The sequence below is a fragment of the Vibrio sp. Vb0598 genome, assembly GCF_033338935.1.
In the GTDB taxonomy this organism is placed as follows: domain Bacteria; phylum Pseudomonadota; class Gammaproteobacteria; order Enterobacterales; family Vibrionaceae; genus Vibrio; species Vibrio alginolyticus.
Genome location: NZ_JAWOTP010000013.1, coordinates 1 through 57,671 on the forward strand (window position 1 = coordinate 1; position 57,671 = coordinate 57,671).

The 57,671-nt window shown below is 44.7% G+C and carries 51 protein-coding genes and 1 tRNA gene (1 of these 52 running past the window's edge); 24 read left to right on the forward strand and 28 right to left on the reverse strand.

Features of this window, described 5'->3' with window-relative positions:
* Positions 1 to 168 precede the first annotated feature (168 nt).
* The 3 genes from R7Q38_RS14015 to yejK form a co-directional block, all read right to left on the reverse strand.
* The gene (locus R7Q38_RS14015; protein WP_213911059.1) at positions 169 to 1,332 is read right to left on the reverse strand and encodes a chemotaxis protein; all 1,164 of its coding nucleotides are present in this window, start codon (positions 1,330 to 1,332) and stop codon (positions 169 to 171) included.
* A gap of 104 nt (positions 1,333 to 1,436) precedes the next feature.
* On the reverse strand, positions 1,437 to 2,765 hold the full coding sequence (locus R7Q38_RS14020; RefSeq protein WP_238844206.1) for an Hpt domain-containing protein: 1,329 nt from the start codon (positions 2,763 to 2,765) through the stop codon (positions 1,437 to 1,439).
* 82 nt (positions 2,766 to 2,847) lie between these two features.
* Positions 2,848 to 3,846 carry a nucleoid-associated protein YejK gene (gene yejK / locus R7Q38_RS14025; protein WP_005380723.1) on the reverse strand — a complete coding sequence of 333 codons (999 nt, stop codon included), beginning with the start codon at positions 3,844 to 3,846 and terminating at the stop codon, positions 2,848 to 2,850.
* Positions 3,847 to 3,931: 85 nt separating this feature from the next.
* Between yejK and R7Q38_RS14030 the strand changes: the two genes are divergently transcribed.
* The 3 genes from R7Q38_RS14030 to R7Q38_RS14040 all read left to right on the forward strand — a co-directional run bounded on the left by R7Q38_RS14030 (position 3,932) and on the right by R7Q38_RS14040 (position 6,235).
* Positions 3,932 to 4,159: a YejL family protein gene (locus R7Q38_RS14030; protein ID WP_005380722.1), complete on the forward strand. Its 228-nt coding sequence runs from the start codon at positions 3,932 to 3,934 to the stop codon at positions 4,157 to 4,159.
* Between the two features lie 22 nt (positions 4,160 to 4,181).
* Positions 4,182 to 5,990: a DUF3413 domain-containing protein gene (locus R7Q38_RS14035; protein WP_005380721.1), complete on the forward strand. Its 1,809-nt coding sequence runs from the start codon at positions 4,182 to 4,184 to the stop codon at positions 5,988 to 5,990.
* Positions 5,991 to 6,144: 154 nt separating this feature from the next.
* A tRNA-Ser gene (locus R7Q38_RS14040) sits at positions 6,145 to 6,235 on the forward strand.
* Positions 6,236 to 6,428: 193 nt separating this feature from the next.
* Here R7Q38_RS14040 and R7Q38_RS14045 read toward each other — a convergent pair.
* Positions 6,429 to 7,352 carry a histone deacetylase gene (locus tag R7Q38_RS14045; protein WP_239939136.1) on the reverse strand — a complete coding sequence of 308 codons (924 nt, stop codon included), beginning with the start codon at positions 7,350 to 7,352 and terminating at the stop codon, positions 6,429 to 6,431.
* Positions 7,353 to 7,623: 271 nt separating this feature from the next.
* Between R7Q38_RS14045 and R7Q38_RS14050 the strand changes: the two genes are divergently transcribed.
* Both R7Q38_RS14050 and R7Q38_RS14055 read left to right on the forward strand, forming a co-directional pair.
* Positions 7,624 to 8,313 (forward strand): SDR family oxidoreductase, encoded by a 690-nt coding sequence (locus R7Q38_RS14050; RefSeq protein ID WP_206949290.1) that lies wholly within the window; start codon positions 7,624 to 7,626, stop codon positions 8,311 to 8,313.
* A 183-nt stretch (positions 8,314 to 8,496) separates the two neighbouring features.
* Entirely contained in the window at positions 8,497 to 8,703 is a 207-nt protein-coding gene (locus tag R7Q38_RS14055) for a hypothetical protein (protein ID WP_005380717.1), read from the forward strand.
* 50 nt (positions 8,704 to 8,753) lie between these two features.
* Here the strand turns inward: R7Q38_RS14055 and R7Q38_RS14060 are convergent, their stop codons facing one another.
* Together R7Q38_RS14060 and R7Q38_RS14065 are read right to left on the reverse strand one after the other, a co-directional pair.
* Positions 8,754 to 10,715: a DNA topoisomerase III gene (locus R7Q38_RS14060; protein ID WP_054577625.1), complete on the reverse strand. Its 1,962-nt coding sequence runs from the start codon at positions 10,713 to 10,715 to the stop codon at positions 8,754 to 8,756.
* Positions 10,716 to 10,818: 103 nt separating this feature from the next.
* Positions 10,819 to 11,367: an NAD(P)H nitroreductase gene (locus tag R7Q38_RS14065; RefSeq protein WP_005380711.1), complete on the reverse strand. Its 549-nt coding sequence runs from the start codon at positions 11,365 to 11,367 to the stop codon at positions 10,819 to 10,821.
* Positions 11,368 to 11,540: 173 nt separating this feature from the next.
* Here R7Q38_RS14065 and R7Q38_RS14070 point away from each other — a divergent pair, with 173 nt between their 5' ends.
* Entirely contained in the window at positions 11,541 to 12,857 is a 1,317-nt protein-coding gene (locus tag R7Q38_RS14070) for an MFS transporter (RefSeq protein WP_239939135.1), read from the forward strand.
* A 59-nt stretch (positions 12,858 to 12,916) separates the two neighbouring features.
* Here R7Q38_RS14070 and R7Q38_RS14075 read toward each other — a convergent pair whose 3' ends face one another.
* A complete protein-coding gene (locus tag R7Q38_RS14075) occupies positions 12,917 to 14,929 on the reverse strand; it encodes an NADPH-dependent 2,4-dienoyl-CoA reductase (RefSeq protein ID WP_025767194.1) in 2,013 nt (670 codons plus the stop codon).
* Positions 14,930 to 15,153: 224 nt separating this feature from the next.
* Here R7Q38_RS14075 and sppA point away from each other — a divergent pair, with 224 nt between their 5' ends.
* Positions 15,154 to 17,004 carry a signal peptide peptidase SppA gene (gene sppA / locus R7Q38_RS14080; RefSeq protein ID WP_318114265.1) on the forward strand — a complete coding sequence of 617 codons (1,851 nt, stop codon included), beginning with the start codon at positions 15,154 to 15,156 and terminating at the stop codon, positions 17,002 to 17,004.
* Between the two features lie 164 nt (positions 17,005 to 17,168).
* The gene (gene ansA, locus R7Q38_RS14085; protein WP_017635822.1) at positions 17,169 to 18,182 is read left to right on the forward strand and encodes an asparaginase; all 1,014 of its coding nucleotides are present in this window, start codon (positions 17,169 to 17,171) and stop codon (positions 18,180 to 18,182) included.
* Between the two features lie 95 nt (positions 18,183 to 18,277).
* On the opposite strand, the gene R7Q38_RS14090 is transcribed toward ansA, so the two are convergent.
* Complete coding sequence (locus R7Q38_RS14090; RefSeq protein ID WP_005380700.1) at positions 18,278 to 18,562, reverse strand: YeaC family protein; 285 nt, start codon at positions 18,560 to 18,562, stop codon at positions 18,278 to 18,280.
* Between the two features lie 101 nt (positions 18,563 to 18,663).
* Here R7Q38_RS14090 and R7Q38_RS14095 point away from each other — a divergent pair, with 101 nt between their 5' ends.
* Positions 18,664 to 19,485: a DUF2989 domain-containing protein gene (locus R7Q38_RS14095; RefSeq protein ID WP_053306675.1), complete on the forward strand. Its 822-nt coding sequence runs from the start codon at positions 18,664 to 18,666 to the stop codon at positions 19,483 to 19,485.
* Positions 19,486 to 19,602: 117 nt separating this feature from the next.
* On the opposite strand, the gene msrB is transcribed toward R7Q38_RS14095, so the two are convergent.
* On the reverse strand, positions 19,603 to 20,010 hold the full coding sequence (gene msrB / locus R7Q38_RS14100) for a peptide-methionine (R)-S-oxide reductase MsrB (protein ID WP_005380698.1): 408 nt from the start codon (positions 20,008 to 20,010) through the stop codon (positions 19,603 to 19,605).
* A gap of 337 nt (positions 20,011 to 20,347) precedes the next feature.
* Between msrB and gap the strand changes: the two genes are divergently transcribed.
* The 10 genes from gap to R7Q38_RS14150 all read left to right on the forward strand — a co-directional run bounded on the left by gap (position 20,348) and on the right by R7Q38_RS14150 (position 30,449).
* A complete protein-coding gene (gap, locus tag R7Q38_RS14105) occupies positions 20,348 to 21,343 on the forward strand; it encodes a type I glyceraldehyde-3-phosphate dehydrogenase (RefSeq protein ID WP_005380697.1) in 996 nt (331 codons plus the stop codon).
* Between the two features lie 156 nt (positions 21,344 to 21,499).
* The gene (locus tag R7Q38_RS14110; protein ID WP_017820788.1) at positions 21,500 to 22,384 is read left to right on the forward strand and encodes a D-hexose-6-phosphate mutarotase; all 885 of its coding nucleotides are present in this window, start codon (positions 21,500 to 21,502) and stop codon (positions 22,382 to 22,384) included.
* 198 nt (positions 22,385 to 22,582) lie between these two features.
* A complete protein-coding gene (locus tag R7Q38_RS14115) occupies positions 22,583 to 24,619 on the forward strand; it encodes a methyl-accepting chemotaxis protein (RefSeq protein WP_239938661.1) in 2,037 nt (678 codons plus the stop codon).
* A gap of 96 nt (positions 24,620 to 24,715) precedes the next feature.
* Positions 24,716 to 25,543 (forward strand): 23S rRNA (guanine(745)-N(1))-methyltransferase, encoded by an 828-nt coding sequence (gene rlmA / locus R7Q38_RS14120; protein ID WP_005380691.1) that lies wholly within the window; start codon positions 24,716 to 24,718, stop codon positions 25,541 to 25,543.
* Positions 25,544 to 25,640: 97 nt separating this feature from the next.
* A complete protein-coding gene (locus R7Q38_RS14125; RefSeq protein WP_025767191.1) occupies positions 25,641 to 26,588 on the forward strand; it encodes a ChaN family lipoprotein in 948 nt (315 codons plus the stop codon).
* Between the two features lie 251 nt (positions 26,589 to 26,839).
* Positions 26,840 to 27,199 (forward strand): hypothetical protein, encoded by a 360-nt coding sequence (locus R7Q38_RS14130; protein ID WP_005380688.1) that lies wholly within the window; start codon positions 26,840 to 26,842, stop codon positions 27,197 to 27,199.
* A gap of 398 nt (positions 27,200 to 27,597) precedes the next feature.
* Positions 27,598 to 29,175 carry an alkaline phosphatase gene (locus R7Q38_RS14135; RefSeq protein ID WP_025767190.1) on the forward strand — a complete coding sequence of 526 codons (1,578 nt, stop codon included), beginning with the start codon at positions 27,598 to 27,600 and terminating at the stop codon, positions 29,173 to 29,175.
* Between the two features lie 136 nt (positions 29,176 to 29,311).
* A complete protein-coding gene (locus R7Q38_RS14140; RefSeq protein ID WP_005384938.1) occupies positions 29,312 to 29,611 on the forward strand; it encodes a ribbon-helix-helix domain-containing protein in 300 nt (99 codons plus the stop codon).
* Positions 29,612 to 29,751: 140 nt separating this feature from the next.
* A complete protein-coding gene (locus tag R7Q38_RS14145) occupies positions 29,752 to 30,147 on the forward strand; it encodes a VOC family protein (RefSeq protein WP_005380685.1) in 396 nt (131 codons plus the stop codon).
* Positions 30,148 to 30,164: 17 nt separating this feature from the next.
* Positions 30,165 to 30,449, forward strand: a complete 285-nt coding sequence (locus R7Q38_RS14150) for a putative quinol monooxygenase (RefSeq protein WP_025767189.1) — start codon at positions 30,165 to 30,167, stop codon at positions 30,447 to 30,449.
* A 69-nt stretch (positions 30,450 to 30,518) separates the two neighbouring features.
* Here R7Q38_RS14150 and R7Q38_RS14155 read toward each other — a convergent pair whose 3' ends face one another.
* Both R7Q38_RS14155 and R7Q38_RS14160 read right to left on the reverse strand, forming a co-directional pair.
* Positions 30,519 to 32,198, reverse strand: a complete 1,680-nt coding sequence (locus tag R7Q38_RS14155; RefSeq protein WP_005380681.1) for a mechanosensitive ion channel family protein — start codon at positions 32,196 to 32,198, stop codon at positions 30,519 to 30,521.
* Positions 32,199 to 32,389: 191 nt separating this feature from the next.
* Positions 32,390 to 32,830 carry a YcgN family cysteine cluster protein gene (locus R7Q38_RS14160; RefSeq protein ID WP_005384948.1) on the reverse strand — a complete coding sequence of 147 codons (441 nt, stop codon included), beginning with the start codon at positions 32,828 to 32,830 and terminating at the stop codon, positions 32,390 to 32,392.
* A 188-nt stretch (positions 32,831 to 33,018) separates the two neighbouring features.
* Between R7Q38_RS14160 and R7Q38_RS14165 the strand changes: the two genes are divergently transcribed.
* From R7Q38_RS14165 to aqpZ, 3 genes are all read left to right on the forward strand, one after another.
* Positions 33,019 to 33,267: a GlsB/YeaQ/YmgE family stress response membrane protein gene (locus R7Q38_RS14165; protein ID WP_005380625.1), complete on the forward strand. Its 249-nt coding sequence runs from the start codon at positions 33,019 to 33,021 to the stop codon at positions 33,265 to 33,267.
* 138 nt (positions 33,268 to 33,405) lie between these two features.
* Positions 33,406 to 33,654 carry a YkgJ family cysteine cluster protein gene (locus R7Q38_RS14170; RefSeq protein WP_017820793.1) on the forward strand — a complete coding sequence of 83 codons (249 nt, stop codon included), beginning with the start codon at positions 33,406 to 33,408 and terminating at the stop codon, positions 33,652 to 33,654.
* Positions 33,655 to 33,883: 229 nt separating this feature from the next.
* Positions 33,884 to 34,582: an aquaporin Z gene (aqpZ, locus tag R7Q38_RS14175; protein ID WP_238855503.1), complete on the forward strand. Its 699-nt coding sequence runs from the start codon at positions 33,884 to 33,886 to the stop codon at positions 34,580 to 34,582.
* Between the two features lie 51 nt (positions 34,583 to 34,633).
* Here the strand turns inward: aqpZ and recR are convergent, their stop codons facing one another.
* The 7 genes from recR to R7Q38_RS14210 form a co-directional block, all read right to left on the reverse strand.
* Positions 34,634 to 35,233, reverse strand: coding sequence for a recombination mediator RecR (gene recR / locus R7Q38_RS14180; RefSeq protein WP_005380619.1), 600 nt, complete (start codon positions 35,231 to 35,233; stop codon positions 34,634 to 34,636).
* Positions 35,234 to 35,263: 30 nt separating this feature from the next.
* Positions 35,264 to 35,593, reverse strand: a complete 330-nt coding sequence (locus tag R7Q38_RS14185) for a YbaB/EbfC family nucleoid-associated protein (protein ID WP_005380618.1) — start codon at positions 35,591 to 35,593, stop codon at positions 35,264 to 35,266.
* An 82-nt stretch (positions 35,594 to 35,675) separates the two neighbouring features.
* Entirely contained in the window at positions 35,676 to 37,781 is a 2,106-nt protein-coding gene (gene dnaX, locus R7Q38_RS14190; protein WP_239938662.1) for a DNA polymerase III subunit gamma/tau, read from the reverse strand.
* Positions 37,782 to 37,789: 8 nt separating this feature from the next.
* The gene (gene apt / locus R7Q38_RS14195) at positions 37,790 to 38,335 is read right to left on the reverse strand and encodes an adenine phosphoribosyltransferase (protein ID WP_005380615.1); all 546 of its coding nucleotides are present in this window, start codon (positions 38,333 to 38,335) and stop codon (positions 37,790 to 37,792) included.
* Positions 38,336 to 38,497: 162 nt separating this feature from the next.
* A complete protein-coding gene (locus tag R7Q38_RS14200; RefSeq protein ID WP_411913403.1) occupies positions 38,498 to 38,884 on the reverse strand; it encodes a YbaN family protein in 387 nt (128 codons plus the stop codon).
* Between the two features lie 33 nt (positions 38,885 to 38,917).
* Positions 38,918 to 39,049, reverse strand: a complete 132-nt coding sequence (locus tag R7Q38_RS14205) for a hypothetical protein (RefSeq protein ID WP_005380608.1) — start codon at positions 39,047 to 39,049, stop codon at positions 38,918 to 38,920.
* A 223-nt stretch (positions 39,050 to 39,272) separates the two neighbouring features.
* The gene (locus R7Q38_RS14210) at positions 39,273 to 40,379 is read right to left on the reverse strand and encodes a response regulator (RefSeq protein ID WP_203345859.1); all 1,107 of its coding nucleotides are present in this window, start codon (positions 40,377 to 40,379) and stop codon (positions 39,273 to 39,275) included.
* 289 nt (positions 40,380 to 40,668) lie between these two features.
* Between R7Q38_RS14210 and R7Q38_RS14215 the strand changes: the two genes are divergently transcribed.
* The gene (locus R7Q38_RS14215) at positions 40,669 to 41,544 is read left to right on the forward strand and encodes a LysR family transcriptional regulator (RefSeq protein WP_005380599.1); all 876 of its coding nucleotides are present in this window, start codon (positions 40,669 to 40,671) and stop codon (positions 41,542 to 41,544) included.
* A gap of 66 nt (positions 41,545 to 41,610) precedes the next feature.
* On the opposite strand, the gene purF is transcribed toward R7Q38_RS14215, so the two are convergent.
* The 10 genes from purF to fabB form a co-directional block, all read right to left on the reverse strand.
* Positions 41,611 to 43,125 (reverse strand): amidophosphoribosyltransferase, encoded by a 1,515-nt coding sequence (gene purF / locus R7Q38_RS14220; RefSeq protein WP_005380592.1) that lies wholly within the window; start codon positions 43,123 to 43,125, stop codon positions 41,611 to 41,613.
* Between the two features lie 36 nt (positions 43,126 to 43,161).
* A complete protein-coding gene (locus R7Q38_RS14225; RefSeq protein ID WP_005380590.1) occupies positions 43,162 to 43,653 on the reverse strand; it encodes a CvpA family protein in 492 nt (163 codons plus the stop codon).
* 61 nt (positions 43,654 to 43,714) lie between these two features.
* A complete protein-coding gene (locus R7Q38_RS14230) occupies positions 43,715 to 44,308 on the reverse strand; it encodes an SPOR domain-containing protein (protein ID WP_005380588.1) in 594 nt (197 codons plus the stop codon).
* A 14-nt stretch (positions 44,309 to 44,322) separates the two neighbouring features.
* On the reverse strand, positions 44,323 to 45,585 hold the full coding sequence (folC, locus tag R7Q38_RS14235) for a bifunctional tetrahydrofolate synthase/dihydrofolate synthase (RefSeq protein ID WP_171345866.1): 1,263 nt from the start codon (positions 45,583 to 45,585) through the stop codon (positions 44,323 to 44,325).
* A gap of 46 nt (positions 45,586 to 45,631) precedes the next feature.
* The gene (accD, locus tag R7Q38_RS14240; RefSeq protein WP_005380583.1) at positions 45,632 to 46,558 is read right to left on the reverse strand and encodes an acetyl-CoA carboxylase, carboxyltransferase subunit beta; all 927 of its coding nucleotides are present in this window, start codon (positions 46,556 to 46,558) and stop codon (positions 45,632 to 45,634) included.
* Between the two features lie 197 nt (positions 46,559 to 46,755).
* Positions 46,756 to 47,550, reverse strand: coding sequence for a tRNA pseudouridine(38-40) synthase TruA (truA, locus tag R7Q38_RS14245; RefSeq protein ID WP_025767185.1), 795 nt, complete (start codon positions 47,548 to 47,550; stop codon positions 46,756 to 46,758).
* A gap of 142 nt (positions 47,551 to 47,692) precedes the next feature.
* Positions 47,693 to 51,985: a FimV/HubP family polar landmark protein gene (locus tag R7Q38_RS14250; RefSeq protein WP_239938664.1), complete on the reverse strand. Its 4,293-nt coding sequence runs from the start codon at positions 51,983 to 51,985 to the stop codon at positions 47,693 to 47,695.
* A 197-nt stretch (positions 51,986 to 52,182) separates the two neighbouring features.
* A complete protein-coding gene (locus R7Q38_RS14255; RefSeq protein WP_239938666.1) occupies positions 52,183 to 53,196 on the reverse strand; it encodes an aspartate-semialdehyde dehydrogenase in 1,014 nt (337 codons plus the stop codon).
* Positions 53,193 to 54,326, reverse strand: coding sequence for a 4-phosphoerythronate dehydrogenase (locus R7Q38_RS14260; protein WP_054729882.1), 1,134 nt, complete (start codon positions 54,324 to 54,326; stop codon positions 53,193 to 53,195). The genes R7Q38_RS14255 and R7Q38_RS14260 overlap by 4 nt, the downstream gene beginning before the upstream one ends.
* Positions 54,327 to 54,666: 340 nt before the next feature.
* Positions 54,667 to 55,878 carry a beta-ketoacyl-ACP synthase I gene (gene fabB / locus R7Q38_RS14265; protein WP_054729880.1) on the reverse strand — a complete coding sequence of 404 codons (1,212 nt, stop codon included), beginning with the start codon at positions 55,876 to 55,878 and terminating at the stop codon, positions 54,667 to 54,669.
* Positions 55,879 to 56,006: 128 nt separating this feature from the next.
* Here fabB and mnmC point away from each other — a divergent pair, with 128 nt between their 5' ends.
* Positions 56,007 to 57,671, forward strand: partial view of a bifunctional tRNA (5-methylaminomethyl-2-thiouridine)(34)-methyltransferase MnmD/FAD-dependent 5-carboxymethylaminomethyl-2-thiouridine(34) oxidoreductase MnmC gene (gene mnmC / locus R7Q38_RS14270; protein WP_239938668.1) — the 5' portion only. Its footprint extends 354 nt past the window's final position; the window shows 1,665 of its 2,019 coding nt (coding positions 1-1,665); its start codon is at positions 56,007 to 56,009; its stop codon lies off the right edge, out of view.

Here is a 57,671-nt window from a genome sequence, read left to right on the forward strand (position 1 = left end):
GTGAGTTTAAAAGCGAGGGAGTAATCGCGCTGAGTTCTTTTAGTTGTTGATTTCATAACACTCTCCAATTTTGGGGGGTGGAAAGTGTCAACCTTATTTAGGACGGCACACACAATACTAAAAAAGAGCGCTTTAAAGCGCTCTTTTTTTTATTTCCAAAACAAATCGTTAGCTTTGTTTTACTGGCGTTTTTACGGCTGCACGCTTCCCAAACCAATAGCCCAAGCCAAGCGGTGCAAAGAATATAACGGCAATGAACAGAATAAAGTAGATGATGGTACTTTTGACAAGTTCAATCAGCTTAGTCATTGCGAGATTCACAACCTCTTGCGACACTCGATCCATATCTTGAGCAAACTTCTCGCGCTCATGGGTAATGATCTGTGCGATTTCTTGACGTTCTCTGGCAACCATCAGCTCTATAGCTTGGCGTTCTTCACCCAACTGAGATAAACGCGCCTCCGTCCTTTGATCGATATCGTCAACCAAAGGTTGTAACTCCAGCGCCATTTGTTCTGCCAAATAACGCATGTACTCTGGGTTGTTATCGATAAAATCCCTCATCGAATCAGCGGTAACTTGCAAACTATTGAGCGCCGCATTGACTTTTTCGATACTGGCAGAGCTATTCAAGGCCAACAACTGCGCTTTCCACGTCATAATTTTTGGTGTCTGTTCTGATACCAGACTTAGACGATCAGAGACATCCCCAAGTGCTTCTGGCATCGTGCCTAGCGTTGTAACGGCTTCCTCTTCGCTAATTTGGTTTGCATCTAACCACCCACGGTAAGCCGGAGTCCTAATCATGCTTAAATCAGCGAATGGATGCTGCTTGGCGAACTCTGCAACAAACGTTTGTGTCTTGATGTATGCTTCTTTCTTCAATAAAGATTGAGCCAGTTTATCTACCTCTTTCGCTAAATAAACGGAAACTAACTTGGCCTCATCAGACGCAAAGAGCTCATTACCCGAAGCGGTAGTAAAGAACTGTTCCATTTGTAGCGTGAAAGTCCATGTATCAATCAGTGCAGCCATTGGGGACACTTGGTATGCAGAAGCTTGGATGCCTTCTTCAGCATTTATCTTCCAAAGTAAAATATAAGATTGATGAACTTTATCATGAGGCTCATATTGTTCGTGTAGTGCGTCTGCTGCTTGCTCAACCTGAGCAAAAAACTGCTGCGCATACTCACGAGTCAAAAGACGCATATTGAGCTCTTGTTTGGTAAGAGGGACGGTTTGACTCTCGATCTTGACTTCGAGCAGGGAGCACCCTGAAAGCATCATAACCAGCCCTATCAACATCATTGAAGACATTCGGCGAACGGACATGAAAACACCTTTAACAAATTGTATAGAACAGGAATAAAGCGAACTAAGTCATATAGTTCGAGCCTTTATTACCTCAACTCTTATGACATTAAGTCAGAGCAATATCAATCTGTTAGCGCTTCTGTTATCTTTTCACTATTGAGAACATTATTAGCAAAAAGTATGGTTTGTTTTAGGACATCATCTAAACATGCCAACTTCTCTTCCGGCACTTTTTGCCCTTGTTTAATCAACAGTTCAATATCACCCGAAATACAGTGCAGTGGCATTGCACCTAAACTCCCTGAGACCCCTTTAAGGCTGTGTGCGGCTCTTTGCGCTTGCTCTTTATCCTCTTCTAACAGCTGATACATTTTAGTGCCATCGCCAGAGTGGTCCTGAATAAAGACCTCCAGTAACATCCGCACAGCGCCCTCGTCACCAGACAGAGAATCTAACATTTTATTGATATCTATGTACGGCTCACGTTCCACTACTTCCACTTGTGATGAATTCACCTCATTACAGCTTTTTTCGTTCATTTGGACGTTTTGAAAATTTTCTGACTGAGCTGAGGGAACAGTGTTAGCTCCATTTTCATCATCGCCAACTTGCTCTGACTTTTTATCATCGGTTCTGGGTAGTGGTATCGGTTGAATCGTTTTTGGGGAGAAGGCTCCCCATGAAATGAGGAAAAGGAGCAAACCACTGATTACAGACAACCAAACAATAAAAGTCATTAGCTTCTGTTCCAACTGATCATTTATCGAAGTTAACTGGTTCGGGAAATCTGGATTAAGCAGTTGATTGGATAAATAACTGCCCTGTGCCTGAGCAGATAGTGCGCTTGAGGTTTGAGCAAGCTGGCGCTGAAGAGCACTTCGCTCTTCGGGAGAGAGCGTCTCTGATTCAATAAAAAGTCGGTCTAAGTCACGGTAAGTATCGCTATTCGTTGCAGAGTCACTAAAGACAGACTCAAAAACAAGCGCACCTAAGCGATAGTACATTGCCTGAATTTGATCAGAGTTTTCTGTTCGAGCACGGCTGCTTCGTAACTGTTCTGCTAACGAAACCAATTCACTGTCACTTCTTACAAAAGCTCGAGCACTTTCTAAAAATCGGTCGGTCGTATAAAGCAATTGAGTGATGTCTGGTGTGATTTTCCCTTCAGAAAACTCACTTTCAAGCTGTAAGCGAACTGCATAAGCCAACTGAAGTTTCAGTGAAATTTGGTCGACGTGTTTAACACGGTAAGGCAGATCGAAGTTAAAAAAGTGCCTGACTTCTTCAACTTTACTTCCTAACTCATTTACAGTCGAAATCGTTTGAATCGTTTGTTTGGCTTGCAGCCAAATGCCAAGTGCTAAAACACACCACAAAACGAACCAGAACCAAACAAACCGCCGTATTTCTTCTTTTAGCTTCAGCAACACTTGCCCCTCGCATATCTCCATTAATTACAAGCATATACTATGGATGTTTCTTATTCACATAAAAAAAGAGAGCCGTTTGCTCTCTTTATTTAACGATATGATTTTAATTGCGACTTAACTGATCTTTTAGATTTGGAGGCGTCCCTTTAATCGTTAAGGTATCCGTCTCTGGATCATAAAAAATACGCTCGCCAAGTAAGAGACTATCGAAGCTAATATTCAAACCACCACCAGCTCCAACAAATTTAGTCAGTTTGCGAACCGTCGCACGATCACCTGGGAAAGACTCTTCAAGTTCGTACCCTTGCTCTTTGGTGAAATCCATAAAGCTCGTGCCATCTTGGCTTTGAGGAAGCTCTCCGGAAAGCTCTGAGATTTGAACTTCATCACCGGATTTAATTTGCTCATTGCAGTAGTCGTAAACTTGTTTCTTGTACTCGTTCACTTCTTGCTTTTCTAGCTTCGAGTCAGCACAAAAATCATCCACCGCCTGCATCAACACTAAGTTTTGTTGTTTAGTATCTAAGCCAATATCCGCTTGCAGAAAATCTAGGAAGAAGTCCGCCACTTTACGGCCAACGCGTCCTTTAATGTATTGCAGATAACGATTGGATTCCTTGTCGGTCTCGTAGCTCGACAGGTCGATGCGTGCGGCAATATCCATTTTGGTGATATCTAAGTAATCTGTCGCACTGATGTCCAAACCTTCGGTCACTTTTAAACTTTGATTCATTGGTAGGATACCGATGAACAAGTAGTCCGTTGCTAAACTCTGATACTCTGCGAAAACCAAGATACCTTCATCCGCAAATGGGTACTTAATCAACTCTTCTTTCAAGCGATTTGCACTAATTTGTGAGAAGTCGTAAAAATCTCGCTCTCCTTTGCGCATTTCTTGAAGCCAAAATTGAAATTCGCTGTCTGACTGGAAAGCGCCAAAACCTTTACCAGCTTTAGAATGGAATACTCGGTGAAGCTCAGCGACTAAGTTTTCTGTAGATGCATCGTTCTCTAATGATGCTGGACGAAAGTTTACAACCAGCTCGTCCTGATCGTTTTTGCACAGTTGATGCAGAATAACGTTTGAAAGATGAAGACTCATAGTGATTTTATCTTGCTACAAGGTTTTAGTTGATGGGCATTGTAGGTTATCATAAGCCGCTTTTACTATCATTATTAGAGTCTTTATGCCGATTACATCTAAATATACTGACGAGCAAGTAGAAAAAATTCTTGCTGAAGTAGCAACAGTTCTTGAAAAACACGCTGCTTCTCCTGAGTTGACGCTAATGATTGCCGGAAATATCGCAACCAATGTCTTAAATCAACGTGTTGCTGCTTCACAACGCAAAGCGATTGCTGAAAAATTTGCTCAGGCGCTGATGTCTTCTTTAGAAACACCAAAAACACACTAATCACGGACAATAGAACACATACATGGTAGACAGCGGAAACTCATACGGCGAACGTGTATCTCGACTAGTTGGTTGGGGTCACTGGTTTGCATTCTTCAATATCGTTGCATCGATGTTGATAGGCACACGCTACATTGTTCAGTCTCCTTGGCCCGAGACGTTACTTGGTCAGTTTTATCTGGCGGTTTCTTGGGTTGGTCACTTTGGCTTTCTAGTTTTCGCACTTTACTTGCTTGTTCTATTCCCGTTGACGTTTATCCTGCCATCGCGGAAGTTGTTCCGTTTGGTGGCAGTGATTTTCGCAACCGTTGGGCAAACCATATTATTAATTGATACCCAAGCGTATCAGTCGATCAATTTGCACTTAACTCCCGTTGTCTGGGAGTTACTATTCAGCGAAGACAAAAGTGCGCTCAGCACTGACCTACAACATTTATTTGTTGTGATGCCGCTGATCTTCCTTATTCAACTCGCACTATCCGAATGGGTATGGCGAAAACAGCGCAAACTATCTCATAAGCACGTAGGACGCCCTCTCGCGGCCGTCTTTTTCCTCAGCTTTATGACCAGCCATTTGGTTTACATTTGGGCAGATGCATATTTTTACAACCCAATTACTAGCCAGCGTTCAAACTTCCCTTTGTCTTATCCGATGACGGCGAAGAGTTTTATGGAAAAACATGGTCTACTTGACCGTGAGGAATACCTAAAACGTTTAGCAGAAAACGAAGGCAACGTAGAGTTAGTCAACTACCCTCTTGAAAAGCTTGAGTTTAACCGCCGAGTTAATAAGCTCAATGTGTTGATGATCAGCATAAATAATTTACGAGCGGATGCGCTTAACCAAGAAGAGATGCCTAACCTCTATGAGTTTGCTGAAAACAATCAGAACTTCCGTAATCATTACAGCTCAAGTAATGATACATACGGGGCCTTTGGTTTGTTCTATGGCTTACCGACCAGTTATGCATCAAGCATCAAGGCGCAAGGTGCTTCCCCAGTATTGCTCGATGTACTGAAAGATCAGGGCTACAACTTTGGTTTATTCAGTGGCAGTGGGTTTGAAGATGATCTCTACTCAGAAATTATTTTCCGCGACTTGAACTTAGCGGAAGACCTAGATGGCACGCAAGCTCATACCGATAAACAATCTATCGCAAACTGGAATACATGGTTAGCAGAGAAAGCAAGTCAGCCATGGTTTAGTTACATCGAAGTCACCACCGTTGATAATTTTGAATCGATTCCTTCAAATAATGACGAAGAAATGCCCGCAAGTGAGCGATTCAAAAAAGCTTATGAATATGCAGTGAAGTCGGCGGATAGAACTATCGCCGGTATTATTGATGAACTAGAAACGACGGGACAACTGACAAACACCATCGTAATCATCACTTCTAATCACGGTAGTGAATTTAACGAAACCAATACGAACAGCTGGGGAGCAAACAGCAACTACAGCCGTTATCAATTACAAGTTCCGATGGTGATCCATTGGCCTGGAATGCTGGCTGGCGAGTTTAATCACAGCACAAGCCACTTGGACCTCTCGGTTACACTGTTGCAAGATATGCTCGGCGTATCTTCCAACCCATATGATTACAGTAGTGGTCGCAACCTATTCGATGAAAGCCGTCGTCGCTGGATCTTGGCGGGCGATACTCGCGAGCTTGCCTTAATTACTAGCTCGCAAACCACAGTGATCGATAAGTTTGGCAACTACAAGCTGTATGACAAAAACTACAAACGACTTAGAGATGATGCACCGAAGTTGCCAGTTTTGATGCAAGGTTTAACTGAGTTACAGCGTTTTTATTCTAAAAACGATTAATACCTAGCAATCCATATACTATTCAAACTCCCCTTTTTGGGGAGTTTTTGTTTATTTAAACAACACAAACCACAAATTTGCGCAGTAAACATCCAATCAGTTCAACTAGGGGTTTACAACATTTTCAAAGCCTTATATTATGCGCCTCAACAACGGAGAGATGGCTGAGTGGTTGAAAGCACCGGTCTTGAAAACCGGCATACGTTAATAGCGTATCTAGGGTTCAAATCCCTATCTCTCCGCCACTTTTAGAAAAAGCCCGCTAAGAAATTAGCGGGCTTTTTTGCATCTCCAGACTTAAAAGATTTGTACAAATCACTTATCACTTCTTGAACGCAACTAAGCACTCCGCCACACTCCGAAAGAACCCACAAAAAATTAATGCCCTTTTCGTTCGTTCCAGTGTTGAATCAATTTGATATTTACATCTAGTTGTATCTACTCATCAATAAAGACTTCTTTAGCGGCATTGATAAGCTGCAAATGAATTGGGACGAGGTCAGCATGATTCGTTCGATATCCACCTCCAACGACAGCTGCGACAGGGATACCTCGAGATTTCACTGTTTGCATTAAAAATCTATCACGTTCTAAAATCCCTTGCGTCGACACATCAAAATATCCAAGCTCATCGTCTTGATGTATATCGACACCAGCATCGTAGATAACCAAATCAGGGCGATGAAGATTAAGTGCCATATCGACCACTTCTTTAAACGCCATTAAAAAATCCTCATCACCTGTTCCTCGCGCCATAGGCACATCGAGGTCAGACTGAGGCTTCCTCGCTGGGAAGTTTTTATCACAGTGGAAAGAAAGCGTGATGATATCTGGCTCATCGTCACATAAAGTTGCTGTTCCATCCCCATGGTGAACATCACTATCAATGATCAATACTTTATCGACATGCTCGACTTCGAGCGCTTGCCTGGCCGCGATCACTAAGTCATTAAATAAACAAAAACCACTGCCAAACTCTTTGTGTGCGTGGTGATACCCACCACTCAAATGAATGGCCACACCGTACTCAAGTGCCTTTTTTGCGGTCAGAGCCGTGCCCGCTGCTGAAGTTAGCGTTCTGGTAATGAGAGACTCACTCCAAGGAAAACCTATTCGGCGCATCTTCGCAGCTGGCATGTTTCCACTAACAAGTAACTCGACGTATTCCTCGTCATGAACACGTTTTACTTCCCCAACAGTTAATGCTTCGGGCTGGAAAAACTGCGCGTGCTCTTTCCAGTTATCTTTCTCCATATGCACCAATACCGATTCATAGAGGTACTGGTATTTCATAATTGGGTAACGATGCCCCTCTGGCAACTCAAGTTGAGAATAAATCGGGTGGTAGATAAATGGCAGCATGAGAAATTCTTAATAACAATGGTAACGAAATAGTATCAACTTAAAGGGTTGAATAAAACGCAATTTAATTGATAATGATTTTCAATATCAATTAAATTTAATATACATATGAATTCTACTTTCTTTGCTATTCTCGGCGCACTGTTTGGCTCTCTTTGTGCCCTGTCCCTATTTTCATCTCTTGTTGTTGGTGCGTGGTGGTTGGTTGATTTTATTGTGCTTAACTAACACAATGACTTTCAACTGAAATCAAAAAAACATAGGTGTTTGTATGAGTCAAACCGTCTTTATTACCGGAGCAAATCGCGGCATTGGCCTTAGCTTAACTGAGCTGTACCTGAAGCAAGGCCACCAAGTACATGCTACTAGCCGTTCCTTAGAGAACAGTTCAGAACTACAAACTCTAGCCTCACAATTCAGTAATCTGGTTTTGCACGAACTGGATGTCACTCACTACGAACAAGTCGCTAAGCTTGCCGATAAACTCCCTGCCATCGACTTACTCATCAATAATGCAGGATATTACGGCCCCAAGGGATATGGCTTTGGAAACACTGACGTAGAAGCATGGCGTAAAGTCTTCGAAGTAAACACCATTGCTCCGTTAAAACTGGTTGAGTACTGTTACCCTCGCTTACAACAAGGCAAGATAAAAAAGATTGCTTGTATCTCATCAAAAGTCGGCAGTATGACCGAAAATACGTCCGGTGGCGGCTATATTTATCGCTCATCGAAAGCGGCGCTTAACTCGGTTGTTAAAAGCTTAAGTAATGATTTAACACCTGAAGGGTTTACTGTTTTGGCGCTTCACCCTGGTTGGGTAAAAACGGCGATGGGCGGGCCAAATGCTTTGATAGATACGCAAACCTCCGCACAAGGCCTAGCGAACGTGATAGAGCTGAGCACACCGCAGCTTTCAGGTCGATTTATTAACTACGATGGTACTGAGTTACCTTGGTAGCAGCATTAAGACACAACCATCACTAAACCAAATATCATCAAAGCCAGGCTTCATAATCGTGACTTGGTTGGCAAACATAATGTTCATCAGTGATCCACCAGCATAATTCGTGCAATCTAACTTGAATTTATCTACATCCAATCCAGACTTAGGAAAAAGTAGAACAAATAAGGAGAAAGCACGATGGCAGCAGATAGGGATTTGGTTAATTTTAGCGAAGAGCACGAACTAAATTACTGCTTGAGAAGTGCTGGTAAACGCCAAACTCAAGCGAATCGAGATACATTAGTTGACTTGGGCAACCAGGTGAAAGAGGTACTGGACAAACGCGTGTTAACTCAAGGTGAAGTAAGAGGCGCGATCCAAAACCACGGTGATCTGTTCGAGTAATCTATTTTCAAGCATGCGCGGAGTTTAATTACGCCGCGCTTGTCCTTTGCCTACTTACCTTTGGTTGAACGAGATTTAGTCGCGCCACCATTCTTTGAATAACTGCGCTTTTTACGTTTAAACGCAGGACGTTCCACCTTGGGTAGATGACGTAATGAATCAGGGATAGGCCCTGCTTTTACTTGTGCCATCAAGCTATCAATGCGTTGTTCCAGTGCTTGCATGAACGGCTGATATGCTTGATTTCTCTCTGCCATACCTTGTAACTGGTGCTCCCAATGAGCCGTCATATCAGGGTATGTTGAATCTTCTGGCAAGGCATGAATGAGACCTCTTCCCGCAGGAGAACTGAGAATTGACTTACCTTGACGCGTAAGCAGTTGGCGTTTGAACAGCGTGTCCAAAATACCAGCGCGAGTCGCTTCCGTGCCTAGCCCATCAGTGTCACGAAGGATTTTTTTCAGTTCTTTATCCGCAACATAACGGGCGATCCCGGTCATCGCTTGCAACAGCGATGCCTCGGTAAAATGCTTTGGTGGCTCGGTTTTTCGGTCTTTTATTTCCCCTTCACGACAAGTTAACACGGTGCCTTCGGGTAGCGGTGGCACGGCATCAATACCTTCATCTTCCTTGTCAGTTTTGCCCATTAGCGCTTTCCAACCCGGCGAAACTAACTGACGACCTTTCGCGACAAACGTACCACCAGCGATATCGAAAACCAATTTCGCTTCTGCGTAAACCGCCGCCGGATAGAACTGCATGAGGTACTGGCGCGCAATCAATTGATACACTTTCATCTCATTGCCGGAAAGCGCATTCACATTAGCTTGCTTCGGTGTAGGGATAATCGCATGGTGCGCATCCACTTTTTTATCGTTCCAGGCTTTGGACTTTAATGTTAAGTCTGCTCCCTGAACGGCAACTTGCAACTCTTTTGCGTTATTCGCAATAGCAGTTGTCACCGTCCCTGCTTGTGAGTAGTGTTCCATTGGTAAATAGCGACAATCTGAACGCGGGTAAGTGATCAGCTTGTGCTTTTCATACAATGCCTGACAAGTATCTAGTACTTGTTGCGCACTCATACCATAGCGCTTCGCGGCATCGATCTGTAAAGCAGATAACGAATAGGGTAATGGTGCTGATTGCTTGGTTTGCTTTTGTTCCGACTCTGTCACTTTTGCGGGTTGATTTGCAATACGGTTTGCAACATTTTCCACCAACTTACGGTTTAATACTCGACCTTCTTCGTCCTGCCAAGGCTTGCATGCCTCACTTGGCTTCCAACGAGCACGAATATCAAAAGTACCATTGGCATCTTGATATGGGATCAGAGCATGTAGGGTAAAATAGTCCTTCGGGACAAAGTTTTCGATTTCTTCATCACGACGCACCACTAAGCCAAGAACTGGCGTTTGCACTCGCCCTACCGAGAGAACACCTTGATACCCTGCTTTTTGACCAAGCAAGGTATAAGCACGAGACATGTTCATACCATACAGCCAATCAGCCCGAGAGCGGGCCAATGCAGAAACTGAAAGTGGGATAAACTCTCGATTACTGCGCATAGAACTGAGTGCACGTTTAACCGCAGGTAAGTTCAAGTCGGAAATCAGCAAACGCTGTGTGGATTCCTTCTTGGTTTTAGATAACTTGCAATAGTCGAGGACTTCATCAACTAACAGCTGCCCCTCGCGGTCAGGGTCTCCTGCATGAATGACTTCGTTAGCTTCTTTGAGCAATTTGCGAATCACTGTTAATTGCTTACTTGCACTTTTCCTCGGTCTGAGCTGCCATTGCTGCGGAACAATTGGTAAATCTGCCATATTCCACTTTTTATAACGCTCATCGTAAGCGTCGGGTTCGACTTGTTCGAGTAAGTGGCCGATACACCAAGTAACGATATCCCCGTTCCCACAGCGGATGAATCCTTGATCTTTCTTTTGAGGGTTTGGCAGTGCAGCGGCAATCGCACGGCCTAAACTTGGTTTTTCAGCAATAAACAGACGAGACATAACGTTTTGGAAATAAATATAATTAGGGCCACATTATCGAATGTAGCCCTAATAAATCAAGAAAAACTGTATAAATAAACAGTCAATTTATTTAAGTTTTCAGTTATAGAAATTCAACAAACTGAGAAAGGTCACGCTCAGGAACTTTCATCGGTGTACAACCAGGCGTGCCTAAGTACAAGAAACCAACAATCTCATCGTCACCTTCTAAACCAAATGCTTGATGAACTTCTGGATGGAACATCCACTTACCTGAGCGCCAAAATCCTTGAAAGCCTTGTGCTACGGCTGCCATTTGCATCGCTTGTACAGCGCATCCCGCAGATAAGTGTTGCTCTAGTGCTGGTACTTTCTCATGTTCTGTTACTTTAGCAATCACCGTGATCACCATTGGTGCGCGAAATGGGGCATTCTTTACCTTTTCGACCACCGCTTCATCACTATTTTCAGCTTCTGCCGCTTTTACCAAGATATCTGACAGTTTTTTCAAACCATCGCCCTGTGCGATAACGAAACGCCAAGGGGTTAATCCCGCATGGTCAGGCGCACGAAGGCCAGCACGAATGATGTTCTCAAGAGCTTTACCTTCTGGTGCAGGCGCGGATAACTTCGCGATAGATCGGCGATTGAGCAAAAGATCGAGAGCGTCCATGAAAGAATCCTTATTGAATATCGTTGTTATTTTGTTTACGCCACTTTAGCACAATCTGCTCCTGCGAATAACAACCGGTTTTCTGTGGGCTTGATAACGTGCTTCACTTAACATCAATCTGGGTTTAATGTTAATTTATTCGCGAAATGAATAAGTTGAACATAGGCAGGTTGATGAACAAGGACAAACAAAACAGCATTTACGAAAAGATCGTTAATGACGAAGATGCCCGTGCCTGTAAGGCGATTCCTGAATCAGCTTGTCATCAAGTTCCCGGCAACTTTCTTAAAATCATTCTCGCTCAGTTTTTAACGAAAGTCGGCGATGCGTTAATCAATCCTAAAGTCACGTTGCCGTGGATACTACAAAGTCTCGGGGCTCCGGTTTACTTAATTGGTTGGCTGGTTCCTATTCGTGAGTCAGGATCCCTTATCCCACAACTTAGCATCGCGCACTACATCCGACGCATTCCAGTAAGAAAATGGGTCTGGGTAATTGGCAGCATCTTGCAGGCTCTTTCCATATTTGCAATCGGATTGGTCGCATTAACTCTAACAGGAGCAGCTGCGGGTTATGGTGTGATTGCATGCCTTGTGATCTTCAGCCTCTCACGCGGTTTAAATTCCGTCGCATCAAAAGATATATTGGGCAAAACCATCCCTAAAAACCAACGAGGTCAAGTCAACGGCTGGTCTTCAAGCGCTGCTGGCCTGGTTACGCTGCTTTTCGCGAGCCTTCTGGCACTAGCCTGGTTATGGGACGTAGAGCCGACAGAGCGCTTTTACGGTCTGAGTTTAGGCTTAGCGGGCGTCATATGGCTCATCGCGGCATTCGTCTATGCGCGAATTAATGAGTATGCCGGTGAGGTAGACGGTGGTCGAAATGGCGTCCTCGAAGCATTTAAACAACTCGCGTTACTTAAGACAGACGTGACCTTTCGTCGATTCGTTATCACGCGGACACTATTTTTATGTTCTGCGCTGAGTGCACCGTACTACGTTGTGCTGGCACAGCAATCTCTGGGTGGACAGATCTGGGTGCTAGCTCTCTTTATGTTTGCGAGTGGCTTAGCCTCCTTTGTGTCAGGTCCTTTCTGGGGAAGAATGTCCGATCGCTCTAGCCGCAGTGTGATGGTCATAGGCGCAATGATGAGCGCGCTACTTGGTGTTGTGTTATTTGTTTACGATACATGGGTCACCGCTAGCCAAAGCTTCCTATTCGTGATTCCTCTGCTTTACTTTTGTGTTTGTATTGCCCACGACGGAATACGAGTCGGACGAAAAACCTATTTAGTTGATATCGCAGAAGGTGACAAACGAACGAGCTATGTAGCCGTGAGTAACACAGTGGTTGGGATAATGCTGCTTCTAATGAGCTCTCTTGGTGTTATGTCGAACTTCTTGAGCCTTTCAGCTGTGGTGTTAGTGTTCTCTTTTATTACTTTTTCTGGCGTGGTAATGGCCAAACAACTGCCAGATATCAGTGACTAGTTCTATACAAAAAAGCTGCGCTCAAAGCGCAGCTTTTATGGTAAACACACATTAAAAGGCTAGAGTTTTACCGCCAATTTAACACCTTGACGAATCGCACGCACAGCATCAAGTTCACCCGCATGGTCAGCTCCGCCAATGATATGAATTTTCTCTCCAAGTTCAGACCATTTATCTTCAAATGGACGAACAGACTCTTGCCCCGCACAAATGACGACTTTGTCCGCGTTCAATAATTGTTCTTTTCCATCTACATGAATGTGCAAACCTTGATCATCAATTTTATCGTAAGACACGCCACCGACTAAATGTACGCCACGTTTTTCAAGGGTACGTTTATGGATCCAACCTGTTGTTTTACCCGGACCTTTACCTACACGACCTTTACGACGCTGAAGCACCCAGACTTCTTTATCGCTGACCGCATCAGGATAAGGGTATAAACCACCCGGTTGGGACATCTCCTTGTCGATTCCCCATTCATGCAACCAGTCATCCAACGTTTGTCCAACTGGCTCTGTGAGCATGGTCGCGACATCTACGCCAATGCCACCAGCACCAACGATAGCCACTTTCTCACCAACTGGCGTTTTGTCTCGAATGAGAGTTTGATAGTCGACGACTTTCTCTGGATTATCAATTCCATCAATATTGACTTTACGTGGCTCAACACCCGATGCCATCACTATCTCATCGTATTCTGTGAGTAAGTCATAGTTCGCTTCCGTCGATAAGTGCAGATTCACGCCTGTTTCATCAATACGGTTAGCGAAATATCGTATCGTCTCTCGAAACTCTTCCTTACCAGGGATCTGCATCGCAAGACGGAACTGACCACCGATGCGGTCGTTCTTTTCGAACAAATCAACCTTATGGCCACGTTCAGCCAGTGTGGTCGCACAAGCCAAGCCCGCAGGTCCAGCACCAACAACTGCAATGTTTTTCTTTTTAAAGGCTGGTTCAACAACAATTTCGGTTTCATAGCACGCTAGAGGGTTCACTAAGCAACTGGCGCGCTTACCTTTAAACACGTTATCTAGACACGCCTGATTACAACCAATACACGTATTAATAAGCTGCGCTTTTTCCTGTTCGGCTTTAGCAACAAAGTAAGGATCGGCCAAGAATGGGCGCGCCATCGAAACCATGTCGGCATGACCTGAAGATAAAATACGTTCTGCTTCATCTGGCGTATTTATACGGTTGCAAGTGATAATAGGAACCGAAACGTGAGGTTTAACTTTTTCCGTAACCCATGTAAACGCACCGCGTGGTACTTGAGTCGCAATTGTCGGAATTCGAGCCTCATGCCAACCGATACCCGTATTAATAATCGTGACGCCAGCCTCTTCAAGTGCTTTCGCCAATTCGATAACGTCTTCAAAAGTGCTGCCCTGCTCGACAAGATCCAGCATAGAAAGACGGAAGATGATGATGAACTTGTCACCTACCGCCTTGCGTACCGCTTTAACAATTTCTAGCGGAAAACGCATACGTTTTTTATAGCTGCCACCCCATTCGTCGTAACGCATATTAGTACGTTTACATAAGAATTGGTTTATCAAGTAACCTTCCGAGCCCATTAACTCGACGCCATCATAACCAGCAAGCTGTGCTAACTCCGCACTATTAGCAAACGCGTCGATGGTTTTCTTTATCTGGCGGTCGCTCATTTCACTCGGAGCAAACTTTGCAATTGGCGCTTTAATGCCAGATGCACTTTGCGAGAATGGATGCATTGCATAACGCCCAGCATGGAGAATTTGCAACGCAATTTTACCACCGTGCTTGTGCACCGCTTCTGTCACAACTTTATGGGCTTTAGCATGTTTTGGCTTGCTGAATTCAGCACTCAACGGGTGTAAACGACCGCGTAAGTTAGGAGAAAAACCTCCGGTTACAATCAGTCCGACACCGCCTTTCGCGCGTTCTTCATAAAAAGCAGCGAGCTTCTGTAATCCTTCTTTGTGCTCTTCTAAGCCCGTGTGCATTGATCCCATCAGAACTCGGTTTCGTAATTGTGTGAAACCGAGATCCAGTGGCTTTAATAGGTTTGGGTACATGGCAGACATCACTTAACATCCATTGTTATTATCATGGTCTGACCAGATTAAGCCTGCTCAACCAAAAAATCAAACAAGCGTTTACATTTTTGTAACACCGATCAATCTCGTGTGAAAATATGCCAATTGTTGAGTGGTCGTGATAAGCTAAAAAAATGTTATCTTTTGAGATCTTAGAGATAAGAACCCATACTTTGTTAGACTCGGCGTAACTATCTCGTTATGGAGACAAGATGAAAAAACTCTTCAAATTTATTGGTTTGATATTTAAAGGGATATGGAAAAGTATCACTTTCATCAGACTCGCACTGGCAAACCTAATTTTCTTGCTGATGATTGCCGTTTTCTACTTTGCCTTTACTTATACCGGAGACGGTCAACCTGTCGTCGAAAAAGAATCGGCATTGGTGATGAACCTTTCAGGCCCAATTGTCGAACAAAGACGTTATGTAAACCCAATGGACTCTTTTGCTGGTTCCCTTTTGGGTAATGAGTTACCGAAAGAAAACGTCCTTTTCGATATCGTTGATACTATTCGCTACGCGAAAGACGATCCTAAAGTATCTGGATTAGTGCTAGCACTGCGAGACATGCCAGAAACAAATCTCACGAAACTACGTTACATCGCGAAAGCGTTGAACGAATTTAAAGCGTCAGGCAAACCCGTTTACGCCGTAGGTGATTTCTACAACCAAAGCCAATATTACTTGGCAAGTTACGCTGACAAAGTTTATCTGGCACCTGATGGTGGTGTATTGATTAAAGGTTACAGCGCTTACTCAATGTACTACAAAACGTTACTTGAAAAGCTTGACGTTTCCACTCATGTTTTTCGCGTAGGTACTTATAAATCCGCTATCGAACCGTTTATTCGTGATGACATGTCCGATGCGGCGAAAGAGTCAGCAACACGCTGGGTTACTCAATTGTGGAGTACTTTTATTGATGACGTAACAACAAACCGAAACATTGATGCGAAAGTGCTTAATCCAACCATGGATGAGCTGATTAACGAGATGAAGTCTGTAAATGGCGATATTGCTCAGCTCGCAGTCAAACTGGGGCTAGTGGATGAACTTGCGACACGCCAAGACATTCGCACTCTATTTGCAAAACAGTTTGGTAGTGACGGCAAAGACAGCTACAACGCGATTGGTTACTACGACTACCTTGCAACGATTCGTCCCGATTACACACTACCTCAGCACGACATCGCCGTTGTTCTAGCCAGTGGCGCGATTATGGACGGTCAACAACCTCGCGGAACTGTTGGTGGTGACACGGTCGCAAGCTTGCTGCGTCAAGCACGCAATGATGAAAAAGTGAAAGCGGTCGTATTACGAGTAGATAGTCCAGGAGGCAGTGCCTTTGCTTCTGAAGTGATTCGTAACGAAGTAGAAGCTCTGAAGCAAGCAGGTAAGCCGGTTGTTGTATCCATGTCGAGTTTGGCCGCTTCTGGTGGTTATTGGATTTCAATGAGCGCAGACAAAATCGTTGCTCAACCAACAACCCTGACGGGCTCCATTGGTATATTTAGTGTCATCACCACGTTTGAAAAAGGCTTTAGCAAGTTAGGTATTAATACTGATGGCGTTGGCACATCGCCGTTCTCAGGTGACGGTATTACCACTGGCCTTTCTGAGGGCGCGTCTCAAGTGTTCCAATTAGGTATCGAACACGGTTACAAGCGCTTTATTTCTCTAGTTGGCGAGAATCGCGATATGTCTCTAGAGGAAGTTGACAAAGTTGCTCAAGGTCGAGTTTGGACTGGCCAAGATGCACTATCCTTTGGTCTTGTCGATCAAATGGGTGACTTTGATGATGCTGTAGAGCTAGCGGCGAAACTAGCGAACGTGACCGATTACGGCATTTACTGGGTAGAAGAGCCTCTTTCACCTACTGAACTATTTCTGCAAGAGTTTATGAAACAGGTGAAAGTCTCTCTAGGTATTGATGCAACAAGCTTGCTACCAAAAAGTCTTCAACCCGTAGCTCAACAATTCGAACAAGACGCAAGCTTGCTCCAAAGCTTCAACGATCCTAAAGGTCAATACGCATTTTGTTTGAACTGCCAAGTGCAGTAGTTTTTCCATCAATATTACAAAGGGCGCTTCTACTTGAAGTGCCCTTTTTATTAGGCTTTGCATCTCCTCAGATGACTTTCTGATGCTGTGCGTATAGCCTCGCATCTCAAGGTTATTTAGGTATATAATCCCCGCCTCTGTTCCCCTACACGAAAGAAAAAACGATGACTAGAAAACACATCTACATCGCTTACACCGGTGGTACCATCGGAATGCAAAAATCCGACCACGGCTATGTGCCTGTTGCTGGCTTTATGGAAAAGCAATTAGCAAGCATGCCCGAATTCCATCGTCCTGAAATGCCGGATTACACCATCCACGAATACGACCCTCTGATTGACTCATCAGATATGACACCTGCTGACTGGCAGCAGATTGCGAATGATATTCGTGACAACTATGACAAATACGATGGTTTCGTTATCCTACATGGTACTGACACCATGGCGTACACAGCGTCCGCATTGTCTTTCATGCTTGAAAACCTTGGTAAGCCAGTGATTGTAACGGGTTCACAAATCCCTCTCGCAGAGCTGCGTTCTGACGGCCAAGCAAACCTATTAAACGCGCTACATATTGCGGCAAACTACCCGATCAACGAAGTAACTTTGTTCTTCAATAATCAATTGATGCGTGGTAACCGCAGCACAAAATCTCATGCAGACGGTTTTAATGCCTTTACTTCACCAAACCTTCCTCCACTATTGGAAGCTGGGATCAATATTCAAGTTAGCAACAGCGTAACCGTTGGTGCACAACCAGAAGGTGAGTTTAAGGTTCACAACATCACGCCACAACCAATCGGTGTGATCACCATGTACCCTGGTATTTCACACGAAGTTATCCGCAACACGCTTCGTCAGCCCGTGAATGCGATGATTCTTCTGACTTTTGGTGTCGGTAATGCTCCTCAGAACCCTGAGCTGCTTGGTCACCTGAAAGAAGCCTCTGAGCGCGGCGTTATTGTTGTCAACCTGACTCAGTGTTTGGCAGGTAAAGTGAATATGGGCGGATATGCCACAGGTTGTGCGCTCGCAGACTCTGGTGTTATCAGTGGCTTTGACATGACGCCCGAAGCGGCGCTGGCAAAACTACACTACCTTCTAAGCCAAAACCTTTCTTACGAAGAAGTAAAAGAGAGAATGCAACAAGTACTGCGTGGTGAAATGAGCCTGTAAGTTCAAGCTTTCTACGATCTAAAAAGCCCAATACAGTTTGGGCTTTTTTCTTTCAAAATCAAAATAATAAAATTTTGAGAAATAAGGCGTAAGGATTAATCAATGTTCGGATTGACACGAACAATATCGCTCTCTTCTCCGCTGAATTGTTTTTTAAGCTCTTGTTTTGATTTAAAACTGATTTCACCACCGGCTGCAACCGTCATATGCTGCGCATCAGTATTATGTTTTGATTGATACAACATCACAGCTTGCATACACGAATCTCGCTGCTCTTTAGAAAGTGTTGTACCCTCAGGCCATCTTCCCGTTTCTACTGCATAGACTAAGCGATCATAAACTTCTGGAGTCATCGCTTGTAATAGTTGTTCTGCGTCCATAGTGTACCTTCTTATTACATTCTATTTACAGAACATAACGGGTTAAGAAACTGAGTCAAGAATACGAAAATGAATTGGTGTAACGGATCACAAGCAAAGCCATGAAAAGAACAAACTGGTTACTTCTCAGCCTCGCATGTTTTGCGCTATCGGGCTGTTTTGAAGGTAACGTGACAACCGAAGAGTTGTGCCAAAAAACACCAGAGCTACGTTGCGAGCAGCTCAATATGGATGACGGCCAATGTCGAATTCCAAGAACAAATTTGGTTTGGCATCGGTTTGAGCAATTGAAAAACCCATCAGAGGCCAACCAAATCATCGAATACGGTCTGGTCGCTGAATATAGGAAATGCTTAGAACTCGCCTCCCAGATCACCCCTATTGATCAAAGTGCTCTCAAAAGACAACGCTTTAATGCATTGGTACACAGTATTGATGAGCTAGAGCGCATCGTAAACGAGTTAAAAGGCTCAGAAGACCCGGCTACTTTGTATTTCTTATGGTCTCAAACGGGAGATACTCAAGCTCGGCGCGCATTTTTACAAATGGAAGGGTCTCCCCAATTAAATAATGCTGAGATGCAATATGCATTAGCCACTTTTTATACCAACCGAGATACCAAGAAAACCCTGGAGCTTCTTAATAACGCGTTGTCTTTATCTGATGAAGACAACATCAATCCGGTCATTCTCAAGTCAATGGCAAGTATTCATCAAGGGCTTGGAGACAAAGAGCAAGCGTATCTATGGGCAATGGTCGCGAAGAGATTCGACGTACCGCTTGCTGATGAAAAGCAGCTCCAACGTATGTTCAATTTCAGTCATCCAGAGCGATATAAGCAGTTGGATGAATTAGCCGAATCGGTGGCGAAAGCCATAGAGAAAGGTATCTATTCCCCAACAATGATACCCACTGAGATATAAACGAAAAACTCCCGCAATGAGCGGGAGTTTTTATTTAAGTCGAGCGACACTCAGATCACTGTTGAGCTTGAATCATCCTGAAAGGATAAAACAATCTCGAGCACAATTTTGTCGTTATTATTCTGATTTGTTGAAAATTAACGACACAGAATTAACACAAAAACGCTCTCCTGTGGTCTGTGGGCCATCTTCAAAAACGTGCCCTAGATGGCTATCACACGTTGCACAACGAATCTCTGTACGTACCATTCCGTGACTTAGATCTTCTAAATAGCGCACCGCTTGATCGTTGATAGGCGCATCAAAACTTGGCCATCCGCAGCCAGAGTCATACTTGTTATCAGAGACAAAGAGAGGGGCATTACAACAAGTACAAGCATAAACACCAGTTTCCTTATTATGCAGTAGCTTACCGCTGAAAGGAGGCTCTGTACCTTGCTCTCGGCAAACACGGAACTCTTCATCAGACAGTTGCTCACGCCACTGTTCATCTGACTTCGTCACTTTTTTCCCGCTTTGTTCCACGACTTTCGGCTCCTTATTTACTGTTCTTGGTATTGACTTTTTTAGCAAAAAACTTGCTTCTCTTAACAGTTGTAGCACATACTTTCTCACCAGGACACCATGCGTAATTAATTTGATAAGAGCACTTATCTCACCAGTTATATTACGCCAACTGGGCTGCAGAAGAATCAGTTAAAAGTTTAAAAAACGTACATTTGCAAAGAATTGTTAAAAAAAGCGTCGCTTTTTTTTGACTTTAAACAAGTTAAGTCCGATTATCACTTGCAGATGTTTACTGGATTCTGTAATTTTACTACCAGTTATCTTTAATCAGAAATTAAGTTGTGGAGCAACTATAATGACTATCAAAGTAGGTATTAACGGTTTTGGCCGTATCGGTCGTTTCGTATTCCGTGCAGCGCAAGAGCGCAACGACATCGAAGTAGTAGGTATTAACGACCTTATCGATGTAGATTACATGGCATACATGCTTAAGTATGACTCAACTCACGGCCGTTTCAACGGTACTGTTGAAGTTGAAGGCGGTAACCTAATCGTTAACGGTAAAACTGTACGTGTTACTGCAGAGCGCAACCCTGAAGACCTAAAATGGGACGAAATCGGTGTTGACGTTGTAGCTGAAGCAACTGGTCTTTTCCTAACTGACGAGACTGCACGTAAGCACATCACTGCTGGCGCGAAAAAAGTTGTACTAACTGGTCCTTCTAAAGACGCTACTCCAATGTTCGTTAACGGCGTAAACTTCGACACTTACGCTGGTCAAGACATCGTTTCTAACGCTTCTTGTACTACTAACTGTCTAGCGCCTATCGCTAAAGTTCTTAACGACAAGTTCGGTATCGAATCTGGTCTTATGACTACAGTTCACGCAACTACAGCAACTCAAAAAACTGTAGATGGTCCTTCTGCTAAAGACTGGCGCGGTGGTCGTGGTGCTTCTCAAAACATCATCCCATCTTCAACTGGTGCTGCTAAAGCTGTAGGCGTTGTACTTCCAGAAGTAAACGGCAAACTAACTGGTATGGCTTTCCGCGTACCAACTGCTAACGTTTCTGTAGTTGACCTAACTGTTAACCTAGTTAACGGTGCTTCTTACGAAGACATCTGTAAAGCGATGAAAGAAGCTTCTGAAGGCGAACTAAAAGGCGTTCTAGGCTACACTGAAGATGCAGTTGTATCTCAAGACTTCATCGGCGAAGTTTGCACTTCAGTATTCGATGCTAAAGCTGGTATCGCGCTAACTGACAAATTCGTTAAAGTTGTATCTTGGTACGACAACGAAATCGGTTACTCAAACAAAGTTCTAGACCTAATCGCTCACATCTCTAAGTAATTAGAAAGTTAGCAATTAGCGAATAACTTCGTTAAAGAAAAGGCGGCTCTAGAGTCGCCTTTTTTGTATCTGGAATTTGAGAGAATGCAGGCTCGATGTTGCATTTAATGTGCGAAGCGCGTCTAAAAGCTCTCCCCCAGCGATAGGAAACTACACATGGATTTAAAAACTCTCCCAGCCCTAACGGTGCTATCTGATAACGTCACTATCGTTGAAGTTGATCAGATAAAAATCGTCCGCGTGATTCATGACAAAGCAACGGCAGGCATCTCGCTACACGGTGGTCATGTCGTGTCGTTCACGCCTAAAGGTCAAGAAGATCTGATCTGGATGAGCGAAAAAGCTGTCTTCGATGGTAAAGCTGCTCTTCGCGGTGGCATTCCGGTTTGTTGGCCTTGGTTTGGGCGTATTGCTGCTCCAGCTCACGGCTTTGCCCGCACCGCAGAATGGGAGTTGGTTGAACATCGTGAGAACCATAACGGTGTGATTGTTGAACTTGCTCTGTTCCCGACAGAAGAAATCCACGATATTTGGCCCCATATGTTTGACGCTCGTTTGGTGATTGAAGTGGGCGATGAGCTAAAAGTGACGCTCAAAGTCATGAACATTGATGACGAGGCTTGGACCTTCTCTGGCGCATTACATACTTACCTAAACGTTGGAGACATTAAGCAAGCACAAACGACAGGCATGGGTGCCGAGTACATTGATAGCTTGAAAGCTGATGCGGTATGCCAAGGTGGTAATGTTCTACAACTAACTGACACCATTGATCGCGTTTACACGCAACCAGAAGCGAAAATTTTGGTAAAAGACCCGGTATTGGATCGTACGCTAAGCGTACACAACCAAGGCCACAACTCAGCAGTATTATGGAACCCTTGGGCAGAAGGTGCGCAAAGCATGGGTGACATGGCTGACGATGGTTATCAAACCATGTTGTGTGTGGAGTCTGCTGTTCATGCACCAAGTATTGAGCAAGGTCAAACCCTCCAACCAGGTGAGACACATGAACTTGTCACTGTCATTTCAGCGCAGTAAGAATCACCATATAAAGGCCGGGGATACCCGGCTTTTTTTGTAATAAAAACTCTGCTTAGATGGTCCTATCTTTACTAACTTATTGGTTACTGGTCACTTTTGACGGTTTCATTAATAAATATCAAAAAAATTGATCATATAAACCGATAGCATACCGATACAAAACTCATAAATAATAAAAATATCAGGAATTAGTCTATGTTAGAGAGATACCGAAATCAAAGTGTCGGATTCCAGTTGAAACTGGTGATCACTTTGTGTCTATTCATTGCTTTCAGCAGTATTGCAGCGCTTGTTTACCGCAACGCTTCCGATGTTCTATTGGAAAGCACACTGAAAGAACACCAATCTAAAGTAGAATCAATGGCAAAAACCATTGCTGGCCAATTCGATGCTTACCTGCACACCGCTAAAGTCCTCGAATCTACTTTTCGCAATGGCTACCTTGCCGGTGTCTATGTCGAAAATTACACGGTTGACTTCATGGGACATGAAGTACCAAACATCACTCAATACAGTGAAAGCTTAATTAATGACACCAAGTTGGTCGACAGTTTCACACGTGATACCGGCGCTATAGCAACGCTATTCGCACCATTGGGTGACGACTTTATTCGGGTGTCCACCTCCCTAAAAGATCCACAAGGTCAGCGAGCGGTCGGAACCACGCTAGGCATCAACCATCCTGGTTATCAGCAACTTAAAGCAGGACAACCGTATTACGCTCAAATTAAATTGTATGGCGAGCGCTACATTACCTACTATGCCCCAATCAAAGATGCGACAGGAAAGGTAGCAGGCCTATCGTTTATTGGCTTACCAGTAGACCAAGCGACACAAACCTTATTCGATGCACTCGAAGAGATAAAATGGGGCGGCACTGGTTACACCATTATCGTTGATAACGACGAAAACAATCTTGGTAAATACCTACTTCATCCAGCAAAAAGCGGCTCAGATTCGTCAATACTAGAAGTCGCCGACTACAATGGTCACAAGCCTTTTGGCCAGATTTTCGAACAATCTAGTGGATTAATTCGCTACCCTTTCGAGTACCAAGGTAACGTAGGCGAAAAGTATCTTGTCTACACAGAGGTTCCAGGTTGGAACTGGAAACTGCTAGGCGGTACGTTTATCAAAGAAGTTACAAAAGGTAGCGACACGCTTCTCACACTCATTGCCATCATTTCTTCGGTAGCGGCAATCATTACTTTTGTTGTACTGACACTTTTCTTGAATCACAGCTTACAACCTCTCACGACTCTAAACTCATACATGACTCGCTTAGCCGGCGGCGAAGTCAGCTTGAGCATCCCAGCGTCTCGTAAAGCATCAAAGAATGAAATTACGAACCTGAGCTCGGGTGTCGCCAGTATGGCAAGTCAGCTCAATGAACTTGTCGGTAAGATCCGTTCAACAAGCGACTTAGTGGAGAGCAACTCCACCAGCGTTGCCAACGATGCACATAGCAATTTGACCCAAGCCGACCGACAACAACAAGAAGTCGAGCAAGTTGTGACAGCGATTGAAGAAATGGCCTCTTCCGCTCAATCTGTCGCACAACAAGTCGAAAGCATTGCGGAAAACGTACGCTCAGCAAATACCGATAGCCAGTCTGGTCTCGCGATTGTTGAAGGCGTATGTATCGACGTTGCTCAACTTAACGATCAATTGGATCAATCAGCAACGGCTATCGAGCAAGTAAATCGCGATAGCGAGAGTATTCAAACCGTCACTAAAATGATTGATGAAATTGCTGAGCAAACCAATTTACTTGCCTTGAATGCCGCCATTGAAGCAGCACGAGCAGGTGAACAAGGCCGTGGCTTCGCAGTTGTAGCAGATGAAGTGCGCACACTTGCGCACCGAACCCAAAGCTCAGTTCAGGATGTCGTGGAAATTATCGAGAAACTAAAAGGGTCGACTCATAATGCAGTTAATATGATGACAGACAGCCAACGCAGTGCAAACCAGGTCTTGGACAAAGCACAAGACGCGGGCACAGCATTAGAAGCCATCGCAGTACAAGTGCAGTCGATAGCCTCTCAAGCCGACGCCATTGCAGCGACTTCAGAAGAACAAGCTCAAGTTTCACAAGAAATTGCAGCAAATGCCCATTCTATCAGTGAACTTAACCGAGAAAGCCGCAACACGAGCGCAAAAACCTCGCAAAGTGCCATTGAACTTCAACAACAAGCACGAAACTTGAAAGAGCAAGTCGACTTCTTCCACTAATACTTAATAAGAGCCGACCCAGTCGGCTCTTTTTGTTTCACTTGATACCACGCTTTTTGATAGAATTTGCCGCCCTACTTTCTGTTCGAGATCGTCATGAACTATCAATGCCCTCTATGCCACCAAGCTCTAGCGTTAAATGAAAAAACGTTTAAGTGCGAAAACAATCATCAGTTTGACTTAGCAAAAGAAGGCTACGTTAACTTGATGCCAGCGCACCACAAACGTTCTAAAGATCCTGGTGACAACAAAGAGATGATGCAAGCTCGTCGTCGATTCCTCGAAGGAGATTACTACAACCCAATGCGCCAAGAAGTGGCGCAGCTGTGTGCAACATACACTGAGGGGAGCACCCATCAATTATTAGATATTGGTTGTGGTGAAGGTTACTACACAGATCAAGTACAAAAGACGATAGAAACACAAGCGAACCATGCCACGATTTATGGCTTAGACATTTCCAAAGTTGCCATTCGTTACGCGGCGAAGCGTTACACGCACTGCAACTTTAGTGTGGCTTCTAGTCACCGACTTCCCTTCGCAAATGAATCCTTAGATGCCATTTTGCGCATTTATGCCCCGTGTAAAGCTGAGGAGCTGCAGCGCGTTGTAAAAAACGACGGCGTTGTTGTCACGGTTACTCCTGCTAGCCGCCACTTATACCAACTGCGTGAGCGCATTTATCAAGAAGTTCGTCTTCACAATGAAGAACCAGAACATATTGAAGGGTTTGAATTAGAGCACCAGCAGCATCTTAACTATGTTATGGACTTGAAAAACGGAGCCGCAATCGATTTATTGCAAATGACGCCATTCGCATGGAAAGCAACCGATGCTCTTCGTGAAGAGTTGAAATCCGCTACACTTTTCCAATGTGAGGCTGATTTTATGTTGCGTGTATATCGCAAAAAAACACTCAATTAATACGTCAAAAAAACAACAAACGCAAATAGTTATCATTTATATTGATTCATTGCTCAGCCTCCATTAATATCATCCGGACATTTTTGGAGGCTTTTCAATGCGCTTTTCTACTTTGAGCTTGCTCTTTGCAGGCTTACTTACTGGTTGCTCTTCATATACGCACACCAACTCTCACGCAACCTCAGCGGAAGTCACTAGTTTTTACGACTACCAACTATACACCCCTTCTGGCGAGCACATCGCTCTAAGCAAACTGCCAATTGAGCTGCAACAAGCAGATGTCATTCTTATTGGTGAATGGCACACACACGCCGGCATTCATCGCTTTCAAACCGATATGCTCAAACAACTTACGTCCTACGACCGCTCACTCGCGTTATCTATGGAACAATTTACCCGTGACAAACAACCTGTTGTTGACGCTTACCTACGTGGGGAGATCGGCGAACAGTACTTAATGAAACAAGCCAACGCTTGGCCCAATTATCAAAGCGACTATCGCCCTCTCGTGGAGTTTGCTAAGCAGAAAAATCTCCCGGTCATTGCAGCAAATGCACCAAAGAGCATTGTTCGATGCATTGGTCGACAAGGGCTAGATTACATTAACAAGCTCGATGATGATCAGCGGATGTTCATTGCACAAGCCATCAACACTGGTAGTAGTCCGTACAAAGAAAAGTTCATGGCATCCATGCATCACGGTAAGCCAGAGCAGACGGAAAAACAGTTTGCAGCTCAAGTTACTTGGGATGAAACTATGGCGGAATCTATCGTTAGCTACCTAGACGACAACCCAAGCGCTCAGGTTGTCCATGTTGCAGGCAAGTTTCACACCGAGCAAGGGTTGGGTACGGCAGCATCAATCTTAAGCCGCAACCCGAGCTTAAAAGTGGTTGTAATTAGCCCAACAGATAACGTGCTTTCCGATAATACTGACTATCAGTTAGAGGTTCTCGCACCACCAGTACGGTATGTACAAGATGCTCACCGCATGGCGGCATATCAACATCTAACTAAACGCAATAACGATCTTCAATGTAAGTAGCTGGTCTTCAATTTAAGTTACTACCTTGTCGTTGCGTTGCATCATCACACCGCTCCGAGTTCATCGAGTGACAAGGGTCTGCTTCCTGCTGGTCTATTTTTTGCTAATGATCACCAATAGAAACTAGAAGCGGCAAAAGCAGACCTGTTTTTATCCAAATAGCTTCAGAAATAAACTTTGCCGCCGATAAAAATATAACTGCTTTTTACCCGCACTCAGTGACCGAGTGTCGATGTTCCAAGGAGTATTCGATGAATCCAGTAGGAAGCACTTCTGTTAATAGCTATGCCAAACAATCTGTCGCCTCTAAACAAGCAAGTATTGCACAAGAAGAAACTAGTGCTTCGCCGCTGAAAGTCGAACACAATAAGGTGACGCTTTCGACCGAAGGCAAAGCGCTACTTGCCGCTCTGCAACAAATCGAGCACGACAGCAAGAAAATAGAAGCAGAAGATAAATCTGTTGGTGAAAAGGTCGAATCTTTCACGCATGGTGCGCTTGGCATGGATCACCCCGATAAAATCGAGAAAGAAGAGGATGGCTCATATTCTGCGGGTCAATACCTTTCTGCGGCACTTACCGTTGGTGGCATCATACTGGCATTAGTCTGATAACCAGTCTGATAATCGTCACGACAACAAATCCTATTTGAACCAAACACTTACTGCAGCCCATAATTTAATAAGCCAAAGAACGATATGATGCAAACGTAAGTGAATTCGACCGCTCTTGTGGCCCGATAATACATGCTCGTTTATTGCTCCCTAAACTAGGTTTCTTGTGAAGGCACTGAATGGATAACTTTAGTCCATGCTTTCAACTCCTAAGCGTAATCCAAGCCCACGTTTGTGGGCTTTCTTCTTTCCAAACTAACGAACGTTAGAGAGCGACTCATTTTTTCTGCAAAACCAAACAAAAACGACAATTTGGTTAAACTTTTATTACCGACACAAAACCTTCATAAATCATTGCTTTAATGCCTGCGCTTTCAATAAACAAGGAAAATATAATGAAGCGCTTAGTATCTCCAATCGTTACGGCAGTGGCTGCATCTACCCTCTCTTTCAATGCACTCTCAGCTGAAATCAAAAACGTCATTTTGATGATCGGCGACGGCATGGGTCCTCAACAAGTTGGTTTACTCGAGACCTACGCAAAACACGCACCTAACTCGGTTTACAAAGGCGAAAGCACAGCGTTATACAAACTCGCTCAAGAAGGTGTGATTGGATCATCACTGACCAATCCAGAAGACGCAATTGTCGTCGACTCTGCGTGCTCAGCTACGATGCTAGCGACAGGAATCCCTACCGCTTCTGAAGTCATTGGCATTGATAGCCAAGGCAACCATGTCGAAACTATTTTAGAAAAAGCCAAAAGTAAAGGTAAAGCAACTGGGCTCGTCTCTGATACGCGTATGACCCACGCAACGCCAGCAGCATTTGCCGCTCATCAACCACATCGCTCCCTAGAAAACAGTATTGCGGCGGATATGCTCGAAACAGGCGTAGACGTGATGATGTCTGGTGGACTTCGTCATTGGATTCCAAAGTCGACAAACGACAAGGGAGAGACATACGAGCAGCTTGAAAAGCTCACTGAAGGAAATGTCTACCTAAAATCGAAACGCAAAGACGAACGCAACTTGCTTACTGAGGCGCAAGACCAAGGTTACAACCTGGCTTTCAGCCGCGATATGCTCACACAAGCTAAAGGTGACAAATTACTTGGACTTTTTGCTTACTCGGGCATGAACGATGGTATTGCCTACAGTCAAAGCAAAAACGATCCAAAACGCACGCAGCCATCGCTGAAAGAAATGACCACCAAAGCAATCGACATTCTTTCAAAAGACAAAGACGGTTTTTTCTTGATGGTTGAAGGCGGCCAAATTGACTGGGCTGGCCACAGTAACGATGCAGGTACGATGCTGCATGAAATGCTTAAATTCGATGAAGCGGTAAACTCAGTTTATGAGTGGGCAAAAGGCCGTGATGACACCCTGATCATTGTTACTGCTGACCACGAAACCGGCTCTTTTGGCTTTAGCTACTCATCAGCAAACTTGCCTAAACCACAAAAACGCGACGGCGAAGCATTCAAAAATCAGGATTACGCGCCAAACTTCAACTTTGGTCAGTTCGAGATCCTCGATGGTTTATACAACCAAAAGAAAAGTTACTACGGCATGATCAGTGAATTCCAAGCGCTTGATAAGAAAGAGCAAACTCCAGAGAAGTTTGCGGAAGTCGTGAACGCAAATAGCGATTTTTCTATTACGCCTGAACAAGCAGAACGCGTATTAGCAAGTAAACCAAATCCATACCGACTCGCTGGACACAAATACTTAAGCGAAGAGAACGTACCGACAATCAATGACTTTGATGCTTTCTTTCCTTACAACGACCGTGGCAACTTGCTAGCGCGTGAGCATGCAACAAAGCAAAACACAGTATGGGGGACGGGTACTCATACGCATACTCCTGTCAACGTATTTGCTTGGGGACCTGCAGAAACTATCCTTCCAGTATCAAAAATCATGCACCACTCGCAACTAGGCGAGTACTTGAAGCAACAAATTAAATAATCAACTTGCACTTACTTCACAACTCGTGATGTTTCAACGCTCTCGCAAGGGAGCGTTTTTTTATGCATGAAAACAGTTGACGTTTTAAATCGTACACCACAATAATTATGGGTCTTTAATTATATGAATAAAGAAAATGTGCGAAATCTTTGCTAAGCAACCCCAAGACAACTATCAGTTCATCACCCGCTCTATCCGTATTGATGGTCACGCGACCAGTGTAAAACTTGAAGCGAGCTTTTGGACAATTCTTGAGGAAATCGCTAGTGCTCAAAACATGACGGTTCCTAAATTCATAAGCACTGTTTATCAAGAAGCACTCGAATACAATGGTGAAGTGAACAACTTTGCCTCCTTACTTCGATGCGCTTGCCTCACTTACGCCCGCCAACCTCAAGAGACCACTCGTCAAGCACTTGCGCAACTTAACAGTTAATAGCAACCAACCGACCAATAACCATCCTAGGCTATGCATCCGTATTATAAACCCTTGAGCATCTTCTAATTTGTCGTACTAGAGTACTACCCAGACTCCTTTTGAAATCGCTAACCTGTGCGGACTATCAAGGAGTACCTATGACAAAAATGATTCACACCATGATCCGAGTAAGTGATCTGGACCGCTCTCTACAATTTTACTGTGACGTACTTGAACTAGAAGTCGCTGATCAATACATCTTTGATGGCTTTTCTCTAACCTATCTAGCCAACCAAGAAACTGGCTTTGAATTGGAACTGACGCACAATCACGACCAAAGTGAGCCCTACACTCACGGCTCAGGTTACGGCCACCTTGCCGTCAGCGTGGAGGACATTGAACAAGCCCACAAACGCATTAAATCTCTCGGCATTGAAACTGGTGACATCAAAGCCTTTGACCATCAACAAAAGCATTTAGCAACGTTCTTTTTTGTAACCGACCCTGATGGTTACAAAATTGAGTTCCTGCAACGCCAAGGGCGTTACCTATAACAAAAAGAGTAAACATTATGATTCACTTGACGGCTACCTTTCATGCACAACCGGGAAAAGAACAAGAGTTGAAAGAGGTACTTACCCGAGCGCTTGAACCTACTCGCAATGAAGAAGGTTGTGTTCGTTATCAATTGTTCCAAGATAAAGACAATGCATGCCACTTCGTTTTTCAGGAGCAATTTAAAGACCAACAAGCATTTGAGCTTCATGGTAAAACAGAACACTTTGCTCTTTTGATTAGCCAGATCGACAACTTGTTAGAATGCGAGCCGAAACTGGTGTTCTTTAACGAACTGTAACTATAGCGCTAACCGAAGATCAAAAAAGGCACTCTATCTAGAGTGCCTTTCACTAGTTGGGATCTGTGATTAAGCGTCTTGCTTCTCCACCATATGCAAATGCACATCTTGTTGTGGGAAAGGAATCGAAATACCTTCTCGGTCGAAGCGTAGTTTCACTTCTTTAGTCACATCCCAGTATACATCCCAGTAATCATCCGTTTTTACCCAAGGGCGCACAATAAAATCTACAGAAGACGTATTTAATGTATGAACTTTGATCATTGGCTCTGGAGTGCGAAGTACCGACGGGTGAGAGGTAATGATATCAGACAATACTGACTCCGCTTTTAAGAGGTCATCCGCATAGCCAATGCCAAACACCATATCCACGCGGCGAATGCGTTCATGCGTGACGTTCTTAATAACATCTCCCCAGATTTTGCTGTTAGGAACAATAATAATTTGGTTATCAAACGTACGGATTGTGGTGTTCACCAAACTCATATGGCTTACCTTGCCATCCACACCGCCAGCATACACAAAATCACCAACATCAAATGGGCGATAAATAAGCAGCATCATACCCGCCGCGAAGTTGGATAACGTGTCTTGCAACGCGAAACCAATAATCACACCAGCAATACCGAAACCGGTTAGGATTGGCGCTAGGTTCAAACCAAGCTGAGATAAGCCCACCATGATACCGATCACCCACACGAATTTGCCGGACATCGAGATAAAGAAGTCCTGCATCAAGTGGGAAAGTTTTAAGTTTTTCGATGCAACTGCTTTACGGACGACTTTGCGAGTTAACTTAGCCAGTCCGCGAGCGATCAATAAAATCAGCGCAAAAACAAACAACTGGAAGATATGCTGCGGTGCATTCTCGGCAAACCAATCCAGTGCCGAGTTGGACCAGTGACTCAGTATTGACCACACAACTTTGGTATTCAGTAAATCATGGGTGATATTACCCGTCACTTCAAAAATTTGGCGTTTGTATTCAGACGTTTCTAAACCGACTTTATCACCAATTGAAATCAGGTTGCGTAAGCTTTCTGTCGCAATATTTAGCCTTTGTTTAGTAATGAGCTGACTAAGTTGCAACGACGCTTTTTCCGACTCTGGGCTAGACGAAAGTTGGGAGCCAATGATCTCACTTTGCTGACTCAAGTACTCAATTGAAGCAGACAGTAAGCGCATACGTTTATCAATTTTATCTTTTAGTTCCGCTTCCGCGCGCTCGTTTTGGGCCCCTAGCTCCTTCAGCCAAGCGAGATTTTGCCAGCTCGAATCGAAGCTAACATCAAGATAACGCTGTAGCTCTCGATAATCATTAACAAGAGCAAGCTTCTCTTCATCCTTAGCCTTATTTAAATCCTCGACGACTTTCTTTATTTTTTCCGATAGATAGTTCGTCGCATCCTCAGAGTATTGTTCTTGTTTTTTAACTAGCAAGATCAGCTTGTCGCGAGAGATAGTTTCACGTTCAATCGCTGACGCTAACTGGCTTCTTAATTCTTCATTCTTTTGGAATAGTTGCAGTTGAAGGGCATCACGCTCGTCGCCACTCGCTTGCGAGAGGCTTTGGGATAAATCCACAATCTCTCGGTTCAAGTTGTCAATCGAGATTTCGGCAGCAGAAGGCTCTTGGATATCGTCAGTAGCAGTCGCATGAACAGCCATTGGGGAGAACATAATGACGGCAAGTGCGAATAATGTCACCCAAGATGTCAGGCGCAGTTTCTGGGGGAAATGAAACGTCATGTTTACCTCATAGGGAACAATCCTGATCAAAACAATCAGGAATAGAAGTGTAAAGCGTTGAAATCATACTCCTAAGTTTACAACACTAAATAATAAACTGAGCAGCATTTCGTTAGCGAGACGTCAAAGTTGGGAGCCCCAATAGCAAACAAGCCTTTCATTTAATCAATGAAAGGCTTGTTTTTATTCGACTAAGGACGGTTGGGATGATTTAAAATATGGTCTTCCCAATCCACCACATCAATCTCGTAAACAACTTTGTTACGGACACTTTCCCCAGCCGCATGCATTGCGGACTTAGAGCCTGTAATCAACGGATGCCATTCTGGTAAAGGCTGCTTTTCAGCCAACAGACGGTAAGCGCACGTGTGTGGCAGCCAAGTAAAATCGTCGATGTCTTCTCGGGTCAGCTTGGTGCACTCTTCACCCGAAGTGAAACGGTTTGGGTAATCCTTACATGAACACGTTTTACTGTTCAGCCAGCTACAAGCCACATTGGTATAGTAGATTTCATCGGTATCTTCATCCATCAGCTTATGCAAACAACATTTGCCACAACCATCACAGAGAGATTCCCATTCCTCTTCTGTCATCTGCTCTAACGATTTACTTTGCCAAAATGGAGTGCTCATACTTCAGGTCTCACCAAGGGAATTTAGGGGGCGATTTATACTCTTCTCAACGCAAAAGTTCAAGTTTTGAGAAGATCTTGCATCCTTCCCACATAACGGTGGAGATATTCAACTACTTTCGTTTTACTGTTCTATCCTTAAACAAGTTTCCATTACTCAATTGATCAAGAAGGCATTAAGGAGTTTTCATGGGTATTATTTCTTGGATTATTTTGGGCTTAATCGCCGGCGCACTTGCTAAATGGCTCATGCCAGGAAAAGATGGGGGCGGTTGGATTGCAACAATGTTACTTGGTATTGCAGGGGCATTTGTAGGTGGCTTCCTTGGCGGCATTCTCGGTTTCGGCGGAGCAACTGGCGTCAACATTGGTAGTATCATTACCGCAACACTAGGCGCATTTATTCTGTTGTTTGTTTATAACCGTTTCTTAAAATAATCACGATGATTTAAAAGCAAAAAACCAAAAAGGGAGCGTAATGTTAAGCGCGCCCTTTTGTTTTTTTCTTTATTCACTCTTCCAATCCACGTCAAAATGACCATAATTGCCCCCTTAATTTTTTAAGAGGTTTACATTATGGATTGTCGATTAGGATGTGGAGCGTGCTGTATTGCGCCAAGTATCTCTTCACCAATACCTGGAATGCCCAAGGGCAAACCTGCAGGTGTTCGTTGTGTGCAACTCAACGACGACAATTTGTGCAAGCTATTTGGTAAGCCTGAACGCCCTAAAGTCTGTCACGATTTTAAACCGTGTCCGATTGTATGCGGCAACACCAATCAAGAAGCACTCGACAACATCACTGAATTAGAACAATTGACGTAATGCGACTCTAGACCACACGTTTAAAGTTAGTACCTCGGTTGTTTCTCTCCGAGGCAGTAATCAAAGCAAACTCAAGATTTAGCACTCCCCCCCTCAGCCTTTTATCTCACCCTTGAGAACTCTTGCCACATAGCGTTCCATTTGCGGTTTTTGCGCGATCTCCCTCACAATTTATTGACAATTCTCGACTATGTTCAGCGGGTCATTTAATTAAAGATCAGGAAAGAACATGAATAAGTATTTGGCTGAGGCTTTTGGCACGTTCTGGCTAGTGTTAGGCGGCTGTGGTAGCGCGGTGTTGGCTGCGAGTTTCCCTGAAGTGGGTATTGGTCTGTTGGGCGTTTCTTTGGCATTCGGTTTAACCGTTCTGACGATGGCATTTGCTATCGGTCATATTTCAGGTTGTCACTTGAACCCTGCAGTGACAGTTGGCCTTTGGACTGGCGGTCGTTTTGAGACAAAAGACGTTGCTCCCTACATCATCTCACAGGTGATCGGCGGGCTTATCGCAGGTGGCGTGCTTTACGTTATTGCATCTGGACAAGCAGGATTCGATGTTGTGGGTTCTGGCTTTGCCGCCAATGGTTATGGGGAACACTCTCCAGGCCAATACTCGATGATCGCTGCACTTGTGACTGAAGCTGTCATGACGATGATGTTCCTGATTGTCATTATGGGTGCAACAGACAAACGTGCGCCACAAGGCTTTGCACCTATCGCAATTGGCCTGTGTTTGACTCTCATTCACCTGATCAGCATTCCTGTCACCAATACGTCAGTAAACCCTGCTCGTAGCACGGCAGTCGCAGTATATGTGGGTGACTGGGCGGTTTCTCAGCTATGGCTGTTCTGGGTTGCGCCTATTGTGGGTGGCGTGCTTGGTGCGGTTATCTACAAAAACCTTCTTGGTGAAGAATCGAACGATTAATCGTTCCCAACTCCCAAGATCAAAAAAGCCGCTGAGTTCAGCGGCTTTTTATTAAATTCTGTGTCGACCTAATAGCGAATGTGACAACGTCGTGCCATCAACAAGCTCTAGCTCCCCACCGACAGGCACACCATGCGCGATGCGGCTGGCATCAACTTGGTGCTCTTTACATAGCTCTGCGATGTAATGGGCAGTGGCTTCACCTTCAACTGTTGGGTTTGTCGCCAAAATCACTTCGGTAATATCACCGCGACGTAAGCGGTAATCAAGGACATCTAATCCAATATCACTTGGACCAATACCATCTAATGGCGACAAATGCCCCATAAGAACAAAGTACCGACCAGAATATTGGCCTGTTGCTTCAACGGCTGCGATGTCTGCCGGGCTTTCTACCACACAAATTTGACCATTTTCTTGGCGTTTTGGGTTGGTACAAATGTGACAGACTTCTTCTTCGGTGAAGGTTCGACACTCAGTACAATGACCTATTTCTGTCATTGCCTGACTAAGCGCATCTGCAAGCTGCAAACCGCCTTTTCTATCGCGCTGTAACAAATGAAAGGCCATACGCTGCGCTGACTTGGGGCCAACCCCAGGTAGACAACGTAAGGCCTCCATCAATTGCTCCAGCATATGACTGGTACGCATTAAAAGTCCGCTTAATTAAATATCAGCAGATTAGAATGGCATTTTCATGCCTGGTGGTAGTTGCATACCGCCAGTTACAGAAGCCATTTTCTCTTTTTGAGTTTCTTCAACACGACGGGCTGCATCGTTGAACGCCGCAGCGATCAGATCTTCAAGCATTTCTTTGTCGTCTTCCATCAAACTTTCATCGATGTCAACACGACGTACGCTGTGACTACCAGTGATAGTAACTTTAACTAGGCCAGCACCAGACTCGCCAGTTACTTCCATATTCGCGATTTCTTCTTGAAGCTTTTGCATGCGATCTTGCATTTGCTGGGCTTGCTTCATTAGGTTGCCCATACCGCCTTTACCAAACATGTTTATCTCTCTGGTTTAATGAGGTGTTGCATCAATTAATGGGGTTATACCTTTGGGTTTTCAACCCCATTCCATTCGATTATTAGATAGGGCGCACACTATCTTTATCAAGCTCTGCAGCAAAACGACGTTCAATAAATTGAACATTTGGATCGTTTTCTAAACTGTTCAGCGCTTGCTGTAATTTCTCTTGGTAGAGCCTATCTCTCAGTTCAAGTGGTGTTTCTCCACTCTCCCCTATTTCGATGCTCATGTGGCACTCTTCACCTAACACGGTATTAAGTGCTTTGAGCAATTCGGCTTGAGCTCTATCAGTATTCAAATGAGCTTGGCTGCTTCTCAATAGTAACGAAACGGTTGTTCCTTCCTTACTATAATGAGAGTTTAGCGCAAGTTGCTCTACCAGCTTAGGGATCTCCATTAAGCTGATGAGCTTCGCCCATTCATTATGTTCTAATGACTCATCGATGAGCTTTTGTGCCATTTCAGGCGTTTTCTCATGCTCAAGTGCCTGCTTGAGCTGCGTAGGTGTCAGTTTTGTATTTACTTTTGTCTCAACAGGCTTGCTTGGACGCCAGCGATACGCTTCCTCAACTTGTGGCTCCGTCGACTTCGGAGCTGAGTTTGGCGACACCTGCGCGGAATTGCCATGCAATTGCGCTACTCGGTCGATAACCGATTCTGGTTGTGCAGATGCCGCTTTAGGCTTTTTTGAGCCACCATTTTGAGGAGTGTTCTGTTGTAGGCCTTGACGCTGAGAACGTAATTGGTGACGTAAACCGCTTAGACCACCGCGCGCTGGTGTTGAAACGCTCGCTTGCATTTGCTGAGGTGGCGTTTCATGCTGCGGCGCTGGATTTTCACTCATCGGCGGCGCCATATCATACTGTGGTGGAACCGTCTCATATCCACTCGCTTGATACTCAGGTTGCGAACTGGATGAAGGTTGAGGCGCCACTTGTGGTGTGCTTTGTGCTGGACTCGGCTGCTGAGCTCGAGGAGCAGCGGCTGTCTGAGCTGGCGCAGCCTTTGGTTGACTGGTACTTTGAGCCGGAGATGACGCTGGCTCGCAGTTACTAGAAACAACATTTGCCCCACTGTTATTTGATGGGCGGAACGCCATCATACGCAGCACAATCATTTCCAAACCGACTCGCCCATTTGGCGAGAGGGTCAAATCTTCACGACCTTTCAATGCAATTTGATAGTAAAGCTGAACGTCTTGCGGGCTTAGAGCTTTACTCAACAGCTCAATTTTCTCTGCATCTGGTTGTGCTCGGTCTAGCGACGCTGGCAGCGCTTGATACATCGCAATTCGATGAAGCTGTGTTGCGACTTGCTGCAACAAACCATCCCACTCAACACCATTTGCTGCTAATTGCTGGATTTTATCCATGGCTTGTTGAGGTTGCTTGCTGCTGATTGACTCCAGTAAGTGAATCGCTTGGTCGGTATCAATCGTCCCCAACATGTGGCTGACAATATCAGTTTGCACCGCACCGTTACCTAAAGCAATTGCTTGATCAGTCAAGCTAAGAGCATCACGCATACTGCCATCTGCAGCATGTGAGATCATACCCAACGCTTTTGGCTCTGCTGAAACTTGCTCTTGACCTAGGATGTAATCAAGTTGCTGGTGAATATCATCAACGCTGATTGGTTTCAGATGAAACTGAAGACAACGCGACAATATAGTGACAGGCAGCTTTTGTGGATCAGTTGTTGCGAGTAAGAACTTCACATACTCTGGCGGCTCTTCCAGGGTTTTCAACAACGCATTGAAAGAGTGACGCGATAGCATGTGCACCTCATCGATGAGGTACACTTTAAAACGTCCACGAGCAGGTTTGTATTGAACGTTGTCTAACAGTTCACGAGTGTCTTCAACTTTAGTACGTGATGCTGCGTCGATTTCAAGAAGATCGACAAAGCGACCTTCATCAATTTCACGACAAGTATCACACTTACCACAAGGTGTCGCGGTAATGCCGGTTTCGCAGTTCAAGCCTTTGGCAAACAGCCTACCGATACTCGTTTTACCCACACCACGAGTCCCGCTGAACAGATAAGCATGGTGTAAACGGTTTTGCGCCAGTGCGTTTTCCAACGCCGTCAGGACATGTTTTTGTCCGACAACTTGGTCAAACTGATTAGGACGCCATTTTCGCGCTAAAGCTAAATAACTCATTGAATGTATTAATGTCCTTCAAAATCGCAGATGCTGTACACGTTTAGACCTAGTGCTTCTAAACGTTTATCGCCACCGATTTCTGGTAGGTTGATAACGAACGCAGCGTGCTCAACTTCACCACCCAGTTGGCGAATCAGCTTAGTCGTCGCTTCAATAGTACCGCCCGTTGCCAATAAATCGTCGACAACCAGTACTTTGTCGCCTTCAACGATGGCATCTGTATGGATTTCTAGTGTATCAACGCCGTATTCAAGCTCATAAGATTGAGCAACAGTAGGGCGTGGTAGCTTGCCTGGTTTACGCACTGGTACAAAACCAACACCTAGCTCAAGCGCTAAAGGCGCGCCAAATAGAAAGCCACGAGCTTCCGTACCCACAACCTTGGTAAAGCCCATATCTTTGTAACGTTCAACAAGTAAGTTGATCGTTGCTTGGTATGCTTTCGCGTCTTCAAGAAGGCTCGTCACATCACGAAATAGAATGCCTGGCTTTGGGTAGTCTTGGATGCTTTTGATGCTAGATTTGATCAGTGAAATTGTTTCTGTAGTCATAATACCGATTTACTTAGATTGGCTCATCGCCCTCTCTAATCGCAGTATCACGAGGGCAACGAACAATAGGTTTTCACCACTATGTGCTTATTTTCGTAAAAGTCACAGGCGCTGAAAATACAAACGCCCACTCGAAGAGCGGGCACACTATTCTCTACAATCTTAGTGATTTTCTTCTCGGTCAGCAACCAACTCAATCACAGGCAGACGCATAAACCAGCTGAGTAAAACGATTAGCATCACTAAAAGACCAATTTTTGCCCAAACGAGGGGGACAACAACGATTGAAACCATGAAACTAAACGCAATAAAAATCGCACCACGCTTTTTTACTTTTGAAGTAACAGCCCGATGCTTATGCCAATTGTCGAGAATGGGTCCAAACGTTTTGTGGTTATGTAACCATTGATGAAATGCGGGGCTACCACGCATAAAACATGCGCTAGCAAGCAAAATAAAAGGTGTGGTGGGTAAAAGTGGAAGGGCTATGCCGGCTATGCCGAGCACAATACAGAGTCCACCAACAGTATTGAAAAAGTAACGCTTAATACGAATGGTGAACTCCGGTACAAAATAGCTAGATTAAAAGCCTGCGTAACCATTCATTACACGAAGCCAGGTTAGCGTTGCAGGAAGTGTTGGGATCAAAAGAACTGCAATAAAACCTAAAAAGTAAAAAATATTATAAGGCTCTTTAAAATCTTTGTCTGCCATGATGTGTCTTCTCACTAGTTGACTTTGCTTCTCCCAAGGCACAGCGTTAAATTATCGTTGCACAAATGGGTCATTATTGTTTTAAGCGCTGACTATACATTAAACAGCCAAATCTAAACACCAGTAAAAAGTAAGGTTATTAAACTAAACGTATGTTGTTTTGGTGGTTCTAAAAAGATAATAAGCAGCGTAAGGACGCTGCTTATTGGTTTGCAAGTCATAATTATACTAGTCGGGATTTCCGGGTAATACTTAAACTAAAACTTGAAGAACCTAAACACCCGATAGACAACTGTCCTGCAACACTAAGCGGTAAATCGCGGGTGATGAAGTTTTTCATACTTCCTCCCCCTAAACGGTTACCTGCTGCGATGTGTTGATTCATATTTCCGTCAGACCAATGGCTATCTAAACCCGCAGGCAATATAGAGACCGAGGATGAAGCGAGGTCGGCGACACCAAACACAGCATTGACTGCACCCGCACACTCCGAACACTCAATTCCTTTTTCAATGATCCCTACCATGTCCTTAAGATCAGCACTGAAACTTTTCAAGTTACGGAGATAGTCGTCAAACAATGCCCTAACGAGCAATGTCGTCGCAACTCCATCATTAGCTTGGGAAGCAGAATCAACGAGATAAAACGCAAATTGACCATTCATTAACCAACGATAATCGAAAACCAAGGGCATCACATCCGTCGATTGCAATAAACGGTACGAGCAGCGCCAATCTCCCTGAGCAGCATCCTTCTCTGGCAATAGCGCTTGCAGTAAATCTCTTGCCGCACTCGGATTCTGTTGTAAATATTCCAGATGCCAATACAGCTCTTGTTCATCTGGGATTTCACCACCATCATCAACCCTGAACCACTGACTTGAAAAGTCACGTTGTTCTGAGAAGTGGCTATCGGTATCTTCTAGCGTATTCTCTATCGCCTGAGATAGGTGCTCATAATTACCTATCGGTTTAGGAAGAAAATCTTTAATACCAAATCGCAACGCTTTCGCGACATCGGACATTTCATCCGTGCCTGATACCACGATAAGCGGCATATATGGGTATTCGAGACTAACTTCTTCGACGAACTCGATACCATCTAAGACCGGCATCGATAAATCACATAAGATAAGATCGGGTTGGCATTCCCTGAGTTGTTGAAGCGCTTCTAGGCCGTTTTCTGCTTCTACTACTTTAAAACCCTGACTTTCTAAATAGGCATTGGTTACTTTACGAAATATTGGATCATCGTCCACCAACATTATTAGTTTTTGATTAATCACTTCCTGTGCCGAGACCATTGCCGTTTGACTGTGAGTCTTAAACATACCTTTATCCCTCACAAAGCTCAGTCAAAAAAACAGATTTATTATTAAGTCATTATTTTTGTTGTGTTTACTTCCAGCAAAACGTGTCACAGCAAGACCTGAGGCCGCTTTGCCTTGTTATAAAACTTAGCTCGGAAACTGCATTAATACAAATATTACGGCGTATAACAGTATTTACTCAAACAGGGTTGCTGTGTTCAAATGATGCAACATGTTGACTTAAAGCAAGCTTTGATCACAAAGTTAATTATAAATTAACCGTAATCGGTAATTTAATGTGTCTGGAAATATGAAATTAGATGACTTAAACCTGTTTCGACTGGTTGTCGAAAATGGGAGCTACACCGCAACTTCGCGAAAAACCATGATCCCGGTTGCGACCATCACCCGACGCATTCAAGCGCTAGAAGACTCTGTCAATCTTCGACTATTGAACCGTCATGCTCGCAAACTTTCGCTCACTGAAGCAGGGGAACGTTTTTACCATGAGTGCTCTCCTTTACTACAAAGGCTAACAACCGCAGCAGAGGAAATCACTGACGACTGCCGAGGAGCATCCGGCAAGATTAAGATATCCGCGCCTTACAACTTAACTAAACGAATGATGATGCCGATGTTCAACAGCTTTATGAAGCAGTACCCGGACATCAACATTGAGCTAACGACAGAGAATAATGCGGACAAGCTTGACCCTACTGAATGGGATGTAATTTTTCGAGTGGGACCTCAACGCGACTCTAGCCTCATCGCGCGTAAGATTGGCGAAGTGAAGGATATTCTCGTTGCAAGCCCTGACTATCTAACCTCGAATCCTGCGCCACATCATGCAGAAGAGCTCTCTAACCATTCATTGCTAAAAGGGTACCCGCTTATTAAGTGGACCTTAATTAATAGCAAAGGCGAGTCTGTGGTGAATGTTGATCGTGGTCGTTTTCAAGCAAACGCGCTCAATGTGGTGCGCAGTGCTTGTTCCGAAGGTTTAGGCATCACACTAATGCCAGATGTCATGATCAAAGAGTACATCGAGAGCGGCGATTTGGTACGCATACTGCCAGATTGGAGTGCAAACCCGCGCGACATTTATATGCTTTACAACCACAAAGACCACCTGCCAGAGAAAGTTCGCCTCTTTATTGACTTTGTGATCGCTTATAACATTCACTAACTAGATAGCGAAAACAAAAAACCAGAGCCAAAGCTCTGGTTTTTTTACGACTTAAGAAAGCGCATCCTATGCGCCTTCGTTATGAAGCTCTAGATTTGCTAAATCCTGTTGGATTTCAAGTTGTGTTTTCGCATCATCATTACGAAGACCATCTAAAAAATCTAGGTATTGTTGGTCAATATCACCCGTTACGTATTCGCCGTTAAACACGGATGTATCGAACTGAGTAATATCTTGGTTTCCAAGACCTACCGCCTCTACCAAATCTTCTAGACGTTGATAAATAAGCGCATCGGCACCAATCTGCTTACAAATTGTATCGTTGTCACGGCCATGGGCAATAAGCTCTGTAGCACTTGGCATATCAATGCCGTATACGTTCGGGAAACGAACTTCAGGAGCCGCTGAGACCATGTACACTTTCTTGGCACCAGAATCACGAGCCATCTCAATAATCTGCTCTGACGTTGTACCTCGAACAATAGAGTCATCCACCAGCAACACATTCTTACCTTTGAATTCCGAACGAATAGCATTCAACTTGCGACGTACTGATTTCTTACGTTGTTGCTGGCCAGGCATGATAAACGTACGTCCAACATAACGGTTTTTCACGAAACCCTGGCGATAAGGGATATCGATCGCTTGAGCGATTTGCAGTGCAATGTCGCAAGACGTTTCAGGGATAGGAATGACAACATCGATATCAAGGTTTGCGTAATCTTCACGAATACGTTCGCCCAGCTTTTTACCCATTTCAACGCGAGCACTGTATACCGAAATTTTATCGATGAACGAATCTGGACGAGCAAAGTACACGAACTCGAAAATACAAGGGTTCAGCTTAGGATTATCTGCACACTGCTTCGTGTAAAGCTCACCGTCAAACGTTGCGTAAATCGCTTCACCAGGTGCAACATCACGGACGAAATCAAAACCGACCGCATCCAATGCCACCGATTCAGACGCAACCATGTACTCTGCTCTGCCGTTAACTTCACGCTTACCTAAACAGAGCGGGCGAATACCGTGTGGGTCACGAAATGCAATCATACCATGACCAATGATCATGGCGGTCACAGCATAAGCACCGCGAATTGTGCGATGAACATTGGTGACTGCGCGGAATACGTCTTCGGTCGTGACATTTCCTTTTACTGAGTCAATTTCGTGCGCCAGTACATTTAGTAATACTTCAGAGTCTGAAGTGGTATTGATATGACGGCGATCTTTTTCAAACAGCTTCTGACGAACTTCGTTAGCGTTAGTCAAGTTACCGTTGTGGGCAAGTGTAATACCGAAAGGAGAGTTTACGTAGAAAGGTTGAGCTTCTGAAGCGCTTGAACTGCCTGCTGTAGGGTAACGAACATGACCAATTCCGACCTCGCCTTGCAGGCGTTGCATGTGTCTTGCTTCAAATACATCCTTGACTAAACCGTTCGCCTTACGTAGACGAAAACGATTGCTTTCTATGGTACAAATACCAGCGGCATCTTGGCCACGATGCTGTAACACCGTTAACGCGTCATAAATAGACTGGTTTACAGGCGTTGTGCCCACGATTCCAACAATACCACACATGTCCTAATCCTCGATTTGCGACAGTAGCTGGCACTACTAGATAGTGCCAGACAGAAAACTTGATGTTGCTTGTAAATGCTCGAAGAATGGGGCGATGATACGGCTGAACTCAGGGATCAACTGTGAATCTTTCCACCAATCCGAGCTTGGGAATGCAGTAAACGCATCCATAAAAAACAGCACCGCAGAAACAATTAAGACTCCGCGTAGACCACCAAATACAATCCCGAGAATTCGGTCCGTACCTGATAGCCCTGTTTTTTGTACCAGTTGACCAATGACGTAATTCACCACTGCACCAACTACCAAGGTTGCGACAAATAACGCCGCAATCGCCGCTCCGTTACGAAACATATCATCTTCGATGTTGGTGAAGTACACCGCTAATTTGGCATAGTAATTACTGGAGATAAAAAACGCTCCGAACCAAATCACCAAAGACAAAGCTTCTTTAGCAAAACCGCGAACTAAACTGATCAGAGCTGAAAATCCGATCACACCTAAAATGATAAAATCTATCCAATTCATCTTTTCTTCATCTTAAGTTGGCGCGCATTTTAACAGAAAAAATGCTGACGCAAACGTTTTCTTATGGATTTAATGGCTTAAATTTAAGCAATTGACCTTTTGAACCTGTAATTTTTTGTAATTCTTGAACTTGTCGTTCAAGTTTACTTTTTGACACATCAGGGCCAACAATCACTCTCGTAAACTCGTTTTCTTTCTTTGTGTGAGCTTGATAACCACGCTTTTGCAAATCCGCGACAAGCGCGACAGCATTTTCGTGATTCTTAAGTGCCATCAACTGAATGATCCAAGCTGAATCTTCATATTGATTTTTCTCTTGAACAGGACGAGTGACGACCTCAACTTGCTCTGGTTGTTTGATGACCTCAGGTTTAGATGTTGGCACTGGCTCGGGCTCAGAAACGGCTACTTGAGCATCCTCACGTTCTTGCACTACAGCTTCAACCGGAGAATCCGGTAACGTAATGTCGTCTTCCACTGGCTCTAATATTTCGAAGTTTTCCACATCACTATCAAGTTCTGGTTTGATAGGAATACTGGCAAATTCTTCTTTGTAGTGCAGTTTCTTACCATCTAGCACATCGGGAAGAACAATGACTCCGACTGCGACTAGAATGATGGTGCCGACTAAACGACTTTGGAATTTACTTGCCATCAAAATACCTTTACTTATTTATTATTTGATTGCCAATGTTCCAATACCTCTCCGACGGTATGGAATGAGCCAACCACCAGAATAACGTCTCCCGTCTTTGCGTGGCTTCTCGCACTCTCGAAGGCGTCAACAGGGGTTTCAAAATGAACTTGCCCATCAGGTAAGTATTGGCACAATTCATCAGCGGTCGCCGCTCTCGGTCCAGTAAGCGACGCTGGATACCATTGTGTTGCAACTGGAGTTAGAGCTTCAATAGTTGCTTTAATGTCCTTGTCATGCAGCATTGCAACCACAATATGGATATTCTTACCCAGATATTGTTGCTTCACTCTCTCTACCAAATACTCAGCAGAGTGCGGGTTATGAGCGACATCAAGGACTATTTCAGGTTCGTGATGCAGTACCTGCATACGCCCCGCCAAACGAGCATTATTCAAGCCATTGACAATATTTATGTCAGTGATTTGCAATTCCGAAGCCCCTAGTGCCATCAGTGCAGTTGCTGCATTTTGTAATGGTAGCGATGGGATTGGTAAATCCTCTAACTCAAATGCCCCACTGCTCCATTTCCAACCATTATCAGTTAGTTGGTAATCGTACTGAATACCTACTTGGAAGAACTCAGAACCAATATCGTCAGCATGAGCCGCCACGGTCGCTGGTGGCGTCGGTTGACCACAAATTGCTGGCTTCCCTGAACGGTAAATGCCCGCTTTTTCAAAACCAATAACATTGATGTCATCACCAAGCCAATCCACATGATCGATCGCTAAGCTCGTAATAACAGAAACATCATGGTCAACAACGTTAGTGGCGTCCAGACGGCCGCCAAGTCCTACTTCAAGTAAGACAACGTCAACTTTCTCTACTTGGAAAATACGTAGCGCAGCAAGCGTACCGAATTCAAAGAGGCTAAGGCTAACATCACCACGCTGCTTTTCTACATAATCGAATGCTTCACAGTGCTTGGCATCTACAACGTCAACGCCATTAATGCGTACACGCTCGTTGTAACGAATCAGGTGCGGAGAACTATAAACACCGACTGAATAGCCAGCATCAAGTAAAATGGCTTCCATTAACGCACACGTTGAGCCTTTGCCATTGGTTCCGGCAACGGTGATTACGGTTGGAGCTGGTTTGGTAAGATTGGCTTTGTTTGCTACCGCTTGGACACGGTCTAAGCCTAGATCAATTGCTGAGGAATGAATATTTGCTAAATAATCAAGCCACATCTCTAATGAAGATGTGGCTTGAGGAATTGGGTTTTGGGTCATCTAACTTTAACCATTAAATTCTTTGGTTTTTATGTTAGTTGATACTTTACCCTTTTTCGTCCGCTTCTGGTACAGAATATGGCTCTTCATTTGGAGATTCGTTAACCGAAACCACCAAAGGAGACTTGTGGTTAGTCATCTTAGCGATAAGACCACCCACACGCTGACGCATTTCACGACGGTCAACGATCATATCAATAGCACCGTGATCAAGTAGGAACTCACTACGCTGGAAACCTTCAGGAAGATCTTCACGTACAGTTTGCTCGATTACACGACGACCAGCAAAGCCAATGAGGGCCTTAGGTTCACCGATGTTGATATCACCCAACATAGCCAAACTTGCTGAAACACCACCCATTGTAGGGTCAGTTAGAACCGAAATAAACGGCAGACCCTTTTCTGATAAACGCTCAAGCGCAGCACTGGTTTTTGCCATTTGCATAAGAGACATTAATGCTTCTTGCATACGAGCACCACCACTTGCTGAGAAACAAACAAGCGCACAGTTATTTTCAATGGCTGCATCCACGGCTTTCACAAAGCGAGCACCAACGACTGAACCCATTGAACCACCCATAAAGGAGAATTCAAACGCACACGCCACAAGCGGCAGACCAAGCAATTCACCCTGCATAACAACTAGCGCATCTTTCTCGCCGCTGTTTTTTTGTGCAGCAGAGATACGCTCTTTGTATCGCTTAGAATCTTTAAATTTCAGTTTATCCTGTGGCTCAAGTTCAGAACCTAATTCAACTCGATTACCTTCATCTAAAAATGTTTCCAAACGACGACGCGCTTTCATACGCATGTGATGGTTACACTTTGGACAAACTTCTAAGTTACGCTCTAGCTCTGCATGGTATAAAACCTGTTCACAAGAGGTACATTTAGTCCACACGCCTTCTGGGATAGAAGCTTTGCGTGAACTTACTAGATTGCTTTTCTCTAAAATCTTTTCAAGCCAACTCATGGAAGACCTTTTCTCTCAACTCTTCCGCTTCATTGCGAAAGATATAAATTCGACATAATACCGACGGATTAAACCATATCTTGCAGCTACTGTAGATAAAAAACTGGTTGTACCTATTTTTGATATCGTAAATAGCGTATGTTTTCCGTTCACATTCAATGTAAACACTACCGATATTTTGAAATAAGTTTGTAAAATTAGTTCAAATTATCTGGTAAAAACAGTGGACCGATCGGCACTTCAGGTAACCCAAACTCTTCTGGGTAGTCTACATCTACCAGGTACAGACCTTCCGCTTTCGCTGTCGCACCCGCTAGTTTGCGATCTTTGGCTTCTAATAACCACTTGATCCATTCAGGACTCTCTTCGCCACGTCCAACTTTTATCAAGCTACCTGTGATATTACGAACCATATGATGCACAAACGCATTGGCTTTAATATCAATAACCACATAGTTCCCATGGCGCGTAACGTTCAGATGCATCAAGTTTCGAAATGGACTGCGAGACTGACAATGCGCCGCGCGAAACGACGTAAAATCATTTTCGCCGAGTAGGAACTGCCCTGCTTCATGCATTTTTTTCTCGTCGAGCTCACCATGATAGTGACTAACCCCCGAGTTTAAGATGCCTGGACGTAAAGCATGATTGAAAATAATGTAACGATAACGGCGCGCTGTCGCTGAGAATCTTGCATGGAAATCATCTGAAACTTCTTGAGCCCAACGAACCGCTATATCGCTCGGCATGTTCGCGTTTGCGCCCATGGTCCAAGCTACCATTTTTCGAGTAACGTTGGTATCAAAGTGCACAACTTGTCCCGTGCCATGCACGCCTGCGTCTGTCCGACCAGCACACTGAACTTCAACTGGGTGATTAGCGACGACGGACAATGCTTTCTCTAGCTCTTCTTGGACACTTTTCACTTCTCTTTGGCGCTGCCAACCAAAGTAGTTTGTACCGTTGTACTCGATACCTAATGCGATTCTCATCTTAACCTTCGAACTCTAAAATGGGGCGGGAAGTATATACTCAAGTCACCTCAAGTTGCCAGTTTCACCAAGGGTGACATAAAGGTAGCATCCTACTAACGGGACACAAAAAGGGTAGCAAACGCTACCCTTTTGTTTCGGTTTATCGGCCATTAATGGCGTCAATCAGGCTTTTTGCTTCGCGGCGAATATCATCCTCACCGTAAACAATCGCCTCTTCTAGTAGTTTAATCGCCCCTTGAGAATCGTTCATCTCGAGATAGATTTTAGCCAAATCCAGTTTCCCAGCCGCTTCAGCATTGTTATCTACGTCAATATCGCCGATCTCGCCGATAACATCTGGAAACTCGTTCAATCCGACATCGAGCTTAAGGTCTTCTTCTTCGAACTCACCACCTTCTCTGTCGACCTGAGCCATCAATTCATCAATCGTCATAAATTGATTTTTCTTCGGGTCGAGGTCATCCAAGTCGCTTTGCTCTGCCCAGTTTTCTTGCGCGATCTCTGGCTGACTTAGTGCATCACTCGAATTCCAAACATCACGCTGGTCCTCAGGCACTTCTTCAGTAGAACTTACGTTATCAGCAGCGGGTTTAAAGCCATCCCAATCATCTCCAACATCAAGCATGGTTTCAAAATCCATACCTGCACTTGCGATGGTGTCACTGTCTAGTTTACCTTCAAATACTTCTGAGTTTGCGTCTTCCGCAAGAAGGTTAGCCATTGATGATTCATCATCCAAATTACTGAGCGGCTCACCCTCTGTCGCTGTTGGCTGCACTTCTGGGTCAGTATCAAAGCCGTTTTGCTGCGCAAATACTTCAAACAAAGCATCATGATCGTTATCGGCTTGAATAGCTGGTCTCGATGTCTCTGCTTCAACCTTAGGGCTCTCTGACGCACCCTCGTTCATTGACGCGAGAACATCTTCCTCATTGAACTCTGGAAGATCTTCGTCGTCAAAACTTAACTCATCATCCTCACCGGAGATTGGTTCTATATCTGCAGTCTCAGAGCTCGGTAATTCTGGCTCTTCTTCCATCGACGCCAAGGCATCTTCTTCGCTGAACTCTGGCAAATCGAGCTCATCAAAATTGAACTCTTCTTCGGACTCAGCTGGCAAGTCGGCTTCAACCTGTTCTGGCTCAACGGACTCGGACGTTTCTAACGCAGGTTCGCCAGCCATAGACGCCAATGCGTCTTCTTCACTAAACTCAGGAAGATCCAGCTCATCAAAATTGAATTCATCTTCTGATTCAGCTGGCAAGTCGGCTTCAACCTGTTCTGGCTCAACGGACTCGGACGTTTCTAACTCCGGCTCATCCGCCATAGACGCCAATGCGTCTTCTTCACTAAACTCAGGAAGATCTAGCTCATCAAAATTGAATTCATCTTCTGATTCAGTTGGCAAGTCGGCTTCAACTTGTTCTGGTTCAACGGACTCGGACGTTTCTAACTCCGGCTCATCCGTCATAGACGCCAATGCGTCTTCTTCACTAAACTCAGGAAGATCCAGCTCATCAAAATTGAACTCTTCTTCGGACTCGGTTGGTAAATCAGCTTCGACTTGCTCTGGTTTAACGGACTCGGACGTTTCTAACTCCGGCTCATCCGCCATAGACGCCAATGCGTCTTCTTCACTAAACTCAGGAAGATCCAGCTCGTCAAAATTGAATTCTTCTTCTGATTTAGTTGGTAAGCCTGCTTCAACTTGTTCTGACTCAACGGACTCGGACGTTTCTAACGCAGGTTCGCCAGCCATAGATGCTAGAGCATCTTCTTCGCTGAATTCTGGAAGATCTAGCTCGTCAAAATTGAATTCATCTTCTGAATCGTTGGTCGACTCAGTTTCCGGCTCCAATTCAGGTTCATCCAGTAGCCAATCTTCTTCTTGTGGAACACCGAATTCATTTTCTATTGTATTTGGTGTCGGCGTGAAGGCTGGAATGTCTTCCTCTTGCTCAACGTGAGGCTGTACCTCAGCATCGGACTCCACGGATGGTTCTTGTGTTGAATCAGTATCGGTAGCCTCTTGTTGTAGTGATGAAGCTTCCTCTATCTCCGTTTGTGTTTTTTCAACTTGCTGCGGTAAATCGTCTTCACTATCAAATAGAGCGTCAAGTTCAGCAGAAAAATCCGCTTTTTCTTGTTCTGTTGGCAGAAGTTCTTCACTGTCTGACTCAAATAGGTCGTCTAGCTCGCTCATTAAAGGATCATTCTCTGGTGAGAGGTCCTCTAAATCACCAAGAAATTCATCGCTGCTAAATGGCTCTGAGGCAGCCTCTGGCTCGGTTAATGGTTGATCTTCTACAGCTTGTTGCGTGTCTGGCTGGCTTTCACTTAATAAAGCGTCGATGTCCAACCCAGACTCAATGTCCTGATCTTCATGAGTTTGTTCTGACCCAACTACGGGAGATGGCTTTTCGTCGGCGTCTGGCTCACCAAAACCAAGTGATTTCAGTAACTCTTCCTCTTCCGATTTATTCTGCTCTGGGCTCTCGTCCTCTCGAATCAGATCATCAAACGGATCTAAATCAGCTTCAGTCTCTTCATCAAGTTCAGAGGTAACATCATCAATGAGTTCGTCCAGTAAGTCTGTGCTATCTGCGTCTAACTCTTCGATCGAGTCATCACCTTCAAAACCAGAGATTGCTTCTAGCTCGTTTAGTGGATCAAACTCGTCTGTGTCATCTTCATCAAAATCAATGAGTTCATCGAGTAGCTCTGTACTGTTTTCATCTAGAACAGGACCTTCATTGGCGTCAGCTTCTCGAACTTCCGATTCACTAGCCGGTTGTTCATACTGGGCCAATAGCTTATCGATATCGTCGTCAGATGCCTCTCCTACACTAAAGTCATCATCCGAAACGGGCTGTTTTAACTCAGGCTCATCAGTATCTAAATCGAAGTCATCGTTGCCAAGTTCAGCAAACAAGTCATCAAGCATATCCTGGTCGACAGTGTCACTTGGTAACTCTTCTGACGGCTCATCGGCTGCAAGTAACTCGGCAAATGCGTCGTCTGAAAGTGAGTCTGATTTCTCATTCGTATCATCCGAAAGATCGAAGCCAGACTCATCGTCATCGAGCACTTCTAGTTCTGGAGCAACCTCATCTAAGGCTCGCTCCATTTCTTCTAAACCAAGCGCTTTTTCTTCGCCGTTGACTTGGATACCATTGTTCGATGACTCAAACTCATCCAGACCAACATCTAGGTCGCCGTCATCGCCAATATCTGCAAATGGGTCATCGTCCCCTTCCAGATTGAAATCCAGTTCTTCATCGTCGAGGTTAGCAAAGACGTCTTCTTCTAAATCTGACTTCTCTTCTTGTAAAGACTGTGCGTTGATATCTTCATCTGCAAACAATTCATCATCAAGCGTGAGCTCTTCATCCAGCTCATCCGCCGCCGCTAAACCGATTGGCGCCGCAAGAGGATCAACGTTTTGCTGTTCCTGTGCAGCCGCTTCTTCTCTCGCTTTAGAGCGTCGACCAAGCAGCATAACGACTAGCAAGGCGAGCAAAGCACCAGGAATTAATGCCGCAAGACCAACAAGCCAACCATTCGACAAAATTTTGTCCATGGTGCTTGGTTGCATGCGTTGTTGTTCAGCAAGGCGCTGGCGCTCTTCAGCAAGCAGTTTCTCGACTTCTGAGCGAATGCGTTCTTCGTCATTCAGTTCGCTTTTCAAAGTTTCGACTTCGCTTTGCACTTCTGACAGCATCAATCGAAGACGATGGTTCTTCTCTTCTAATGACTCTAATTCACTTTGTGAGCCTTGAAGTTTGTCCTTTAGCGCACTGACCTGCTTTTCTCCCTGCGGAGAGGTGATTACTGGTGGCGCAGGGATGACGGGTATTGTTTTCGGAGTTGGTTTTGGCTCCGTTGCAGCCACTGTCTCTGGCTTAGCCGCAGGCTTGGGTTCTACTTTAATTTGTGGCTTTGGTTGCTCGGTGACTCGTTGTGCTGGCGTCGCTCTATTTATCGGCTTCGGCTGTTTTAACTTAGCTTCATGCGCCTTCATAATCGCAACAGCTTGCGCTGTGGTCGCGCTTTGCACTTGCTCTAGAGAAGGTACTCGTAGCCGACTCCCTGGGATCAATTCATGAATGTTTTGGTTCTCAAACGCTTGAGGGTTAATTCGGTAAATGGCAAGAAGCGTTTGTTGAACGGTAACACCGCGTGAAGGTCGTAATTCTGAAGCGATCGACCATAGTGTTTGATTTTCACCAGTCGGACCAAAGAAACGTGACGGTTGAGTATTCGCAGGAGGAGCAGGTAATGCTCGCTCAATATCTTCAGCATAGCTCGGAGATGATTGCACTTCACCAGACGGTCCAACAAGACGAATTCCTTCGGCTTGAACCACTGATGATGTCTGAGTCGCGCTCATCAACACAAGGGCTGCTAACAAACGCTTATAATTTTGACGCATAGAAGGCTCAGTTTTGTGCTAGATACAATTTGAAATGGTGATCGGTTAAATATATCGGATATCGCATGCAAAACTATAGCGTTGAGAATAAAAAATGTGTGGCTCTCGCCATATTCGTACTAATCTCACACTATTTTGTTTCGTTCGTACAAAAAAGCCTCGCACTGTGCGAGGCTTTGAAATGAACTGTAAGCGACTTAGTAGTAATCGCGGATCAGAACTTCTGCGATTTGCACCGCGTTAGTTGCCGCGCCTTTACGCACGTTATCAGCAACAACCCACAGGTTTACGCCGCTATGATGGCTGATATCGTTACGGATACGACCAACCATTACATGGTCCTTACCGCCCGCATCGCGAACTTGTGTAGGGAAGTCTTCACCGTGGAACACTTCGATACCGTCAGTTTGTTCAAGCAAGTTAACGACTTCTTGTGCATCGATAGGTGAACGAGTCTCAATGTGAAGTGCTTCTGCGTGACCGTAGAATACAGGAACACGTACACACGTTGGATTGACTGTGATTGATGGATCGTTAAAGATCTTCTGTGTTTCCCACACCATTTTCATTTCTTCTTTGGTGTAGCCGTTTTCCATCATCTGATCGATTTGTGGAATACAGTTAAACGCGATCTGTTGAGAAAATTGCTTCTTGTCTGCAGGCAGACCGTTTAGCAGCTTCGCCGTTTGACCTGCTAGCTCATCGATACCCGCTTTGCCTGCACCAGACACCGATTGGTAAGTTGATACGTTAATACGCTCAATACCCACCGTATCGTGAATTGGTTTTAGTGCCACCAGCATTTGGATGGTTGAACAGTTCGGGTTCGCGATGATGTTACGGTTACGAAACTCTGCAATCGCTTCTGGGTTTACTTCAGGCACAACAAGAGGAATGTCGTACTCGTAACGGAAGTGTGATGTATTGTCGATAACAATCACGCCTTCATCAGCGGCAATTGGAGCCCACTTGGCTGATAGCTCACCACCAGCAGAAAACAGTGCAATATGCGCTTGAGACCAATCGAACTCTTCTACGTTTTGAACGCGTACCGTTTTACCATTGAAGCGGTAAGTCTTGCCTTCGCTGCGCTCACTCGCGAGTAGGAAGATTTCGCCTACTGGGAATTTGCGCTCTTGAAGCACATCCAAAATTGTTTCACCGACCGCACCGGTCGCACCTAAAATGGCAACATTATATTGCTGGCTCATTGACTTACCTCAATCTGAAAACCTAGTTCTGCTAATGGAGCAAGGTTACATGTTTTGTTACCCACTAGCGTGACAGCGCTGTATTCACGGCGATCCCAGTAGTTTTTACGCATCAGGTCAAAAGCGCCTGGCTTACTGATTTCACGGCGGAAAAGAGCGTCATCTCTACGCACATCATAGATTAACTGCGTGATGTTATGCAGTGTTGCTTCGTCCCAAGCTCTGTCCAATACCATAGTAGGAACAGGCGCGGTTGGCAGTAAATCGCTGGCATGCGCACGTAATTCGTTATTTAAGAACTCACAGTAGCTGTTGAAAATCATCGTTGTACCGCGAGCTTTCCCTTCCAAGCCGTAGCCTGCAACGTGAGGGGTTGCGAATGCTAGCAGAGGCAGAAGCTCCATATCAACCTCTGGTTCAAATTCAAATACGTCGAGTGCCGCTGTAAAGCCATCATTTTTCAAAAGACGTTGTTTCAAAGCAGCGTTGTCAACGATGGGACCTCGAGCCGCGTTAATCAAAATTTGATCGCTGCGGAGACCATTTAATATCTTCTCATCAATCAAATGATGCGTTGGGTATGGGCCATCTTTGGTGATTGGCGTATGTAGTGTAATGATGTCTGAGCTTTCAATCAGTTCTGTCAACGGAGTAAAGCTACGAGGATCACCAGCCTCTTGTTTGAATGGGTCATTGATGAGAACTTTAATACCCATGCCTTTCAAACATTTCTCTAGGTAGCTACCTACTTGGCCTGCACCAATAATACCTACCGTCTTGTCAAATACCGAGAAACCTTGTTGCTGAGCGAGCACCATCATCACGCTGAACGCGTATTCCGCCACACCCACTTTGTTACACCCTGGCGCCGCAGTGAAGAAAATGCCTTTCTCTTTTAAGAGTGCTTGGTCAACATGATCCATGCCTGCCGTGGCCGTACCAACAAACTTCAGCTTGTTTGCTTTGCTGATCAGGTCAGCATTCACTTTGGTGACTGAGCGAATCATTAGGGCATCAACATCCACTAAATCATCGGCGGTCAGTGTACGACCTGGTTTTAGAATTACGTTACCGAGTTGGCTGAATAGTTCTTCAGCATACGGCATATTTTCATCAACAATAATTTTCATAGCGCCAGCGTTCTAACATCCATTTGTAAGAGTTCGTTTATTCGCAAGATGCGAAACTAAAGCGATTGTGCCCTTTTCCCGAAAAATCTCAAGATATAACACCAATAAACCTCAAGGAGGTAACTCCTATAGAATCGATTGACGGGAAGCCTAGAGAAAAGCAGAAACAGAGAAAAGAAAAAGCCCGGCTAAATAGCCGGGCAAAGTTCCAGAACAAAAGGATCCTATCCCGCTCTCCATGGGATAGAGTCTGCGTCTGTTCGATCAGTGTGACTGATCAAGCTCTGGAAACTGGATTGTTGGCGTTTACAGTACTCTCGCAAGGCGCCAACAAATTCAGTTAACCTTGGTACTTTTTAATAACCAAAGTTGCGTTTGTGCCGCCAAAGCCAAAGCTGTTTGACATTACGGTCGTTAGCTCTGCATCACGTGCTTCTGTCACGATGTCCAGACCTTGTGCTGCTTCGTCCAAGTTTGAAATATTGATGCTTGGAGCAATGAAGTTTTTGTCTAGCATAAGTGTTGAGTAAATTGCTTCGTGCACGCCCGCTGCGCCGAGTGCGTGGCCAGTCATTGCTTTTGTTGCAGAGATTGCAGGGCTGTCCTCACCAAACAATTGTTGGATAGCACCAAGCTCTTTCACGTCACCAACTGGTGTCGATGTGCCGTGCGTGTTGATGTAATCCACGCCATCAACGTCTTGCATCGCCATCTTCATACAACGAATTGCGCCTTCACCTGATGGCGCTACCATGTCGTAGCCATCTGATGTCGCACCGTAACCTACGATTTCACCGTAGATTTTCGCACCACGTGCCAGTGCGTGCTCTAGTTCTTCAATAACCAGCATGCCGCCGCCGCCCGAGATAACAAAACCGTCACGGTCTGCATCGTATGTACGAGATGCTTTGTCTGGCGTGTCATTGTATTTGGTTGACAGTGCGCCCATCGCATCAAACATCATAGTTTGAGACCAATCTAACTCTTCGCCGCCACCAGCAAAAACAATATCTTGTTTGCCTAGTTGAATAAGCTCCATAGCATGGCCGATACAGTGTGCAGATGTTGCACATGCAGAGCTCATTGAGTAGTTCACGCCACGAATCTTAAATGGCGTAGCAAGACAAGCAGAAACAGTAGAAGACATAGTACGAGGAACCATGTAAGGACCAACTCGCTTTACGCCTTTGGCGCGCATCGTGTCTGTCGCTACCGTTTGATTGTATGCAGAAGCACCGCCAGAACCTGCAACGATACCGGTACGATCGTTTGAAACCTGCTCTTCTGTAAGACCAGCGTCTGCGATTGCCTGCTCCATTGATAGGTATGCATAAGCAGCCGCATCACCCATAAAGCGCATCTGCTTACGGTCGATGTGTTCCGCCGGGTTGATTTTTAGGTCACCCCATACTTGCGAACGAAGACCGTGTTCTTTGAACTGCTCAGATGCAGTGATGCCAGATTTGCCCGCTTTAAGAGACGCTAGAACTTCTTCGACGTTGTTACCGATACTTGAAACAATACCCATACCGGTGATTACGACTCGTTTCATTATGACATTCCTATAATTCAAAAATCCGCTAGATGATAACTAAGATAGTCAACAAAAGTGGTCAGCTTTCCCATAAATTCGTACAATCGCCCCATTCTTACCGCGCCAAATCACAAATTTGCACCATTATGACTTCAATAAAAAACGCAGAACTTGGTTGGAACGAAGCTGGTACTCCGGTTTCAGACCAATTTGATGATGTTTACTTCTCTAACGTAAACGGTCTTGAAGAGACACGCTACGTTTTCTTAAAACAAAATCATCTCCCAGAAAGATGGCAGGAATTTGACCAAAGACGTTTTGTCATTGGTGAAACAGGATTTGGCACGGGATTAAACTTCTTAGCAGTATGCCAGTGGTTTAGTGAGTTTCGTCGTCAGCATCCGGACGCAACATTGAAAGAGCTGCATTTTATTAGCTTTGAAAAATACCCATTAAGCAAAGCCGATTTAAAGAAGGCGCATGAAGCTTGGCCTGAGCTAGCTGAGTACGCGGAAAAGTTACAAAAGCACTACCCTGCCGCTGTGCCGGAGTGTCATCGCATTGTTTTAGAAGACGGTGCAATCACACTCGACCTTTGGTTTGGTGACATTAAAGACTGCATGCCGCAAGTCCCATACAACGAACAAGGTTTGATTGATGCTTGGTTCTTAGATGGATTCGCGCCAAGCAAAAACCCAGAGATGTGGAACCAAGGCCTGTTCAACAACATGGCAAAGCTAGCCAAGCAAGATTGTACAGTTGCCACGTTTACCGCAGCAGGCTTTGTACGTCGTGGTTTGAACGAAGCTGGCTTTACAATGAAAAAGGTGAAAGGTTTCGGCACTAAGCGAGAAATGATCGCCGGCTCTATGGAGCAACGTGAAAAGCAGTCGAACCATCTCCCTTGGTTCAATCGCACAGCATCTAGCAATCTTGATTCGATTGCCATCATTGGTGGTGGTATAGCCAGCGCGGCGTTAGCGAAAACGTTAGTTCGTCGTGGCCAAAACGTCACCCTTTACTGTAAAGACAAACAACCAGCCAAAGGAGCTTCAGGCAATCGACAAGGAGCCGTTTATCCGCTGCTTAATGGCCCGCACACGGGTGTTTCACGAGTGTTTGCTCCTGCATTTTTGTTCGCACGTCAGTTTGTTGAACAAGCAGCACAAGGGATCGATTTTGGTCATGACTGGTGTGGCGTAACTCAGTTGATGTGGGATGACAAATCCACAGACAAACTGGAGAAAATGCTTGCGGGTAACTTCACTCCAGAGCTCATTCAAAAGCTGTCCGCCGAGGAAACTGCGAACACTATCGGGTTACCTATTGATATGGCGTCTGTGCACTACCCAATGGGAGGGTGGCTGTGCCCTGCCGAGTTAACTCGCGGGTTAATTAAACAATTGGAGAAGACGTCGTTACTCTCAACGAAGTTTGAACATCTTATTGAGGCATTAGATTGGGATGAAAAGCGTCAGCTCTGGCTACTAACGGCGAGTGGTCAAACATTTGAGCACTCAACGGTTGTAATTGCGAACGGCCATGAGTTCCAGACATTGAGTCAAACCGCTTCCCTACCAATGGGACAAGTGAAAGGACAAGTCAGTCATGCGCCAGCAACCGAAACGCTGAGTCAGCTGAAAACGGTGTTGTGTTACGACGGTTACATGACACCTGTTAACCCAAGTAATCAACACTTGTGTATCGGTGCAAGCTACGACCGCAGTCACCTTGACTACGAATTTGATGAAAACGCCCAAAAAGATAATGCGGAAAAGCTAGTGAAATGTGTACCGAATCAAACATGGGCA

Excerpts from the sequence above, each read along its gene's own strand:
- R7Q38_RS14015 (WP_213911059.1), bottom strand. The coding sequence starts at position 1,332 with ATGTCCGTTCGCCGAATGTCTTCAATGATGTTGATAGGGCTGGTTATG.
- R7Q38_RS14020 (WP_238844206.1), bottom strand. The coding sequence starts at position 2,765 with ATGGAGATATGCGAGGGGCAAGTGTTGCTGAAGCTAAAAGAAGAAATA.
- yejK (WP_005380723.1), bottom strand. The coding sequence starts at position 3,846 with ATGAGTCTTCATCTTTCAAACGTTATTCTGCATCAACTGTGCAAAAAC.
- R7Q38_RS14030 (WP_005380722.1), top strand. The coding sequence starts at position 3,932 with ATGCCGATTACATCTAAATATACTGACGAGCAAGTAGAAAAAATTCTT.
- R7Q38_RS14035 (WP_005380721.1), top strand. The coding sequence starts at position 4,182 with ATGGTAGACAGCGGAAACTCATACGGCGAACGTGTATCTCGACTAGTT.
- R7Q38_RS14045 (WP_239939136.1), bottom strand. The coding sequence starts at position 7,352 with ATGCTGCCATTTATCTACCACCCGATTTATTCTCAACTTGAGTTGCCA.
- R7Q38_RS14050 (WP_206949290.1), top strand. The coding sequence starts at position 7,624 with ATGAGTCAAACCGTCTTTATTACCGGAGCAAATCGCGGCATTGGCCTT.
- R7Q38_RS14055 (WP_005380717.1), top strand. The coding sequence starts at position 8,497 with ATGGCAGCAGATAGGGATTTGGTTAATTTTAGCGAAGAGCACGAACTA.
- R7Q38_RS14060 (WP_054577625.1), bottom strand. The coding sequence starts at position 10,715 with ATGTCTCGTCTGTTTATTGCTGAAAAACCAAGTTTAGGCCGTGCGATT.
- R7Q38_RS14065 (WP_005380711.1), bottom strand. The coding sequence starts at position 11,367 with ATGGACGCTCTCGATCTTTTGCTCAATCGCCGATCTATCGCGAAGTTA.
- R7Q38_RS14070 (WP_239939135.1), top strand. The coding sequence starts at position 11,541 with ATGAACAAGGACAAACAAAACAGCATTTACGAAAAGATCGTTAATGAC.
- R7Q38_RS14075 (WP_025767194.1), bottom strand. The coding sequence starts at position 14,929 with ATGTCTGCCATGTACCCAAACCTATTAAAGCCACTGGATCTCGGTTTC.
- sppA (WP_318114265.1), top strand. The coding sequence starts at position 15,154 with ATGAAAAAACTCTTCAAATTTATTGGTTTGATATTTAAAGGGATATGG.
- ansA (WP_017635822.1), top strand. The coding sequence starts at position 17,169 with ATGACTAGAAAACACATCTACATCGCTTACACCGGTGGTACCATCGGA.
- R7Q38_RS14090 (WP_005380700.1), bottom strand. The coding sequence starts at position 18,562 with ATGGACGCAGAACAACTATTACAAGCGATGACTCCAGAAGTTTATGAT.
- R7Q38_RS14095 (WP_053306675.1), top strand. The coding sequence starts at position 18,664 with ATGAAAAGAACAAACTGGTTACTTCTCAGCCTCGCATGTTTTGCGCTA.
- gap (WP_005380697.1), top strand. The coding sequence starts at position 20,348 with ATGACTATCAAAGTAGGTATTAACGGTTTTGGCCGTATCGGTCGTTTC.
- R7Q38_RS14110 (WP_017820788.1), top strand. The coding sequence starts at position 21,500 with ATGGATTTAAAAACTCTCCCAGCCCTAACGGTGCTATCTGATAACGTC.
- R7Q38_RS14115 (WP_239938661.1), top strand. The coding sequence starts at position 22,583 with ATGTTAGAGAGATACCGAAATCAAAGTGTCGGATTCCAGTTGAAACTG.
- rlmA (WP_005380691.1), top strand. The coding sequence starts at position 24,716 with ATGAACTATCAATGCCCTCTATGCCACCAAGCTCTAGCGTTAAATGAA.
- R7Q38_RS14125 (WP_025767191.1), top strand. The coding sequence starts at position 25,641 with ATGCGCTTTTCTACTTTGAGCTTGCTCTTTGCAGGCTTACTTACTGGT.
- R7Q38_RS14130 (WP_005380688.1), top strand. The coding sequence starts at position 26,840 with ATGAATCCAGTAGGAAGCACTTCTGTTAATAGCTATGCCAAACAATCT.
- R7Q38_RS14135 (WP_025767190.1), top strand. The coding sequence starts at position 27,598 with ATGAAGCGCTTAGTATCTCCAATCGTTACGGCAGTGGCTGCATCTACC.
- R7Q38_RS14140 (WP_005384938.1), top strand. The coding sequence starts at position 29,312 with ATGTGCGAAATCTTTGCTAAGCAACCCCAAGACAACTATCAGTTCATC.
- R7Q38_RS14145 (WP_005380685.1), top strand. The coding sequence starts at position 29,752 with ATGACAAAAATGATTCACACCATGATCCGAGTAAGTGATCTGGACCGC.
- R7Q38_RS14150 (WP_025767189.1), top strand. The coding sequence starts at position 30,165 with ATGATTCACTTGACGGCTACCTTTCATGCACAACCGGGAAAAGAACAA.
- R7Q38_RS14155 (WP_005380681.1), bottom strand. The coding sequence starts at position 32,198 with ATGACGTTTCATTTCCCCCAGAAACTGCGCCTGACATCTTGGGTGACA.
- R7Q38_RS14160 (WP_005384948.1), bottom strand. The coding sequence starts at position 32,830 with ATGAGCACTCCATTTTGGCAAAGTAAATCGTTAGAGCAGATGACAGAA.
- R7Q38_RS14165 (WP_005380625.1), top strand. The coding sequence starts at position 33,019 with ATGGGTATTATTTCTTGGATTATTTTGGGCTTAATCGCCGGCGCACTT.
- R7Q38_RS14170 (WP_017820793.1), top strand. The coding sequence starts at position 33,406 with ATGGATTGTCGATTAGGATGTGGAGCGTGCTGTATTGCGCCAAGTATC.
- aqpZ (WP_238855503.1), top strand. The coding sequence starts at position 33,884 with ATGAATAAGTATTTGGCTGAGGCTTTTGGCACGTTCTGGCTAGTGTTA.
- recR (WP_005380619.1), bottom strand. The coding sequence starts at position 35,233 with ATGCGTACCAGTCATATGCTGGAGCAATTGATGGAGGCCTTACGTTGT.
- R7Q38_RS14185 (WP_005380618.1), bottom strand. The coding sequence starts at position 35,593 with ATGTTTGGTAAAGGCGGTATGGGCAACCTAATGAAGCAAGCCCAGCAA.
- dnaX (WP_239938662.1), bottom strand. The coding sequence starts at position 37,781 with ATGAGTTATTTAGCTTTAGCGCGAAAATGGCGTCCTAATCAGTTTGAC.
- apt (WP_005380615.1), bottom strand. The coding sequence starts at position 38,335 with ATGACTACAGAAACAATTTCACTGATCAAATCTAGCATCAAAAGCATC.
- R7Q38_RS14205 (WP_005380608.1), bottom strand. The coding sequence starts at position 39,049 with ATGGCAGACAAAGATTTTAAAGAGCCTTATAATATTTTTTACTTTTTA.
- R7Q38_RS14210 (WP_203345859.1), bottom strand. The coding sequence starts at position 40,379 with ATGTTTAAGACTCACAGTCAAACGGCAATGGTCTCGGCACAGGAAGTG.
- R7Q38_RS14215 (WP_005380599.1), top strand. The coding sequence starts at position 40,669 with ATGAAATTAGATGACTTAAACCTGTTTCGACTGGTTGTCGAAAATGGG.
- purF (WP_005380592.1), bottom strand. The coding sequence starts at position 43,125 with ATGTGTGGTATTGTTGGAATCGTGGGCACAACGCCTGTAAACCAGTCT.
- R7Q38_RS14225 (WP_005380590.1), bottom strand. The coding sequence starts at position 43,653 with ATGAATTGGATAGATTTTATCATTTTAGGTGTGATCGGATTTTCAGCT.
- R7Q38_RS14230 (WP_005380588.1), bottom strand. The coding sequence starts at position 44,308 with ATGGCAAGTAAATTCCAAAGTCGTTTAGTCGGCACCATCATTCTAGTC.
- folC (WP_171345866.1), bottom strand. The coding sequence starts at position 45,585 with ATGACCCAAAACCCAATTCCTCAAGCCACATCTTCATTAGAGATGTGG.
- accD (WP_005380583.1), bottom strand. The coding sequence starts at position 46,558 with ATGAGTTGGCTTGAAAAGATTTTAGAGAAAAGCAATCTAGTAAGTTCA.
- truA (WP_025767185.1), bottom strand. The coding sequence starts at position 47,550 with ATGAGAATCGCATTAGGTATCGAGTACAACGGTACAAACTACTTTGGT.
- R7Q38_RS14250 (WP_239938664.1), bottom strand. The coding sequence starts at position 51,985 with ATGCGTCAAAATTATAAGCGTTTGTTAGCAGCCCTTGTGTTGATGAGC.
- R7Q38_RS14255 (WP_239938666.1), bottom strand. The coding sequence starts at position 53,196 with ATGAGCCAGCAATATAATGTTGCCATTTTAGGTGCGACCGGTGCGGTC.
- R7Q38_RS14260 (WP_054729882.1), bottom strand. The coding sequence starts at position 54,326 with ATGAAAATTATTGTTGATGAAAATATGCCGTATGCTGAAGAACTATTC.
- fabB (WP_054729880.1), bottom strand. The coding sequence starts at position 55,878 with ATGAAACGAGTCGTAATCACCGGTATGGGTATTGTTTCAAGTATCGGT.